This window comes from Pseudomonas sp. ok266 (assembly GCF_900110195.1).
GTDB lineage: Bacteria > Pseudomonadota > Gammaproteobacteria > Pseudomonadales > Pseudomonadaceae > Aquipseudomonas > Aquipseudomonas neuropathica.
Map to the genome: position 1 here is coordinate 114263 of NZ_FOCU01000006.1, position 57671 is coordinate 171933.

At 60.1% G+C, this 57671-nt stretch carries 43 protein-coding genes and 2 pseudogenes (1 of these 45 cut by a window edge); 34 read left to right on the top strand and 11 right to left on the bottom strand.

The genetic code is table 11. The features are described from left to right. On the bottom strand, nucleotides 1-275 hold the 5' end (the start) of the coding sequence (gene speB, locus BMY54_RS12580) for an agmatinase (protein ID WP_093432849.1). It extends 685 nt beyond the left edge of the window; 275 of the gene's 960 nt are visible here — the first part of the coding sequence; the start codon lies at nucleotides 273-275; its stop codon lies off the left edge, out of view. Between the two features lie 16 nt (nucleotides 276-291). After that, nucleotides 292-1383: a polyamine ABC transporter substrate-binding protein gene (locus tag BMY54_RS12585; protein WP_093432851.1), complete on the bottom strand. Its 1092-nt coding sequence runs from the start codon at nucleotides 1381-1383 to the stop codon at nucleotides 292-294. Between the two features lie 99 nt (nucleotides 1384-1482). On the opposite strand from BMY54_RS12585, the gene BMY54_RS12590 reads away from it, so the two are divergent. The 4 genes from BMY54_RS12590 (at nucleotide 1483) to BMY54_RS12605 (ending at nucleotide 5204) form a co-directional block, all read left to right on the top strand. Beyond that, nucleotides 1483-2382 carry a LysR family transcriptional regulator gene (locus BMY54_RS12590; RefSeq protein ID WP_093432854.1) on the top strand — a complete coding sequence of 300 codons (900 nt, stop codon included), beginning with the start codon at nucleotides 1483-1485 and terminating at the stop codon, nucleotides 2380-2382. A 215-nt stretch (nucleotides 2383-2597) separates the two neighbouring features. Continuing rightward, the gene (locus BMY54_RS12595) at nucleotides 2598-4064 is read left to right on the top strand and encodes a nucleobase:cation symporter-2 family protein (protein ID WP_034156004.1); all 1467 of its coding nucleotides are present in this window, start codon (nucleotides 2598-2600) and stop codon (nucleotides 4062-4064) included. 67 nt (nucleotides 4065-4131) lie between these two features. Then, a complete protein-coding gene (locus BMY54_RS12600; RefSeq protein ID WP_093432857.1) occupies nucleotides 4132-4605 on the top strand; it encodes an LEA/WHy family protein in 474 nt (157 codons plus the stop codon). Between the two features lie 53 nt (nucleotides 4606-4658). Then, nucleotides 4659-5204 carry a GNAT family N-acetyltransferase gene (locus BMY54_RS12605; RefSeq protein WP_093432860.1) on the top strand — a complete coding sequence of 182 codons (546 nt, stop codon included), beginning with the start codon at nucleotides 4659-4661 and terminating at the stop codon, nucleotides 5202-5204. A gap of 135 nt (nucleotides 5205-5339) precedes the next feature. On the opposite strand, the gene BMY54_RS12610 is transcribed toward BMY54_RS12605, so the two are convergent. Then, on the bottom strand, nucleotides 5340-6263 hold the full coding sequence (locus tag BMY54_RS12610) for a carbon-nitrogen hydrolase family protein (protein ID WP_093432863.1): 924 nt from the start codon (nucleotides 6261-6263) through the stop codon (nucleotides 5340-5342). 84 nt (nucleotides 6264-6347) lie between these two features. Between BMY54_RS12610 and BMY54_RS12615 the strand changes: the two genes are divergently transcribed. Further along, complete coding sequence (locus tag BMY54_RS12615; RefSeq protein WP_093432866.1) at nucleotides 6348-7256, top strand: LysR family transcriptional regulator; 909 nt, start codon at nucleotides 6348-6350, stop codon at nucleotides 7254-7256. Between the two features lie 4 nt (nucleotides 7257-7260). Here BMY54_RS12615 and BMY54_RS12620 read toward each other — a convergent pair whose 3' ends face one another. Further along, nucleotides 7261-7515: a hypothetical protein gene (locus BMY54_RS12620; RefSeq protein WP_093432869.1), complete on the bottom strand. Its 255-nt coding sequence runs from the start codon at nucleotides 7513-7515 to the stop codon at nucleotides 7261-7263. Between the two features lie 154 nt (nucleotides 7516-7669). Here BMY54_RS12620 and BMY54_RS12625 point away from each other — a divergent pair, with 154 nt between their 5' ends. Continuing rightward, entirely contained in the window at nucleotides 7670-7987 is a 318-nt protein-coding gene (locus BMY54_RS12625) for an ElaB/YgaM/YqjD family protein (protein WP_007917413.1), read from the top strand. Nucleotides 7988-8186: 199 nt separating this feature from the next. On the opposite strand, the gene BMY54_RS12630 is transcribed toward BMY54_RS12625, so the two are convergent. Beyond that, the gene (locus tag BMY54_RS12630) at nucleotides 8187-9227 is read right to left on the bottom strand and encodes an Ldh family oxidoreductase (RefSeq protein ID WP_093432872.1); all 1041 of its coding nucleotides are present in this window, start codon (nucleotides 9225-9227) and stop codon (nucleotides 8187-8189) included. Nucleotides 9228-9455: 228 nt separating this feature from the next. Here BMY54_RS12630 and BMY54_RS12635 point away from each other — a divergent pair, with 228 nt between their 5' ends. Next, complete coding sequence (locus BMY54_RS12635; RefSeq protein ID WP_256573888.1) at nucleotides 9456-14321, top strand: dermonecrotic toxin domain-containing protein; 4866 nt, start codon at nucleotides 9456-9458, stop codon at nucleotides 14319-14321. A gap of 73 nt (nucleotides 14322-14394) precedes the next feature. Here BMY54_RS12635 and BMY54_RS12640 read toward each other — a convergent pair whose 3' ends face one another. Beyond that, on the bottom strand, nucleotides 14395-14664 hold the full coding sequence (locus tag BMY54_RS12640) for a PepSY domain-containing protein (RefSeq protein WP_093432877.1): 270 nt from the start codon (nucleotides 14662-14664) through the stop codon (nucleotides 14395-14397). A 152-nt stretch (nucleotides 14665-14816) separates the two neighbouring features. On the opposite strand from BMY54_RS12640, the gene BMY54_RS12645 reads away from it, so the two are divergent. Then, complete coding sequence (locus BMY54_RS12645; protein ID WP_093432879.1) at nucleotides 14817-15818, top strand: FecR family protein; 1002 nt, start codon at nucleotides 14817-14819, stop codon at nucleotides 15816-15818. A 56-nt stretch (nucleotides 15819-15874) separates the two neighbouring features. Here the strand turns inward: BMY54_RS12645 and BMY54_RS12650 are convergent, their stop codons facing one another. Beyond that, nucleotides 15875-18220 (bottom strand): bifunctional acylase PvdQ, encoded by a 2346-nt coding sequence (locus BMY54_RS12650; RefSeq protein ID WP_093432881.1) that lies wholly within the window; start codon nucleotides 18218-18220, stop codon nucleotides 15875-15877. 1287 nt (nucleotides 18221-19507) lie between these two features. Between BMY54_RS12650 and BMY54_RS12655 the strand changes: the two genes are divergently transcribed. Continuing rightward, a complete protein-coding gene (locus BMY54_RS12655) occupies nucleotides 19508-19885 on the top strand; it encodes a fe2+ zn2+ uptake regulation protein (RefSeq protein WP_093432884.1) in 378 nt (125 codons plus the stop codon). An 18-nt stretch (nucleotides 19886-19903) separates the two neighbouring features. On the opposite strand, the gene BMY54_RS12660 is transcribed toward BMY54_RS12655, so the two are convergent. Further along, complete coding sequence (locus BMY54_RS12660; RefSeq protein WP_038363103.1) at nucleotides 19904-20092, bottom strand: hypothetical protein; 189 nt, start codon at nucleotides 20090-20092, stop codon at nucleotides 19904-19906. 158 nt (nucleotides 20093-20250) lie between these two features. Between BMY54_RS12660 and BMY54_RS30590 the strand changes: the two genes are divergently transcribed. The 6 genes from BMY54_RS30590 (at nucleotide 20251) to BMY54_RS12685 (ending at nucleotide 27699) form a co-directional block, all read left to right on the top strand. Continuing rightward, the gene (locus BMY54_RS30590) at nucleotides 20251-20391 is read left to right on the top strand and encodes a hypothetical protein (protein ID WP_007918111.1); all 141 of its coding nucleotides are present in this window, start codon (nucleotides 20251-20253) and stop codon (nucleotides 20389-20391) included. Nucleotides 20392-20665: 274 nt separating this feature from the next. Continuing rightward, a complete protein-coding gene (locus BMY54_RS12665) occupies nucleotides 20666-21913 on the top strand; it encodes an MdfA family multidrug efflux MFS transporter (protein WP_093432887.1) in 1248 nt (415 codons plus the stop codon). A gap of 11 nt (nucleotides 21914-21924) precedes the next feature. After that, nucleotides 21925-23055: a LuxE/PaaK family acyltransferase gene (locus BMY54_RS12670; protein ID WP_093432889.1), complete on the top strand. Its 1131-nt coding sequence runs from the start codon at nucleotides 21925-21927 to the stop codon at nucleotides 23053-23055. Nucleotide 23056: 1 nt separating this feature from the next. Next, nucleotides 23057-25453 (top strand): acyl-CoA reductase, encoded by a 2397-nt coding sequence (locus tag BMY54_RS12675; protein WP_093432892.1) that lies wholly within the window; start codon nucleotides 23057-23059, stop codon nucleotides 25451-25453. A gap of 42 nt (nucleotides 25454-25495) precedes the next feature. Beyond that, a complete protein-coding gene (locus BMY54_RS12680) occupies nucleotides 25496-26797 on the top strand; it encodes a phenylacetate--CoA ligase family protein (RefSeq protein WP_093432895.1) in 1302 nt (433 codons plus the stop codon). Further along, entirely contained in the window at nucleotides 26785-27699 is a 915-nt protein-coding gene (locus BMY54_RS12685) for a GNAT family N-acetyltransferase (RefSeq protein WP_093432898.1), read from the top strand. The genes BMY54_RS12680 and BMY54_RS12685 overlap by 13 nt, the downstream gene beginning before the upstream one ends. A gap of 70 nt (nucleotides 27700-27769) precedes the next feature. Here BMY54_RS12685 and BMY54_RS12690 read toward each other — a convergent pair whose 3' ends face one another. Next, nucleotides 27770-28297, bottom strand: a complete 528-nt coding sequence (locus tag BMY54_RS12690; protein ID WP_093432901.1) for a hypothetical protein — start codon at nucleotides 28295-28297, stop codon at nucleotides 27770-27772. Between the two features lie 381 nt (nucleotides 28298-28678). On the opposite strand from BMY54_RS12690, the pseudogene BMY54_RS31295 reads away from it, so the two are divergent. The 19 genes and pseudogenes from BMY54_RS31295 to BMY54_RS12780 all read left to right on the top strand — a co-directional run. Beyond that, a pseudogene (locus BMY54_RS31295) lies at nucleotides 28679-29809 on the top strand (cache domain-containing protein); the annotation flags it as partial. A 333-nt stretch (nucleotides 29810-30142) separates the two neighbouring features. Continuing rightward, nucleotides 30143-30670, top strand: a pseudogene (locus tag BMY54_RS31300) (methyl-accepting chemotaxis protein); the annotation flags it as partial. Nucleotides 30671-30907: 237 nt separating this feature from the next. After that, nucleotides 30908-31354, top strand: coding sequence for a DUF411 domain-containing protein (locus tag BMY54_RS12700; RefSeq protein ID WP_093432907.1), 447 nt, complete (start codon nucleotides 30908-30910; stop codon nucleotides 31352-31354). Then, entirely contained in the window at nucleotides 31354-31788 is a 435-nt protein-coding gene (locus BMY54_RS12705) for a YqaA family protein (RefSeq protein ID WP_175559603.1), read from the top strand. Before BMY54_RS12700 ends, BMY54_RS12705 begins: the two co-directional genes overlap by 1 nt. Nucleotides 31789-31875: 87 nt before the next feature. Then, on the top strand, nucleotides 31876-32925 hold the full coding sequence (locus tag BMY54_RS12710; RefSeq protein WP_093432913.1) for an alpha/beta fold hydrolase: 1050 nt from the start codon (nucleotides 31876-31878) through the stop codon (nucleotides 32923-32925). Nucleotides 32926-32938: 13 nt separating this feature from the next. Then, nucleotides 32939-33892, top strand: a complete 954-nt coding sequence (locus tag BMY54_RS12715; RefSeq protein ID WP_093432916.1) for a D-2-hydroxyacid dehydrogenase family protein — start codon at nucleotides 32939-32941, stop codon at nucleotides 33890-33892. 620 nt (nucleotides 33893-34512) lie between these two features. Then, nucleotides 34513-36099, top strand: a complete 1587-nt coding sequence (glgA, locus tag BMY54_RS12720) for a glycogen synthase GlgA (RefSeq protein ID WP_093432919.1) — start codon at nucleotides 34513-34515, stop codon at nucleotides 36097-36099. An 18-nt stretch (nucleotides 36100-36117) separates the two neighbouring features. Continuing rightward, nucleotides 36118-37920, top strand: a complete 1803-nt coding sequence (treZ, locus tag BMY54_RS12725; protein ID WP_093432922.1) for a malto-oligosyltrehalose trehalohydrolase — start codon at nucleotides 36118-36120, stop codon at nucleotides 37918-37920. Continuing rightward, nucleotides 37917-39995, top strand: coding sequence for a 4-alpha-glucanotransferase (gene malQ, locus BMY54_RS12730; protein WP_093432925.1), 2079 nt, complete (start codon nucleotides 37917-37919; stop codon nucleotides 39993-39995). Before treZ ends, malQ begins: the two co-directional genes overlap by 4 nt. Next, nucleotides 39992-42760, top strand: a complete 2769-nt coding sequence (locus BMY54_RS12735; protein ID WP_093432928.1) for a malto-oligosyltrehalose synthase — start codon at nucleotides 39992-39994, stop codon at nucleotides 42758-42760. The genes malQ and BMY54_RS12735 overlap by 4 nt, the downstream gene beginning before the upstream one ends. Nucleotides 42761-42787: 27 nt before the next feature. Further along, nucleotides 42788-43102, top strand: a complete 315-nt coding sequence (locus BMY54_RS12740; RefSeq protein WP_093432930.1) for a DUF2934 domain-containing protein — start codon at nucleotides 42788-42790, stop codon at nucleotides 43100-43102. 227 nt (nucleotides 43103-43329) lie between these two features. Beyond that, complete coding sequence (gene glgX / locus BMY54_RS12745; RefSeq protein WP_093432933.1) at nucleotides 43330-45489, top strand: glycogen debranching protein GlgX; 2160 nt, start codon at nucleotides 43330-43332, stop codon at nucleotides 45487-45489. A gap of 1 nt (nucleotide 45490) precedes the next feature. Next, complete coding sequence (locus tag BMY54_RS12750) at nucleotides 45491-46489, top strand: acyl-CoA dehydrogenase family protein (RefSeq protein WP_093432936.1); 999 nt, start codon at nucleotides 45491-45493, stop codon at nucleotides 46487-46489. Further along, on the top strand, nucleotides 46486-47244 hold the full coding sequence (locus BMY54_RS12755; protein WP_093432939.1) for a PIG-L deacetylase family protein: 759 nt from the start codon (nucleotides 46486-46488) through the stop codon (nucleotides 47242-47244). Before BMY54_RS12750 ends, BMY54_RS12755 begins: the two co-directional genes overlap by 4 nt. Continuing rightward, nucleotides 47241-47840, top strand: a complete 600-nt coding sequence (locus BMY54_RS12760) for an SAM-dependent methyltransferase (RefSeq protein ID WP_093432942.1) — start codon at nucleotides 47241-47243, stop codon at nucleotides 47838-47840. The genes BMY54_RS12755 and BMY54_RS12760 overlap by 4 nt, the downstream gene beginning before the upstream one ends. Continuing rightward, on the top strand, nucleotides 47837-48523 hold the full coding sequence (locus BMY54_RS12765; protein WP_093432945.1) for a glycosyltransferase family 2 protein: 687 nt from the start codon (nucleotides 47837-47839) through the stop codon (nucleotides 48521-48523). The genes BMY54_RS12760 and BMY54_RS12765 overlap by 4 nt, the downstream gene beginning before the upstream one ends. A gap of 156 nt (nucleotides 48524-48679) precedes the next feature. Next, nucleotides 48680-49438, top strand: coding sequence for a PIG-L deacetylase family protein (locus BMY54_RS12770; RefSeq protein WP_093433571.1), 759 nt, complete (start codon nucleotides 48680-48682; stop codon nucleotides 49436-49438). A gap of 195 nt (nucleotides 49439-49633) precedes the next feature. After that, entirely contained in the window at nucleotides 49634-50416 is a 783-nt protein-coding gene (locus tag BMY54_RS12775; protein WP_093432948.1) for an endonuclease/exonuclease/phosphatase family protein, read from the top strand. A gap of 388 nt (nucleotides 50417-50804) precedes the next feature. Then, nucleotides 50805-51872, top strand: a complete 1068-nt coding sequence (locus BMY54_RS12780) for an autotransporter domain-containing protein (RefSeq protein ID WP_093432951.1) — start codon at nucleotides 50805-50807, stop codon at nucleotides 51870-51872. Between the two features lie 129 nt (nucleotides 51873-52001). On the opposite strand, the gene glgB is transcribed toward BMY54_RS12780, so the two are convergent. Both glgB and treS read right to left on the bottom strand, forming a co-directional pair. Then, complete coding sequence (glgB, locus tag BMY54_RS12785) at nucleotides 52002-54233, bottom strand: 1,4-alpha-glucan branching protein GlgB (RefSeq protein ID WP_093432954.1); 2232 nt, start codon at nucleotides 54231-54233, stop codon at nucleotides 52002-52004. Between the two features lie 2 nt (nucleotides 54234-54235). Continuing rightward, nucleotides 54236-57577 carry a maltose alpha-D-glucosyltransferase gene (treS, locus tag BMY54_RS12790; protein WP_093432957.1) on the bottom strand — a complete coding sequence of 1114 codons (3342 nt, stop codon included), beginning with the start codon at nucleotides 57575-57577 and terminating at the stop codon, nucleotides 54236-54238. Between the last annotated feature and the right edge of the window lie 94 nt (nucleotides 57578-57671).

The following is a 57671-nucleotide window of genomic DNA, read 5'->3' on the forward strand; positions in this document are numbered from 1 at the left end:
AGATGATCGAACGGGTCAAACGTCCACGGCCAGTGGCGTTCCCAGGCAATTCCGGTGGAGGCAGCGCGGATCCCGCGTGGTCCGAAGCGGGCGCCGGGACGGTTACTGGTGGCGGTGTCGAACGGCACGCCGCTGACCGCGACATCGACGCCGCGCAAGTCACGGCTGTAGCGCCGACGCATGAAACTGGTAATGCCGGCGTAAGTACTTTCGGCGGCGGTGCCATAGAGGCTGTCGCGGGTCATGGCCTGATCGTTTTGCATGGGCACATCCATCGTGGGGCTCCTGTTGTTATTGATGACTACGGAAAGTGGTCCACAGACGCGTGCGCTGACGCATGTCTTTGAGGCTCATGCTGCGATCGGCATACAGCCGCGCGCGAACTTCGCTCGGCGGATAGATGTCGGGATTGTTACGCACGGCCTCATCCACCAACGGCGTGGCGGCCTGGTTGGCGGTGGCAAAAAACAGTGTGTTGGTCAGTTCGGCCACGGAATCGGGGCGCAGCATGAACTCGATGAACGCCCGCGCGGCTTCGGGGTGCGGCGCGTCTTTGGGAATGGCCAGATTGTCCTGCCACACCAGCGTGCCTTCCTTGGGAATGCGGTAGGCCACTTCGTACGGTTTATTGGCCTTGTGCGCCTGATCAGCGGCCATGCTCGCGTCGCCGTTGTAGGTCAGCGCGAGACACACGTTACCGCTGGCCAGGTCATTGATCTGCCGGCCGCTGGCGACATAGAGCACCGACGGCTGGAGTTTCTGCAACAACGCCTCGGCGGCGGCCAGGTCGTTTTTGTCGGTGCTGTAGGGATCCTTGCCCAAGTAATGCAGGGCCAGACCGATGACCTCCTGCGGCGAATCGAGGATCGCGATACCGCAGTCCTTGAGCTTGCTGGCGTTCTCCGGTTTGAACAGCAGATCGAGGCTGTTCAGCGGCACATCAGGCAGCCGCTGCTTCACGGCCTCGACGTTCATGCCCAGACCCAGCGTGCCCCAGGTGTACGGCACGCCATAGCGATTGCCGGGGTCGACAGCGGCCATTTTCTCCAGCAAATCCGGATCAAGATTGGCGTAGCCCTTGAGGCCCTCATGAGGGATTTCCTTCAACGCGCCGGCCGCGAGTCCCCGCGCCAGAACGCTGGACGACGGCACCACCACGTCGTAACCACTGCCGCCGGTGAGCAACTTGGTTTCCAGCACCTCGGAAGTATCGAAGGTGTCGTAACGCACATGAATGCCAGTCTCCTGCTCAAACCGTTGCAGGGTTTGCGGTGGCACGTAATCGGCCCAGCTGTAGAGATTGAGTGTCTTGTCCTCGGCCTGAGCCTGAACAGCCACCGACAACAAAAGCGCGGGGAAACACAGCTTGAACACGGGAGCCATGACGAACACCTGACCAGAGGAAGTGGTTGCAGGATGCGCCGTCGGATACATTAGAAAAATTGTCTAATAATTATCCTGACTTTATCCAGGAGTAATGTGATGTTGGGTCAACTCCACGACGTGGACTTGCAACTGTTGCGCCTGTTTGTGCGGGTGGTCGAGTGCGGTGGCTTCAGCGCAGCCCAGGGTGATCTGGGCCTGAGCCAGTCGAGCATCAGCCAGCAAATGGCTAAACTCGAAACTCGCCTCGGCTATCGTCTGTGCAGCCGTGGCAAGGGCGGTTTCAGTGTCACGCCCAAGGGCGAGCAGTTGCTGATCGCGGTGCGCACGCTGTTTGAATCGATTGAAACGTTCCGCCATCAATCCAACGGCGTCGCCGGGCGCTTGATCGGTGAAGTGCGCCTGGGGATTTCCGAGTCGGTGGATCAATCGGTGCTGCAACGGGTGGCGGCGGCGATCCGGCGTTTTCGCGAGCGTGATGAGTCGGTGCGCATCGAACTGATCAGCGCCATGCCTGGCGAGATGGAGCGGCTGCTGTTGCAACAGCGGTTGGACTTGGCGATCGGCTATTTTTCGCAGGTGCAAAGTGCCTTCGACTATCGCCAGTTGTTCAGCGAAACCCAGCATTTGTACTGCGCTGCCGGCCATCCATTGTTCACTGATGACGCACCCAGCGATGCCGCGTTGCAGGCCTGCGACCGGGTCGATCACCCCTATCGGTTTTTTCGCAGTGACGAGCCGTTTCAGGGCAAGGTCTGCTCGGCGCGCTCGGAGCAGGTTGAAGGCACGCTGACCTTCATTTTGTCGGGTAAACACGTGGGGTATCTGCCGGATCACTATGCGCGGAGCTGGCAAGCGAAGGGCCTACTGAAGCCGATCCGTGAGGGCGAGTTGAGTTTCGAAGTCGCCTTTCATCTGGCCCGGCATCGGGCGCAGGTGCCGGGGGATGCGCAAAAAGCTTTTGAAGAGGATTTACTGGGCGCATTCAATCTCGTGTAGGAGCTGCCGCAGGCTCGGGCCGCGATCGGACGATCCTTTGATCTTAAAAGATCGCAGCCTCGTTTCACTCGACAGCTCCTACACGGGCGTTTGCCGTAGCGACCCATAAAACCTGACCTTTCAGGCAGTTATTGCTCGTTGCCCTTACCGCCCTCTTCCGGCATTCTGCGCCTCCATTTTCTGACCCGGCCCCGCCTCGCGGCGCGCAAAACACCATGACCGCCTCTGAAAAAGCCCCGCGCAACAACGACCTGATTTACGGCCTCAACGATCGTCCGCACCTGACCGCCACAGTGTTTGCCGCGCTGCAACACGTGCTGGCCAGCTTCGTCGGCATCATCACCCCGACCCTGATCATGGGCGGCGCCCTCGGTCTGCAAAGTGAAATTCCCTACCTGATCAGCATGGCGCTGTTCGTTTCCGGGCTTGGCACCTTTGTGCAAGCCAAGCGTTTCGGCCCGGTCGGTTCGGGGTTGTTGTGTCTGCAAGGCACCAGTTTTTCCTTTATCAGCGTGATTCTCAGCGCCGGGTTCATGGTCAAGGCGCGCGGTGGCGGCACCGATGAAATCCTCTCGACGATCTTCGGCGTGTGCTTTTTTGCCGCGTTCATTGAGGTAGTGCTGAGCCAGTTCATCGGCAAACTGCGCATGTTGATCACCCCGGTGGTCACCGGCACCATCATCACGCTGATGGGGCTGTCGTTGATCAAAGTGGCGATGACCGACATCGCCGGCGGTTTCGGCGCGCCGGATCTGGGCGCAGCCAGCCATGTGTTTCTGGCGGCGCTGGTGATCGGCACCATCGTTGTGTTGAACCGCGTTGATGTGCCGTTTCTGCGCCTGGGCGCGATTGTCATCGGCCTGACCCTCGGCTACGTAGTCGCATGGCTGATGGGCACCGTGGATTTCGCCTCGATGCCAGAGGTGCCGCTGGTCAGCGTGCCAGTGCCGTTCAAGTACGGTTTCAACTTCGACTGGGTGGCGTTCGTGCCAGTGGCGGTGATTTTCCTTGTGTCGCCGCTGGAGGCTGCGGGTGACCTGACCGCCAACTCGATGATTTCCCGGCAACCGGTCAAAGGCCCGCTGTACATCCGGCGGATCAAGTCCGGACTGCTCGCCGACGGCCTCAACTCGGCCATGGCCGCCGTGTTCAACAGCATGCCAATGGTGACCTTCGCGCAGAACAACGGCGTGATTCAGCTCACCGGCGTGGCCAGCCGTTACGTGGCCTTCTTCATTGCCGGTTTGCTGGTGCTGCTGGGACTGTTCCCGATGATCGGCGCGGTGTTGCAACTGATGCCGAAACCGGTACTCGGCGGCGCCGAACTGGTGATGTTTGGCACTGTGGCGGTGGCCGGGATCAAGATCCTCGCCGAAGCCGGTCTGCATCGACGCAACATGCTGATCGTGGCGATTTCGCTGGGCATGGGCCTGGGTATCGCGGCGGTGCCGGAAGTGTTGCGCGAACTGCCGCAAGCGCTGCGCAACATCTTCGAATCACCGATCACTGTCGGCGCGTTGTGCGCTATCGTGCTGAACATCTTCCTGCCGGAAGAATTCATTGAGCTGGAAGAAGACGATTTCGACCCGGAAGCTTCTATTCTTCAGGTCATGGAAAATCCGGATATGCCGGCCAAAGGTGAACCTGCCCCAGCGGCGGCTGTCGCACAGTTGAACCGCTAACGTCTGGCCTTCAATAGAAAGGGCTGAGCCGGCGACGGTTCAGCCCTTTTTTGTTGAGAGACCGTTTATGCGCCGTTTTCAAGCCGTCATTCTGTCACTGCTTCTGCTGTCCCTCAGCGCCTGTGCGCTATTCCCCAACCGTGATCCGGTGAACATCAACGTAGTCGGCCTCGAACCGTTGCCGAGCCAGGATCTGGAAGTGCGCTTCGCCATCAAGATTCGCGTACAGAACCCCAATGAGACGGCCATCGACTACAACGGCATCGCGCTGGATCTGGAGGTCAACGGTCATTCACTGGCCTCGGGTGTCAGCGATCAGAGCGGTTCGATCCCACGCTTCTCCGAAACCATTGTCAGCGTGCCGGTCAGCATCTCGGCGTTCTCGGTACTGCGCCAGACCTTGGGCCTGAGCCAGACGCAAACCCTCGACAATCTGCCCTATGTGCTGCGCGGCAAGCTTGCCGGCGGCCTGTTTGGCACCATGCGTTTTGTCGACAGCGGCAAGCTCAGCCTGCCCAAGGCCACTGCCGCGACCTGGTAAAAATGCGTTAGCCTGCTTCTTTCCCCAAAGACATTCAGGGAGGCTGCAGGTTTATGGAAGACACACCGACGCTGTACACCGAACGACTGATCCTGCACCCGTTGCAACTGGCCGATGCCGACGCCGTGCAGCAACTGTTTCCCCACTGGGATGTGGTGCGTTATCTGAACGCGGCGGTGCCATGGCCGTATCCCGAAGACGGCGCCCTCACCTATTTGCGCGATGTTGCCTTGCCGGCCGTGGCGGCGGGCAACGAATGGCACTGGTCGATTCGCCGCAAGTCCGCGCCCGAACAGTTGATCGGCAACATCAGCCTGATGGATCAAACTGACAACCACCGTGGATTCTGGCTGACACCGGCGTGGCAAGGTCAGGGCTTTATGACCGAAGCGAGCGCAGCGGTGACCGATTACTGGTTCAACGTACTTCAACGCCCGCTGATGCGCGTGCCGAAAGCGGCGCCGAATACCGGCTCGCGCAAACTCTCGGAGCGCGCCGGGATGCGCTTGATCCGGACCGATGAAGATGATTTCGTCGGTGGGCGTTTTCCACGAGAAATCTGGGAAATTTCCCGGGAAGAATGGCTGCAACGCCACTGATTTCCAGACACACCACCGATCCATTGTAGGAGTGAGCCTGCTCGCGATAGCGGCGGATCAGCCGGCATCTCTGTTAATGACACACCGCTATCGCGAGCAGGCTCACTCCTACAGGGTTCGGTGTCAGGCAGTACCCTAAGTGTTGAAACGCACGCCCGGTTTGGCGCGCTCATCCACACTCAACTCAAACACATCCGGCCGCGCGTAGTGCCCGACCACATCGTAGTCATACCGCGCCCGCACCAGTTCATCGGTGTCAATTTGCGCCGTGAGCAACCCCGCCTCGCCCCGCAACGGCCCGGCCAGCACGTCGCCCATCGGCCCGACAATCACGCTCCCCCCGGCAATCAACGGGCGATCTGCCGGCCAGTTGGCAATCTCCACGCCCAGTTCATTCGGTGACGCCTGCACCTGACAGGCGCTGACCACAAAGCAACGGCCTTCATGAGCGATGTGGCGCATGCTGACCTGCCACATCTCGCGTTCGTCGACGGTCGGCGCGCACCAGACTTCGATGCCTTTGGCGTACATCGCCGTGCGCAGCAGAGGCATCATGTTTTCCCAGCACACCACCGCGCCGAGCTTGCCAACCTGACTGTCGAACACGGGCAAGGTCGAGCCGTCGCCCTTGCCCCAGATCAGCCGTTCGGTGCCGGTGGGCATCAGTTTGCGGTGTTTGCCGACAAGCCCGGCCTGCGGATCGAAATACAGCGCCGTGCAATACAACGTGCTGCCAGCCCGTTCAATCACGCCGATCACCAGGTTGGCCCCGGTGCGCGCCGACAGACCGGCGAGCGCTTGCGTTTCGGCACCCGGCACATCGATCGCATTGGCAAAATATCGGGCATAGGCTTCGCGCCCCTCGGGCAGGCGATAACCCAATTGCGTGCCGAAGCCCTCGCCTTTCGGATAACCACCCAACAGCGCTTCCGGCATCACCACCAGTGCCGCGCCCGCCTCAATGATCGCGCCCTCCCAACTCAGAATCTGCTCCAGGGTCGCGCTTTTGCCTTCGGGCAAAGCGCCGATTTGCAGCGCAGCAACAATTGATTTGGCCATCGCGATAACTCCATGAGGTTCAGTGGTTGCCGATTCTGCGGCGCCACGCGATCATGAATAAAGCCCCATTCACTGCTGAATGATATGAGCCAAATGAATATCGCCACGGTCGACCTCAACCTGCTGAAAGTCTTGGAAGCCCTGCATGAAGAGTCCAGCGCCAGCCGCGCAGCATTGCGACTGGGGGTGACACAATCGGCGGTCAGTGCGGCGCTGCGCCGCTTGCGCGAGGTCTACGGCGATCAATTGTTCGTGCGTACCGGGCGCGGCCTGGCGCCAACGCTCAAGGCCAATCAATTGAAACCGGTGGTCAGCGAAGCGCTGAACAAGTGCCGGCAAAGCCTGGCGATGGTCGACCCGGCGGCTAACCAGTACGACGGCCGCTCGGTCACCGTAGGACTGTCGGATGATTTCGAAATTGCCTACGGTCGCCGCCTGATCGAGGAAATTGCCCGCAGCGCTCCGAAGTTGCGCCTGATCTTTCGTCAGACCCATAGCCAGATCGTCGCCCGCGCGCTGATGGAGCGCAGCATCGATCTGGCGATTACCGCCGGAGGCTTTGCCGAGCGCTTGCTCAGCCGTCAGGTGTTGGGCGAAGGCGGTTATGCATGTCTGGTCGATCCGGCGAGCCTTGCGCCCGGTCAGCAGCAGATCGATCTTGAGGAGTTTGTCGAACGCGAGCACATCCTGGTGTCGTCCGGCGGCTTTATCGGGATCACCGATGAGGGCTTGGCGACGCTGGGCCTGACTCGACGGGTGTGCGCGTCGACCACGCATTTCGCCGCGCTGCCGTATTTGCTCAAGGGCAGTCGGGCGGTGGCGACAATTCCGACGCATGCCGCCGAAAGTATTGCTGAGCTTAGCGGCCTGGCGCTGCTGCCCTGCCCGCTGAAACTGCCGCGTTATCCGATCGAACTGGGCTGGCGTACCACCACGCAGATCGATCCGGTGGTAGTCAAAGTCCGCGAAGCGATTGCCGCGACGTTCACCTGAAGCGTTACTTGTTCGCGGCCATCAAGCGATTGACTTCACTGCGCACCATGTTGGCGAACTCCGGCGGCGACATGCCGTCCAGTTCTGCGCGGACCCACTCGGCCCATTTGCCTTTGCGCTTGCCGCGCTCGCCGAACAAACGCGCGGCTTCGCCTTTGGATTTGCCCAGATTGTTTTGCCAGAGTTCGAACAGACGGGATTTCTCGTCTTCCAGCGCAGCGCGCTCTGCGAGTGATTTGTCGGCCAGATTGAAACTCATGGGGAATTATCCTGCTGCGTAAAATGGCGACATCTTACACGCTCGACGGAAATCTCCCGCGCAGGTTTTTATTTCTGACCTAAATTCAGTGCAACTTTTCAGCAAGCACCACACTCCATTGATCACTGTCCATTCAACTGCAAGGAGTCACCCAATGGCCCGCAAATCCGCCGTGCAAGCCGCCGAAGATCAAATCAAGGATCAGGCCTTCAGCGAACTTCAGGCTCTGATCCAAGAGTCTGACAAACTGCTCAAGAGCAGCGCCTCACTGGTCGGCGAGGAAGCGGAAACGCTGCGCGGACAAATCGCCCTGAAACTGCAACAGGCGCTGGATTCGGTGTCGAGCGTACGTGATCGCACCAAACCGGCGGTTGATGCCACCGAAAGCTACATCGGCGGTCATCCGTGGCAGACCGTGGCGATCTCCGCCGGTTTCGGTCTGGTGGTTGGCTTGCTGCTCGGCCGTCGCTGAGTCAAGGCACATAAAAAAGGCGAACCCACTGGGTTCGCCTTTTTTATGCCTGCGTGTTTTTACCGGCTTTGAACCAGTTTCGGGCTTTCAGAACCTGAGCTCAACTCGATCTTTCACGTCGGCGCACATCCCCCATTCACCGCGGTCAGTCCCCTCTCCCTCGGGGAGAGGGCTAGGGTGAGGGGCTTTTGATCTTTGATCACGCCCCCGCCAGCTCACGCAACTGCGCCAGCGTCTGTGCATCCATCACGATGCCCTCAGCCAGCGACTTGCTGCGCTGCCAATGCCTGCGATCGCCCGGCAACCGCTTGAGGCCGACACTGTGCATCTGCCGCACCAGCTCACCACTACGCTCGGCAAAACTCTGCCCGGCGGCTTTGCTCGGGTCGATGACGATCAACAATTGCCCGGTCCACGGCGTTTTCGCCCCGGGATGATTAGCCCAATCGAACTCGAAAGAAAAATTCCCTCCCGTTAATGCGGCCGCCAGCAGCTCAACCATCATCGACAGCGCCGAACCTTTATGTCCACCGAACGGCAGCAACGCCCCGCCCTCGAGAATCGCCTTGGGATCCTGAGTCGGCTGACCAAGGCTGTCCACGCCCATTCCGGCGGGCAACCGCTCGCCTTTGCGCGCAGCGATCTGCACGTCGCCATGGGCGATTGCGCTGGTGGCCAGGTCGAAGACAATTGGCGCGGCGCCGGCCCGTGGCGCGGCGAACGCAATCGGATTGGTGCCGAACAGCGGCCGGTCGGCGCCGTGCGGCACCACGCAGGTCATGCTGTTGACCACGCTCAGCGCCACCAGCCCCTCGTCGGCAAATGGCTCGACGTCCGGCCACAGCGCGGCGAAGTGATGCGAGTTGCGAATCGCCAACACGGCAATCCCGGCGCTACGCGCCTTCTCCACCAGCAACGACCGGGCGGCGGCCAGTGCCGGTTGGGCGAAACCGTTGCCGGCATCGACACGCACAAAACCGGAAGCGACATCTTCGACTTGCGGCACCGCGTGGCCGTTGACCCAGCCGCTGTTCAGGGTCGAGACATACCCGGGTATGCGGAACACGCCATGGCTGTGGGCACCATCGCGCTCGGCGCCGGCGCAGTTGGCGGCCAGCACTCGGGCGACTTCGGCGGAAGTGCCGTGGCGCAGAAAAATCGTTTCAAGCAGTTGCGTCAGCGCTTCAAGAGACAACGAGGACGAGGCAGCAGAGGACACATGATCGTGTGGCGCAGACATCTGAAGCTCCAGAATGATTATTGGAGGGAACAACAGCGTAAGGACGACTTGCCCGCCGATTAACCATGCCACAGCTGTCGGCTGTCAACCCTTGTATTGGCGATGACGGGCATTGGCTCATGGCACATTTCAACTCGACGTGTGCGGTAACTATGTACCGCCTGCACAGCGACCTGCGTACCTACTCTTGAACTCCCCGCCCAAGGCGCCCCGTTCAGAGTTTCAATGATGTCCAGCCTCCTGCTATTCCCCGAGATACTCAAATCCCCGGGCCGGCATGCCAGCCTGGGTCGGACCCACGGCCTCAACAGCAAAGATTTCAGCTGGCTCGCGCATGTGCAACTGGCGACCCACGCCCTGCGCAGCGAACAAACCCCACCCATGCTGGCCGAACGCATTCTGCTAAACGCCGACAAGCAACTCGCCATCCCCCTGCCCGGCAGTTTTATTCTCGGCACCGGGCCGGATGACCATGGCGTGTTTTTGTACACACCTTACGACGGTCTGAAAAAATACAGCGATTACCAGACGCTGATGGACGCGCTGCAAACACGCCTCGATAACGCTGAAGAAACCGATGATCTGTTGGCCTTTCTCAGTGTCTTGCTGCGCAAGGAACTGGTAGAGAAACGCGGCATCACCCTCACCCGCGAAACCATCGAAGGTGATGTGTTTGACGATCAAAAAGCGGCGATCAGCCAGTCTCAGGACACCTGCGCCCGCGATGTGCTGGATGAGCTGAAACGTCTGCCGTCGCTCGCCACCTTGCTGGAGAACATTCTCGACGAACTGCTCGAGCCGCATTTTGCCGATTTGCCGCAGTCGCGCACCCGCGTCGGTTTTTACCTCGACAGCGCCCCGTTGCACGCGGAAATGAGGCAATGGGTCAGTTCGCTGTCATTGAGTGAAGCGCTGCTGCTGCACTTTCGCCGTCAGGGCTGGCCGCGCGGCCACACCGTGGAATTCTCCCACCCGGCCCGCGCAAGCCAGGCGGCTGACCAGACCGCCTGGGCCGATGCGATCAAGTCCGCATCGGGACGACTGACCATGCTGCTGTTTCGACAGCTGGAGGCCTACTGGAATGCCGCTGCATTCGAGGGCTCGCCCAGGCGCACGTACTTCAGCCAGGCGTTAAAGGATCAAATGCGTGCAGATCTGATGCTCAAGCGCGAAGCGGAAATCCTGTCTGCCACTGAATTCGACGCCTTGCACAGCGTGATCCGCGAACCGAATGTAGCGTCCCGGCGGCCCAACTTCGAAACCGTCTGTTTGCGCGAGGACACCGCCTACATCGAACTGGCCGGGTCGCTGATGATCAACCATGACAAGGCTTATCTCTACACCCCTACCCAAGGCTTGCAAGTCCTCACCAACTACGCCGATCTCAAACAGACGCTGACCGCCAAACTCAATGCCGCCGGCCATGAAGACGAGCTGTACGGACTGATGAACCTGGAAGAGCGCAATCGCTATCTGGGATTTGTCCACGCGCAAGTGTCCGGGGAAAACATCGGCGGCGACATCATCAGCACGCTGTTTGAAGCGATCCTCACCAAACAACGGCAAAACATTGAATTCGTCTTGCAGCTCTTCCGCCAGAGTGAACGCACAACCGACATCCATGCGCTTTTCGACAAAGCGCTGGATATCCGTTCGATGATTCATGAGCGTCTGCTCAAGCTCGACGTCAACGAGCGCTGGAGTACCCGACCGTTGTTTTCCAGTGCACCGCTGTCGTCACGGGTGCAGACCGACAAGGCCAGGCAACTGGCGATACAGCTTGAACGCGCCGAGGAGAATCTTGGCAGTCACTTCAAGGATCAGCCGACCACCAGCAACGCCGAACAACGCGTGTTTCTCGAAGGTATTCGATGGAAACTGGCACAGGCCTTTGAGGATGGCGTGCGCGCTGAGGCACACATAAGGAATCTCAGCGGTTCCTGGCTGACGGCCGAACGAAAGATTGTCGACGCCGTGTTCGATGCAAAACACGCCAAACGCAGGGATCGTCAGTCGCTCAATGGCTTCCGGCCGGATGCCTGGTCGCTCAGCGTTACCTGCGCAGGCAAAGCCGATGCACTGTCGCTTGCGCATTGCGTACTGTTGACCGAGCGCGGAGGCATGGACGTCGAGCATTCCGGGCGTGCGATCCTGTGGACGCCGGCCATGGGTCTGGAATCGTTCGACGACATCGCCATCGCGCAGAAGCAACTGCAGCAGCGCCTGGACGACAATAACCAGTCTCAGACACTGCTGGAAAATCTGTCAACGGCGCACTATCAGCTGGATCAACAATACACACTGGGCCCGTTCCAGTTGATCGAAGGCAACGTGTTGAACGATCGCGTGCAATCGGCCATTGAACACTTCCTGGCCCATTGTGGGGCGTTACGCGTTTGCATCACGGACAAGGATGTACTCGCCAGTTTCCTTACTCGAATAACAAACACCGCCATCGATACCAACTTGCGCCGGGCCATCGACCTGGCCCGGGCTTTCGTCCGCCAGCAGGATTTCCCTGACTGGTTACGCATAGCGCCGGTCACAGAACAACGCACACAACTGGCACTGCTGGATGAAGTGCGGCGCAGCGTTATCGATGGCAAGGATTTTCTCCACGACGTCCCCGCGTTAGCCAGCCATGTGGAGCAGACGCTGAAAACACTGCTCGACGCCCGATTCCCTGGCACCGATCTCAAACCAAAGCAGATCCAGATCACCCCGAATCTCACGCTGGCAGGCCCGCCCTGCAACCTGCTCGATTTTGCCTTGCATCACTACAACATCGTGCAAGACACCGGGTTCAAGGTCGCCTCGACCATCGCCAGCGCTTTGCCAGCAACGCTCAATCAGTCTGCGGTTCAGCAACTGCTGCAATCCCTCGACATCACCACCGCCTACACCCGGAAAGTCACCGCGGCGCTCTCATCCGACACTGAGCCGGCACGCACCAGCAAAGCACGGTTCCTTCGTCAGTTGCCCTGGCAGTTGATGCAGCACGCGCACGCCTTGAAGTTGCAACAACAGTTGTCGCAAAGCGGTTTCGACTACGTTTGCCAGGTTCTGGACATGCCCGACGGGGTAGCGCGCGCCACAGTAGAGGGCGCTCACGCCAGTGCTTGCCCGCTGTCATTGATCAAGACCCCCGGTAGCGATTTCGTCGACGCCCTCGGACTTTATGTCATTGGCCCCGGGGCGGGACATACAGGGCCACGCGTGCTCTACGCACCCTACTCGCGGTTCGTATTTCGTGAATTCGAGGACGAAGCGCAATTGATCGAGGCCTTGAATACACCGGGGCATTTTCAGGATCTGATCATCCGGCGCCTGCCTTCCGGGCAACAAGCCGTCTTCAAGAATCTGCTGAACACGACGATTGGCAAGACCAGTGAAATCAAACTTCACCGCACGCCCATCACCGGCAATCTGCTGGAGCATTTGCACAAGGACACGCTCAGCCTTCTACCGCAACTGCTCGCGTGCCAGCCGCAGATCAACGCACAAGCCGATTGGGAAACCGCGAAGTCTCTGTTCAGTCACGGTGTGCGCCTGGTTCCCCATCTCTTGTCGGGGAAAATCGCCTCGTTGTTTTTTCTCTGGAAAAGCTACAACGAGTTCAAGGAGTCCGCCGAAGACCTTCAGGATCATCATTGGGCCAACGCTCTGAAAGGCTTTATCGCCGGGGCGTTATCCCTGTTTAGTCTGGGTCGGCTGTCCTGGGAAACAGAGGCAGAGGCGCAAACAGCTGAATTTGCCTCCGAGGCGCAGGCCACTGGAGCAAAGGTTGCCGAAACCGGCGCGAACACTACGGAAAAAACCGCCGCTCGCTGGTCAAAAGTCCCACCGGTTAGCACCTCGCGCGCGAACTTGCAGTCTTATGAAACGACCACCGCACTCGACAGCCTCACACTTGATAGCAATAAGCTGGTGTACGGGGATTCATCCAGCACGCACAAATATGCAGCAATTGCCGGCAAGGTATATCCGGTGGTCCAGGCCGAAAAAGCCTGGTACTTGCGCAAAAAAGACGGGAGCCGTGGGCCGGCGCTTGAACAGAAAAACTCACGACTGGTGCTTGCCCGCGCCAGTCAGGCCGTGCATCGCTGTCGATCGAGGAGGCCCCTGGCTCTGCAAACCAAAGTGGAGCAGCACTGTTCAATTCTGATGCTGATCCAGGCGCGTGGGATGGCAGAGATCAACCGCCGATACCCCGCCAGAGCCTTCGTGATTCAGCAAGCGGTTACCCGGGCAAGAAACTACGCGTTGTATTGCCTGTATAACTTCGTCGAACATCGCGACAACCTCGGGGGCACTCGTGTGGAAACGGTCCTCAGGGATTTTTTCGACGTGCGACAGATCACACCGATGCTGCTGAAGAAAATCGAGAAGGTGATCCTGCCGATTTGCCGCGAACTGACGGACCCAAAGGATGACTTGCTCTACACAGAGCGCTTTTTCGCTGGCCTCAATGCGCGCTACGACGATGACACGGTTGCCTTTGTCTTCAAGGAAGACCGGCGAAAAGTCGTGCACTTCACCGAGCATTTTTTCAATCCGAAACTGGATGTCTACACCGCTTTTTTGCCGCCCAGGTTCAATGTTGATTCCCATGCTCGCGCGATCACGCTGCTGCACGAACTGTCGCACCTGATCACCGATAGCGAAGATTTCGTCTCCGTAGAGGCGATGAGTCCATACCCCGACCTTATCGATACCACCACCGCGGACGGGCAACAGCTCAAAACGGGTCTGGAACGTTATCGTAAATCCTTGTCACGCTCCGCTGCGCCCGAACACTTATTCGCGACCAGGAATGAGCAAGGGCTGTGGGTAGATCTGGATAAGTTGCCGGAGCAGGCCGATGTCTACAAAAAAGTCCTCAGTCTGACCAAAACCAGAAACCTTGCAGAGGCACGTAAAGCCTTTCGCAATCCGCTCGCTGATGAAGCACGCATCGAAGTGCTGATGGCCAACGCCGACTCGATCGCCTTACTCATCAGCGAAATGGGCAGACAACTGGATCCGCCAACGGCGCCGATACCGTTGCCGGCGCCAACTTCAAGCCAGGCGGATTCCGTGCAAGCGTCACCGTGACCACGGGACAAAAAAATGCGCCGGTCTGAGGCCGGCGCATTTTTCAGGAACACACTGAGTATTTACCGCGTGATCAATCCTTCTGGTCGCGCAAAATATTGCCCGATGCGCCGTCGATGCGGAACTCGTAAACCACGCCGTCAGCCTTGCGTCCTTCACCTTTCCAGTAGCCGTCGTTGTCGGCTTCGATCTCATAGACTTCGACGTAACCGGCCTTGGTCTTGACGATCTCGATGGCTTTTTCGATGGTGACCCAGCCAGCGCCGGGGCGATCGGCCAACGCTGCGCCAGCACTGAGCAAACCGGCCGTGGCGATCAACGCTGCGAATGTCTTCTTGATCATTTGTTTTCTCCATTTGTGGATAGTGGTCTTGGTCGTCCTGCTTTTTGGGTGTCTGAGGGAAAAATAAGTTCCACTTTGATGGGTAAATGCCATGACGGTTGTTCTCGGTCACTTCCCGACAAGGTTAGAATGGGCGAAATCAGGACGAGTCAATGACCCAAGACACTCTCTCGGAAGCCGAATACGATGCGATCACCGATGCCGCCGCGCATTGGTGCATGCGGGTGCACGCCGATGACTGCACGGACGAAGAACGTCGCGCATTCAAGCAATGGCACGACGCTCATCCCCTGCATGCATTCGAGTACGAGGCCATGCTGGAAGTCTGGGAGGTGGCCGAACATTTGCCACGCCCACAATCCGTTCCGGTCATGCCGGCCCGTCAGGCACCGCGCTCGTGGCGTCAACTCGTCGTAGCGGCCGGCGTCTGTGCGCTCGCCCTGCCGCTGGCGGCGTACACCGGCTGGAATCTGGGCTGGCTGCCCAACAGCTATCAGCATTTCGCCGCTACCGATACTGTCCGCCAGGTCACGCTGAGTGACGGCAGCCAACTCGAACTGAACCTGAACACTGATCTGACCTTCAGCAATTACAAGGACGAACGCCGCGTCACCCTGAAAAAAGGTGAAGCGTTCTTTACGGTCAGCCACGACATGGCCCACCCGTTTGTCGTCCGCGCAGGCGAAGGCAAGATTCGCGTCACCGGGACGCGTTTCAATGTCTGGATGTATCAGGACCAAGTGCGTGTGAACCTGATCGAAGGTTCGGTGCTGGTCACCAGCAATCGCTCGTTGCCGGGCGATGGTTTGCGCCTCGGCCCGTCGATGCAGGCGCGCTACAAACAGGGCGATTACATGCCCCAGATCAGCCAGACTTACCCTGGTGACACCTCGCTGGCCTGGCGCAATGGCAAACTGGTGCTGGATAACCTCGCGTTGAGCGAAGCGCTGCCACTGATCAACCGCTATCTGAGCAATCCATTGGAGCTGGCGGACAACAGCACCGGTACGATTCGCGTGGGTGGCATCTACAACATCAAAGAGCTGAACAATCTCGCGAACAGCCTGCCCAAGGCGCTGCCGGTCTACCTCACCCGTAACAAGGAAGGTAACCCGGTGATCAACTCGATACCGCAACAACCGCCGAAAAGCTGAAGGCCGCACCCCTTGCAGGATGCGGCCCTCTGGCTCAACGCAATTGACGCTCGGGATTACTGAGCGGCGACCTTCCCCGCTTTGTCCAGAGTCTGGCGCACAGTCTGCACCTGATACTGCGGGTCAGCCTGAATCTGCTGTTCGGTAAACGGCAGGACACTCCACTGTTTCTTCGAGAACGCCTCGGTCTGATCCCGCGAATACTTCGACGCCGGATCGCTCGACAGCGAGAACGCCAGCAGCCCTTGGGCGTGCGGGCCCTTTTCGTCGAAGGTCACGACTTGCAGGTAGCTGGTGCCGCTGACCACTTCGAGTTTGCCGTCTTCACGCGGCACGCTCTGGATAGCGTTGTAGATGCCCAGCGTGCCCGGCCCACCGTGAATTGGCGTCTGTTGCCCGCCGCTGCTGACGACCTGGATATCCCCCCAGCGGGTCTGCGGCTTGAGGCCCATTTTTGTGCTCGACTCGACCGATGCCAACATGGCCTCACGCAGTGCCTTGGCCACGGTTGACTGCTCGATCGCCAGACCGCGCGGCGTGTGTTGCGCATCTTTGGGATCGAACGCGACACGCCAGACATCCGGCGAAGCCTGCAAGGCCTGCATGATGTTGTGGAAATGCATCAGGCCCATACCCGAATCAAGATTGGCGCGGCCATCCCATGCCTTGAGGCTGGTGCAAACCGGCTTCAGCGCTGGCGCATCGACACCGAGGTCAGAAGCACAGAACTTCAACAGATCCGGCACCACCTGAGTCGCCAGGTACACTTGATCGTCCATCACCATTTGCTGCAGATCCTTCACTGCCAACGGGCCTTTTTTACTCAGCGTGCTTAAGCGATCCAGAGCAAACCGGGAGCGCAAGCCCAGTGGTTGGCCGTCCTGACTGATCAGCGGCGAGAAACCGGTCAGCGGTTGCGCCGGGTTGACCAGCCACGCCGAGTCGTTGGAGTGCTGAACGAAGTCCTTGCGCAGCAGTTGCGGCAATTGGCTGGAAGCATAAATACCCTGCTGCGCCGCTTGCGGATCAATGTCCCATGTGCACGCGCTGTTGGAGCCATCCAGCACGATCATCTGCGTGCCGATACGCGGATCACTGCACTTGGCCAGTTTCTCGGCATTGACGTTCGGCACCACCGACAGGTTCATGTACAGCGTCTGGCCTTTGTCATCCACGGCCAGGGTGTTGACCCACGGAATGCCCTGAATCTTGTGCACCGAATTCTGCAGTTCCTGAAGCGTGGACGCCTGATTCATCGCGTACCACTGGTTCAGCACGCGATCATTGTCGATATTGGCATCGCGCAGGCTGTAGGCGAACTGATTGTCCCAGTCGAGCTTGCCCGGCCACTGCACGATTGGGCCAAACTGCGAACTGTAGACATCACGCGAAACCGGCACCACCTGGCCGTCGGCCTGTTTGACCTGCACGGTCACGGTCTGCTTGTTCAGCGGCAAGGATTGGCCATCGAGCATATAGCGTGTGGAATCCTTTGGATCGAGTTGCAGACGATACAAAGTGAAGTGTTTCGACGAATCGACCGTGTGCGTCCACGCCAGATGCTGATTGAAGCCGATATTGATCATCGGCAAGCCTGGCAAGGCAGCGCCCATGACGTCGAGCTTGCCGGGGATGGTCAGATGCATTTGATAGAAGCGCATGCCACCGACCCACGGGAAATGCGGGTTGGCGAGCAGCATCCCACGCCCGTTGAACGAGCGCTCGCTACCCACCGCGACAGCGTTACTGCCACGGTCCAGAGCGAAGCGTTGCTGACGCGCATCGGCCAACTGATAGGCCTGCACATCGTGTTCGATCACCGCGCTCGCCTGCGGCGGCGTAGCCCCGGCCAGCGCCTCGGCGAACTGCCCGACGCCACCCTCGACCAGCAGACGGCGGGTCAGCTTCACCAGATCTTGCGGTGCAATTTCACGCACCCACTCGCCCTGACACTGTGGCGACAAGCCTTGCTGACGGCGCTCGCCCAGATAGCGGTTATAGCCCGCGGCATAGCCTTCGACCAGATCACGCACCTGCGCAGGTTGCGCCTGCCAGAACGCCTTGACCGCTTCCGGCGTGTTGAGCCAGGTAAAGAACACATCGCTGACACGGTTTTCACGCTGCTCGACGGTGAACTGGTCCGGGCCGAAGTAGCGTGAACGTTGACCATTGACCGTCACGATCTCATTGGCCAGCAGACAGAGGTTGTCCTGCGCATAGGCATACCCGATGCCGAAACCAAGCCCGCGCTCGTCCTGCGCACGAATATGCGGCACACCAAAAGCGGTACGGCGAATATCGGCGCTGACATCCGTGGTCGGACTGAACGCATAGGCCGAACAACTCAGCCCGAAAGCCACGCCGGCCAAGGTCAGTCCCGTTAACTGTCTGGAAATTATCACGCTCGCTCCTGATCGACATGCCAAAGAGCGAACCCGGCGCTGGCACGGATCCGCTCTGGAAACACCCACGCGTCCACGCGCAATGAGCCTGTCCAAGAAACGAAGTCAGAGGAAAAAATTTAGGCTCTCCACGCAATCCCCGAAGCAGAATCAAAAGCCCCTCACCCTAGCCCTCTCCCGGAGGGAGAGGGAACTGACCGAGGTGACTGCCAGAGCTACGCCGACGTGAAATACCGAGCTGAACTCAAATCCAAAAGCAGATCAAAAGCCCCTCAACCTGGCCCTCTCCCGGAGGGAGAAGGAACTGACCGAGGTGACTGCCAGAGCTACGCCGACGTGAAATACCGAGCTGAACTGAAATTCAGACGCAGATCAAAAGCCCCTCACCCTAGCCCTCTCCCGGAGGGAGAAGGAACTGACCGAGGTGATTGCCAGAGTTACGCCGACGTGAAATACCGAGCCGAACGCAAATCCAGAAGCAGATCAAAAGCCCCTCACCCTAGCCCTCTCCCGGTGGGAGAAGGAACTGACCGAGGTGACTGCCAGAGCTACGCCGACGTGTAATGCGGAGCCGAACGCAAATTCAGAAGCAGATCAAAAGCCCCTCACCCTGGCCCTCTCCCGGAGGGAGAGGGAACTGACCGAGGTGATTGCCAGAGCTACGCCGACGTGTAATACCAAGCCGAACGCAAATCCAGAAGCAGATCAAAAACCCCTCACTGGCCCTCTCCCGGAAGGAGAGGGAACTGATCGAGGTGACCAAACCCACCCCCCCCCGCCCCTCACCACTCCACAGGATGAGCGTTAGCTCGGCTGCAGCTCTTGATCTTGCCGTGCTGGCCCCTTCGGCAGGCTGAGTGGAGGGATTGATCCGGGGGTGGGAGCGCAGCGACCGTTTGGCGAAGCCAAACACAGCGAGAGGAGGTGCAGCGAAGCAAACCGTAGGCGCTGCGCCCGGATCGATCCCGGAGCGAAGGAACCCCGAGCCCCAGCGAGCGGGCCGAACGCCGGGGCCCAGCCTTTTGCTTACTTTTCGGCGTCTGGAAAAGTGAGTCGCTGTAAGAGCGAAACCGCCAGCCGCAACCCCCAAAAAAACGGATATACACCCAAAACCCAAAGAACCTGGTCGGCCCAAAGGCCGCCAAGGCCACCCCCCAATCACAAGGAAAAGACAAATCCCCGACAAAATTTCTACATTTTTTCTTTCATGATTTGTCGTGCTGATACGTCTTGTTCTAGAGAGCGCAAAAAAACCACCCCGATCAGACTCTGAAAAGGAGTAATCGCATGTACAACTCGCAACTACCAACGGACGGTAGCCAGGCACCCAAAGGAGTTTCCATGAGCCCTCACGCGAGCGATTTCGGGCAACGCGTCGAGCGTCACGGTAACGAACGCATCCGCTTGCTGCTGAAAAGTTTCGGGCTGCGCACCAGCCTGATTCGTCTGAAAGTCATCGACGCCTTACTGGTCGCCGCACAAAGCGAACGGCGCCTGGGCGTTCGCGGTGTCCACAGCCAATTGCTCGACCTCGATATTCCGCTGTCCTTCCTCAGTGTGCGTGAGGTGCTCAAGCGCCTGTGCGCCGAAGGTGTGATCACCTTCAATGACGACAAGAGCTACAGCCTGCATCCACAGGCTGCAGCTGTCCTCAACCACGATTGAAGCGTGCAGCCATCGCCGTCAAGGCTTGACCTTGCGGCGCATCACGCCGTTGATCACCACCACGATCACCGCCACACCGATGGCGACGAACTGAAACGTCTTCTCCGAAATCATGCCGGCATTTTGCAGCCAGGACAGGCCGAGCATGATGGCCAGGACCGACACGGCGATCAGAATCGAATAAATCAAGCGTTGCTTGTGGGTCATTGCGGCTTCCTGAAACTTTGAAATGTATCCGGTTTGTATCCGTTTGCATGCCATGCACTTACCGTTCTACGGGGATGCGCCGCTGCAATCGGGGTCTCATGTTACAGCCGATGAAGAGTTTTGGCTTCATGACGGCGTAACCATGAGGAATTTTCAAAATGCTGCGTCGAATCACCTGGCTGATTCCCGTTCTTGCCCTGCTGACCCTGAGTGGCTGCATCATCTTCCCCCACGGCGGCTGGCATGACGATCACCACCGTTACTACCAGGGTGGGCCTGGTTATTACCAACATCGCTAGAACAGGATTGTTCGCCCTGCCCGCTTGCCAATGAACAGACCGTGGCAGGAAATCAACAAGTCCGATCAACTTCAAACAAAGCCCGCCCCGTTGCGGGCTTTTCTGTTTTTGCCAAATGCTTCTATAAATCGCTCTAACTCGTGCGCTGCGCAAAACCCGATCACTAAATAAGTTGCAAGCATTTGAAATCTAATGTCGCAGCAAAACAATAGGCCGGGCGCACCTCTGCAACTAGTCTCTGGCAACTTCCTTTCACTCACTAACAGGAACGTTTATGCAGAGAACTCTTATACAGATCCCGCCGCGAAAAGCGCTCGGATTTTGTTTGGTGATCAGCGCGTTTGAACTTCTGACGTATATGGCCAGCGACTTGATCATGCCTGCGATGTTAAGCGTTACCACCGAACTTGATGCCGATGTGCGGCATGTACCGAACGCTTTCAATCTCTATCTGCTTGGCGGTGTCTGCCTGCAATGGCTGATTGGCCCGCTGTCCGATCAATGGGGTCGAAGGCGGGTATTGTTGATCGGCTGCGCGTTATTTGCGGCCGCCTGCGCGGGGGCCTACAGCACCGAAAGCATTGAAGCCTTCAATCTACTGCGACTGCTGCAGGGCATGGGCCTGGGTTTTGTTGTGGCGGTCAGTTATCCGGCCCTCCAGGAAGTGTTCTGTGAAGCGGATGCGGTGCGTTTGATGGCGCTGCTCGGCAATATCGCCCTGCTTTCCCCCTTGATGGGGCCGCTGCTGGGCATTCTGCTGTTGCAATGGCTGTCGTGGCGCGAAGTGTTTCTGGGCCTGGGCCTTGCCGCGTCTATGGTCTGGCTGGGGCTATTCGCATGGATGCCGGAAACGGTTGGCGTCGCCCGTCGAGACGGACAGATGCAACCTGCCGTGCGCTTTTCCTGGGAGCAAACCTGCCGACGTTACCGCGCCCTGTTGGGTAATTGCCGATTCCTCGCCGCCAGCCTGGCGCTGGGGCTGATGAGCCTGCCGCTGATCGCCTGGATCGGCCTGGCGCCGTTGCTGCTGATCGAGTTGCTCGGGCTGACGCCGCTTGAATATGGCGTCTGGCAAATCCCGATTTTCTCTGCGGTGATTGTCGGCAATCTGATCCTTGACCGGTTGCTGATCACGCACGCCTTGCCGCAACTGATCCGCTTGGCGCTCTGGCCGTTTTGCCTGGGGCTTCTGGCCCTGATCGTCTGCGCACTGGCTGGCGCCGGACTCGGGCCGGTGGTCGCCAGTCTGGCGTTGTACGCAGTCGGATTGGGCATGAGCAATGCCGCGCTGTATCGATTGGCGCTGTTTGCCAGTGATGACAGTAAAGGTCTGGTATCGGCATTGGTCGGGATGATTTCGATTGCCGTGATGGGCCTCGGCGGCTTGCTGATTGCTGCAATCGGCGGTGGCGCAAGGCTCGAGCTTTTCGCGCTTTGCGCCGCTTTCAGCGGTTTGATGTGTCTCCCTCTGTTGCAGGGTTTGTTGCAACGCACCCCTCCCGACTCCGCCTCTGCTCAGTAAAGGAATATTGAATGCATCACTTCCCCGCCAGCGATGCGCTTTGCGCGTTGCCACACCCCTATTGCCCGGATTCCGTGCCGGTGGGCCTGTTCGATCAGGCCATGACCGAGATCAGTCGGTTTCATTGCCGGCACACCCCCGGCTACGCCCATTGGCTGAACGCCAACGGCCTCGACGAACAGGACCTGGACAGTCTTGATGACTGGGCCCGTCTGCCGCCGATTCTGGCGAACTTCTTCAAACAGCAATTGCTGCTCAGTCCGACCGGAGCGCGCGCCCTGGAACTGACATCGTCCGGCACCAGCGGCCAGAAAAGCCGTATGCGCTATGACCCGCGCAGCCTCGCGAGCGCTCAGTTCATGGTCGAGCGGATCTTCAGCCATTACGGCTGGCACTCACCAGATACGCCTTGCAATTACCTGCTGCTGAGTTACGAACCGCAAGGTGCGATCACCTTGGGAACGTCGTATACCGATCAGTTCCTGTGCCGCTTTGCTCCCGTCAACCGCGTCGCCTACGCGTTACGCAGTAACGGCGACGGCCATCAATTCGATGTGTTCGGCGTCATCACGGCCCTGCAATCGTTCGCCGAAGAAGGCCTGCCCGTGCGCATTTTCGGTTTCCCGGCGTTCCTTTGGCAGACCCTGCAACACATGCAGGCCACATGCGTGCCCGAGCTGAAACTGCCGGCAGGTTCGCTGGCATTTTTTGGCGGTGGCTGGAAAACCCGGGCCAGCGAGGAAATCCCCAAACAGCAATTGTATGGATGCATCGCGCGGCAACTGGGCATCGAAACCGCACGTTGCCGCGACGGTTACGGTGCAGTCGAGCACGCGGTGCCGTACATCGAATGTGCCCGGCATCATTTTCATGTGCCGGTTTACGCCAAGGCGTACGTGCGCAATCCGCAGGATTTTTCCATCCAGCCCTACGGCCAGCAAGGCTTGCTGGGATTCGTCTCGCCCTACATTTCGTCCAGCCCGGCGCATGCGGTGGTGATGAGCGATCTGGCGACGCTGCACCCGGGCTCAAGTTGCGGCTGCGGCCTCGCCAGCGACTGGTTCGAACTGCATGGCCGTGCGGGCACCACCGCCGGCAGGAGCTGCGCGATGGCCGCCTCCGAATTATTGGGGAGGCACTGACATGTACCTGCTCAACGGAGAGCTTTGCGCCGAAATCGACCTCGACAACGCACTGGCGCAACTGCATCAGACCTTGCCGCACCACCTCAGCACACCGCTGGATAGCGCCGTCGTTCTGACCGCCGCGGGCAACTTTGCGCAGCATCTGCACAGCGCCGAACTGCCGCTGGATGACGAACAACGCCAGGCGCTGATTGACTTCTGTCAGCCTCACGCCCTGCAAACCAAACTTGAACGCGAACTGGGTGATCAGGCCGATTCACTGCGGCGCGTTGATTATCAGCAATCGCGCTTTGAACGCTGGAGTCCCTTGGGCCTGGTGGTTCACGTCACCCCGGCCAACGCGCCGCTGCTGGCCTGCTGCGCCATGCTCGAAAGCCTGTTGGCCGGCAACCTCAACTGGCTACGCCCCAGCCGCAGCGACCAAGGCCTGACCGCACGCCTGCTGCACGCATTGGTGCAATGCGACCCCAGCGGTCAACTCCGCTATTACGTCGCGGTGTTACCCGTAGCGACGGAGCAGATCGGCCGCTTGTGCAAAATGGCCAATGGCGTATCGGCGTGGGGAGGCGAAACCGCGCTGCAAGCCATCCGCCAACAGTTGCCACCCGGATGCCGCTGGATCGACTGGGGGCACCGCATCAGTTTCGCCTACCTGACGCCAGACGCGGCCTCGCCGCCAGCGCTGGACGCGATTGTCGATGAAGTCTGCCGACTGGACCAACAAGCTTGCTCCAGCCCGCAATGGTTGCTGGTCGACAGCGACGATCCCGCCGTTGTGCAAGGCATCGGCAGCGCACTGGCCGAGGCATTCGAGCGTCGCGTCGGGCAATGGCCGGCGCTGACTCCGACGGTTCAGGAAGCCAGCGAGATCACCAGCCACACCCTGATGGCGCGTCTGGGCCAGAGCTTTTCCGGTAACACCGGGCAGGTCTGGCGCGCGCCGGGCTGGCGGGTGATCTGGAGCCATGATCAGTCGCTGGCGCCTTCGCCGCTGTTTCGCACGTTGCTGCTCAAACCACTGCCACGGGCGCGACTGACGCAAACACTGCTGCCTTGGCGCAACGTGTTACAGAGTTGCGCGCTGGTCTGCGGTGAAGCGCAGATCAATGAGCTCGCACGCACATTGATTGCAGCGGGCGTCAGCCGAATTACGCCGATCAACGCGATCCACGACGGCTACGACGGCGAGCCCCACGACGGCGTTTACGCACTGCAACGCCTGAGCCGACGCGTGTCGGTCAGCCTCGCGCCAACGCAGTTGCCCACCCACATGAACCTCGACCAGCCACCTTGCGCACTGACATTGACAGGTCTGCCGATCACCGACAAAGCAGCGTTTATCGCGCGACCGACGACAGCGGCGGCGCAGCTGTTTTTCCGCTCCGGCGGCAGCAGCGGCACACCGGCGCTGTCGGGCTTCAGTTACCGCGATTTTCAACGGCAAATGCGCGCGACGGCCGATGGGTTGTTCGCGGCGGGCCTTGATCCGCGCCGCGACAAGGTGATGAACCTGTTCTTCAGTGGCGGCTTGTACGGCGGCTTCTTCAGTTTTGCCAAAGTCCTGGAATTGCTCGGTGCGACGCACCTGCCCATGGGCGCGCCGGCCGACGATGATTACCGCGATATTGCGCAAGTGATCATCGAGCAGCGCGTGACTGTGTTGATCGGCATGCCCAGCACCCTGCATCGATTGTTCCTCAACGAGGGGCCGCGTCTGAGTCGTTATGGGGTGATTGAAAAGGTTTTCCTCGGCGGAGAGCACATCAGCGATCAGTGCCGCGAATTACTGCATCGCTGCGGCGTCGCCAGTATCCGTTCGGCTGTGTACGGCAGTGTCGATGCGGGGCCATTCGGGCATGCCTGCGCCGCCACTGGCGACGGTGTGTTCCATTTGATGGACGCTATCCAGCAGCTGGAAATCGTCGCACTGGAGCAGGACAAGCCGGTCGTTGGCGATGAAGTCGGCCGTTTGCTGTTCACCTCCAAAGCACGTGAAGGCCAACAGGTGCAGCGCTATGAAGTCGGCGACACCGGCCGCTGGCTGGCCGGCGACTGCCCGTGCGGGCTGAGTTCGCCACGTTTCGAATTGCTGCAACGACACGGCCGACTGCTGCGCATCGGCAGCGACTTCATTTGTCTGAACGAACTCGCCCGCCACCTGCAGGCGCCGTTTCAGTTACACCTCGATCACGCACCCGATGGCCTTGAGCGCCTGCTGATTCACAGCCCTGGCGAACCCGCAGACATTCTCTGCCGACTCGAGGGCTACGCGACGCTGGCGACACTCGTGCGCACCGGGCTTCTCACCGTGCAGGCGCAAACCTGCGAGCCGCAACATTTCGACAGAAACAAACACAGCGGAAAGATTCCGCCCGTAATCGACTCGCGCCGTTAACAGCGATCGTCAGCCATGGCCAAAACAATTAACGAGAACACCATGAATACAACAACAGAACTTGGCAAGTTGTTCGCTTTTGCCCGCGAACATTCGGCGTATTACGCCAGACACTTGCAAAACGTCGCGCCGCAGACAAATACCCTGGATGAACTTCCGGTAATCGATCCACAACAATACTGGGCAAGTAGCGAGCACCTGGAACAATGGCCGGTACTGACCTCAACGGTCGAACGCGCCCTGGTATTCAAGACCGGTGGAACAACCAGCGCCGGTAAACTTTCAGTATTTACCCGCGAAGAATGGCAGACACTTGTGCGGGACTTCGGCAGCCATCTCGCCGGTCAACTCAATCCCGGCGACCGGGTGGCGAACCTGTTTTTCGTCGGCGACCTGTATGCCAGTTTCATTTTTATCCACGACGCCCTGGCGCACGAACCGGCGGGTGTTACCGAATACCCGTTTACCGGCGACGTCGACCCTGCGGTGCTGGCCGACTCGATCCGACAACACCGGATCAATGTGCTGGCCGGCGTGCCCGCGCAATTGCTGGCGTTCGCCGCCGTGCTGGAGCGCCAGGCGCGAACCCTGGCCGAAGTGGAAACAATCCTTTACGGCGGCGAAAGCCTGTTCACCGGACAATTGCAGGCGTTGCACCGGGTGTTTCCCAACGCGCGGATTGCCTCGATCGGTTACGCCAGTGTCGATGCCGGTTTCATCGGCGCCGCAAGCCGCGATTGCGCACTCGGCGAGCACCGGATGCTGGCCAGCCACAGCGTGCTGGAAATCGTCGATGAACACACCGGTGAAGTGATCGAAGAATGCGACCGAACCGGACGACTGCTGATCACCAACCTCACCCGCCGACTGATGCCGCTGATCCGCTACCCCGTGGGTGATCTCGCTTGCTGGCGAGAGCCGGCTACCGCGTCGATGCGCAAGTTCGCCTTGATGGGCCGCAGCACCAGCAGTCAGCGGGTGCGCGTGAGCAGCCTGACTCTGTTGATCGAAGACATTGCCGCAATCGTCGCACGCATCACCGCCAGCGACGACTGGCAACTGGTCATCAGCCAATCGGCCAACGTCGATATCGTGTGCCTGAAATGGCTACCCAACGCGCTGACGGCCGAGACCGCTGACGCCAACACGACCTTGCAGCGTGCACTGATCAAGCACTACCCGCTGATCAAGCAACTCTGCGCTGAGCGCTTGATCGAGTTGCAGATTACCCATTGCATACCCGATGAACTCGCGCGCCATCCGCGTTCCGGCAAGCGCCAACGCGTCGTCGATCTGCGTGTCTACGCCACGCCCGGACCGGAGCAACGTCCATGGACAACTTGACGCTGCGCAGTTATCGCCGATCCGACGCCAGGGCCATCAGCCATCTGTTTCGGGAAATCTATGGTGACCACTACGTGCAGCCGCACGTGTATTTGCCGTTGATGATCAATCAGAACCATGGCGAGGGTCGCTGGCATTCACTGGTGGCGGAATTCGGGAAAAAAATCCTCGGCCACGCCACGTTGTGCAGAAACGCGGGATCGTCTACGGCGGAACTGGCGTTGAGCGTGGTCCATCCGTCAACACGCGGGCAGAACATCGCGACGCAGTTGGGCATGCGGCTGTTGATCCATGCCCAGGCACTCGGTTGCCACGGCGTGACCATCAAACAGGTGACGCAGCATCTCTACACCCAACGCATGGCTGACCGACTCGGTTTTTGCAGCACCGGGTTGTTGCTCGACTACGTCCCCTCACCGTTTGGCGAGCCACTGCCGGAGTCCATCGTCATCGGCTACACCCCCGTCGAAGGCTATCGCCGCCCGCTCCCGGCATTGTCCTGGCCGCAAAGCTGTCACGATTTCATGGCGCATTTGTGCGGCGTATACGGAACACAAGACAAAGAAGCGCGTTGGGTGGGAGAGCCGATGCAGGTTGAACAATACTCAGGGCGTTATGACGTGGTGCTGAAAAAACTCGACGCCGGCTTGCTTCAACAGCTACGACGACTGCCCGAACACTGGTTGATCTCGATCAGGCTAAGACTGGCAACAGGCTTCGCCAATGCCGTGGATAGCCTGTCGGCAATGGGCTTCGTCTTCACCGGGATTGCCCCGAATGAACGGGGCGCTGGATGGTTGGCGTTGTTTCATCGGGGCTATCGCGCGCGATCGCTGGAGCTGCGCTGCCCACACCTGCAACGACTGCATGATCAGGCTCAACAACGCGTCGCGGCACGCTGAAGCGAGGCGTTGCCGGGTTCTTGCACATCAACCAGCCCGTTCAAGCGTTGAGCGGGCTAAACGGTCAGCCTCAAGCTTTGGCTTTGACACCTTCATCGACCGGTTTCGCGGCGTTGCCTTCACCGTAGGTCTTGAGGTTCTGCAGGACATAGATCGCTTTCTTGAACTCTGGAATCAGACTCTGGCCGTAAGCGTTGCCATTGAGGCCATTGTTCTGAATGGCGTCGAGCTGGGTCGCGAAATACTCCAGGGCGTTGAATTTGGCATCGATATCTTTGGTCACGCCAAAACGGTCGAACTTGTCACCGGCGTTCTTCAAGGTAAACGACGTGATCTCGGAGATCAGGCCGCGGCTGCGCAGCATCTCGCTCAGATTTCCCAATTGTTTTACTGAAACATTCGCAGGATCAAAGCCCTTGATGGCCTTGCGCAGGCCCTGCTTGTCCATTTCAGCGGTATTCAGCGCGGTGGGATTGGTACCGACCTTGGTCAGCATCTGCTGCACTTTGATGCTCTGGGCCACTTGTTTTTTCGCGCCGGTGTTACGAACCATAACGCCTGCTTTGCTCTCCCAGCCGCCGACAATACCGATCGTCATGAGAAGACTCCCTGTGAAATGAACAAAAAAATATCCGTGTTGAACGGCAATAATGGCCGCGAGTATCGGCGGGCGAATTGATGGCACCAACCTATTTCTGCACTTTTTTACAATTCTTGTACATTCTCGATACAAAAGCCCAATGGCCCGCGTTCACTGATCCAAAGTTGTCATGACAAGGTAACGAAAATCACTTTTTTGCTTATCGACGCGCGCTGATCAACACCTGTGTATCGATCTCGATACCGGCCGGTCATCGGTATTGCTGCTTTTTAGGACGCGAGTACCTAAAGCTTCCGGGCACCACGACGATACGCTGGAGATACCCGCACTGTTTTATCCCTGCCCCTAATAAGAAACGCTGCTCAAGGACCGGACTCCATGCCCGCATTCCGCACTATTCAGGCTCGCTACACGCTGTTTCTGGTTCTGTTCATCCTGCTGTTGTCGGTGTTGACCGTGGTTGGCATCAGCCAACTGGTCGCCCCGAAACTGCGCCATACCGAAGAACAGGTGGTACTCAACCGCATCGCCGAAGTCGCCGAGCAGATTCAGGGCGAGTTGAACAAAGTGCAGGCGCAACAGCGCAGCATCACCCAGACCATCCCGCTGCTCGACAGCGCCGCCATCGACGCGGTGCTGCCAGGTCTGGTCGATCAATACGGCGAGCTGAAAGTATTCGGCGGCGGGATCTGGCCTCTGCCGGGGCAACGTGAAGCCGGGCGCAACAAATTCAGTACGTTCTGGCACCGCGACGCCTCGGGCAAACTCGCCGTCAACACCTTCTGGAACAGCGACGCGGCGCCCAACTACTACGACCAGAGCTGGTACAAGGGCGGCATGGCCACTCCGCGCGGTCAATGCGCCTGGGCGGCGGCCTATAAAGATGACGCCAGCGCCGAGCCGCGCACCAACTGCGCCATGGCCATCCAGAAAAATGGCAATGCGTGGGGCGTGTCGACCATTGACGTCACCCTTGGCTTCTTTAACGACCTGGTGGCGCGCAAGGAAAAAGACCTTAACGCTGAGATGCTGATTGTTGAAGCCGACGGCAAGGTCATCAGTAACAGCTCGCGCATCAGTGGCCCGATCGTGCTGAAGAACATCAGCGAACTGGCCGGCACGTCGACCTTCGCCAGCCAGGTCAAAGCCGGGTTGCAGAACCGCGATCAGGCGCAGCGCATCGAATTCGATAACAACGGTGAAGCCAGCACTTTCTTCATGCGTCCTATCGAAGGCACGCCGTGGTTCCTCGCCACGGCGCTGCCGACGAAAATGCTCACCGCCCAGCGTGATGACGTCCTCAGCACCTTGAGCCTGTTGCAGATTCCGCTGGTGATCCTGCTGGTGCTGTTGCAGGTCTACGCGATTCGTCAGTTGGTGCAACGCATGAAAGCCTTGAAAGCCAACATCGATTTGCTGTCCAGCGGCGATGCCGACCTGACCCGGCGCATCACCATTCGCGCCGAAGATGAACTCGGCGCCATCGGTCACTCGGTGAACACCTTTATTGCCTACTTGCAAAACATGATCGGCGAAGTCACCCAGGCCACCGGCGCCATGGCCTCCAGCCTGGATAACCTGCAACGCACCTCGGCGCAGACCAGCCAGATTCTGTTGCGTCATGCTTCGGAAACCGATCAGACCGTTACCGCCATCACCGAAATGAGTTCGACGGCAGAAAGCGTTGCGCAGAACGCCGCCGAAACCGCCGCGTTTACCCAGCGCGCCAATGAAAATGCCGACCGTTCGCGGGTGGTGGTGGGCGAAGCGACCAACAGCGTGGTCGCGTTGATCGATGAAGTGGCCAGCGCTACACACAAAGTTGAAAACATGCAGCAGGACGCCCAGCGCATCACCGAAATTCTCGGGGTGATCGGCGCGATTGCCGGGCAGACCAACCTGTTGGCGCTCAACGCGGCCATCGAAGCAGCACGCGCCGGTGAACAGGGCCGTGGTTTTGCCGTGGTTGCCGATGAAGTGCGTGCCCTCGCCGCGCGCACCCAGGCCAGCACCTCGGAAATCAACGAGATGTTGACGCGTCTGACTCAGGGCGTGAGCTCGTCGGTCAGCGCCATGGAAAACACCCAGGCCAGTTGCCAGTCCGCCGCCGACGCGACCGCACGGGTCAACTCCGGTCTGGACGAAATGGCCGGCTCGGTCAGCCACATCAACAGCCTCAGCACCCAGATCGCCACCGCCGCCGAGCAGCAAAGCGCCGTGACCGAAGAGATCAACCGCAGCATGGTGCAGATCCGCCACATGGTCGATGAGCTGGTGCAGAGTGGCAAAGCCAGCGAACTCAACACTCACCAGTTGCTCGAAGCCAACAGCCGGGTGAGCGCGATCATGGGCCGTTTCAAAGTGCGCTGATCCCTCGTACCACAAGGGTTTTCTGCCCAACAGATAACCCTTGTGGGAGCGAGCCTGCTCGCGAAAGCGATCTTTCAGTCCCCGCTTCAGTGTTTGAACTACCGCATTCGCGAGCAGGCTCGCTCCCACAGGTTGGTGCTGCGTTTTGCAACAACTGGAAACATTGCGTTGATGCCCAGCGGCAAAAACCGGTCAAAATGCGTGCTTTCCGATTGTCACCCGAGCCGAGAATCCGTTATGCGAACCCACCTGCGTCTGCTCGCCCTGAGCGCCCTGTTCATCTCCGCAATGGCCCAGGCTGCCGACCTGATTCCGATCGAAGTCCATCGCGATGCCAATTGCGGCTGCTGCAAGAAATGGATCAGCCACCTTGAAGCCAATGGCTTCAAAGTCGAAGATCACGTCGAAAGCGACATGAGCAGCTTCAAGCAGCAACATGGCGTACCGCCGCGTCTGGCCTCGTGCCACACCGCGATCATCAACGGCAAATTCGTCGAAGGCCATGTGCCCGCGGAACAGGTTCTGGCCCTGAGCAAGCGTGACGATCTGCTCGGCGTCGCCGCACCGGGCATGCCAATGGGCTCGCCGGGCATGGAAATGGACGGCATGAGTGATGCTTATCAGGTTATCGGCCTGAAGAAAGACGGGGCTGACGTGGTCGTGGCGGATTACCCGGCCCATTGATCATCACGGCGTACGGCGGCCTGTTTCTCGCCGCTTTCGGCGCGGCGACCTTGTTGCCGCTGCAATCCGAGGCGTTGCTGGTCGGCCTGATCGTCAGCGAGCGTTATTGGCTGTGGGGGCTGCTGGCGGTGGCGACGCTGGGCAACGTACTCGGCTCGCTGGTCAACTGGTGGCTGGGGCGCGGGATCGAGCGCTTTCAGGATCGGCGCTGGTTTCCGGTCAGCGCCGCGCACATGTCGAGGGCGCGCAAACACTATGAGCGCTACGGTCACTGGTCGTTGCTGCTGAGCTGGTTGCCGATCATTGGCGACCCCCTGACGCTGATTGCCGGCGTGATGCGCGAACCGCTAGGGCGCTTTCTGTTGATCGTCACCCTGGCCAAAGGTGCACGTTACGGCGTGCTGGCCCTGCTGACGCTGGGGTGGCTGGGTTGAACGTTCAGGCGCGGGCATTGCCTGTGTTTAACGTCGGCGTAATCCGCTCGTTCCAGCATCGGCCGATTTCAAACGGAGTTTGACCTTATGTCTGTCATGTTTTCCCGTTGGCTGCCTGGCCTGTTTCTTTGCGCCGCCCTGCCCCTGTCGGCGCAGGCTGCGACGTCAAGCGAAGCGACGCCGGAAGGCCCGGCCTATGGCCCGGAACTGCAAGGCTTCGATTATCCCTACACCCTTAAACACTTTGCCTTTCAGTCCCAGGGCAAATCCCTGCAGATGGGTTACATGGACGTCGCCGCTCACGGCAAGGCCAACGGCCGCACTGTGGTGCTGATGCACGGCAAGAATTTTTGCGCAGCCACCTGGGACAGTTCGATCAAGGCCTTGAGCGAATCCGGTTACCGGGTGATCGCACCGGACCAGATCGGCTTCTGCACCTCCAGTAAACCCGACAACTATCAATACAGCTTTCAGCAACTGGCGACCAACACTCAGCAGTTGCTCAAAGCGCTGGGCATTCAAAAAGCCACGCTGCTCGGTCATTCCACCGGCGGCATGCTCGCCACGCGTTATGCCTTGCTGTTCCCCGAGCAGGTCGAGCAACTGGCGCTGGTAAACCCGATCGGCCTGGAAGACTGGAAAGCCCTCGGCGTGCCGTATCGCACCGTGGATCAGTGGTATCAGCGTGAGCTGAAAGTCAGCGCCCAAGGCATCCGTGATTATGAACGCACCACTTACTACGACGGCCGCTGGAAACCGGAATTCGACCGTTGGGTGGACATGCTCGCCGGGCTGAGCAAAGGCCCGGGCAAGACTCAGGTCGCATGGAACTCAGCGCTGATCTACGACATGATTTTCACCCAGCCGGTGTATTACGAGTTCAAAGACCTGAAGATGCCGACCCTGCTGCTGATCGGCACCTCCGACACTACGGCCATCGGCAAGGACCTCGCGCCGCCTGAGGTGAAAGCGAAAATCGGCCATTACGACGTGCTCGGCAAACAAGTGGCCAAGCTGATCCCGCAGTCGACGCTGGTGGAGTTTCCCGGCATGGGCCACGCGCCACAAATGGAAGAGCCGGCACAGTTCCACAAGGCCTTGCTCGGCTGGCTGAATACAACCAATCCCGTTCGTTGATGAGGTAAGGCTGATGGCGGTGCAGATTGCAGTAATCGATGACTGGCAGGACGTGGCCCGCGACGTGGTCGACTGGTCGGTGCTCGATGGCCTCGGTGAGGTGACGTTCGAACACGATTACCCGGCGGACAATGCCACACTGGCCGAGCGACTGGGCCGCTATCAGGTGATCTGCGTGATGCGCGAGCGCACGCGCTTCGATGAGGATTTGCTCAAGCGTTTGCCTCATCTGAAGTTGCTGGTCACCGGCGGCATGCGCAACGCAGCACTGGATATGCAAGCGGCCGCCAGGCTGGGGATCAAGGTTTGCGGCACCGACAGTTACAAGCATGCCGCGCCGGAATTGACCTGGGCGCTGATCATGGCGGCGACACGCAATCTGGTGAACGAAGCCAATGCCCTGCGCGACGGTCACTGGCAGCAAGGGCTGGGCGGTGACCTGCACGGCAAGACCCTCGGCATTCTCGGTCTGGGCAGCATCGGCCAACGCGTGGCGCAGTTTGGTCAGGTGTTCGGCATGCGGGTGATTGCCTGGAGCGAAAACCTCACCGCCGAACGCGCTGAACAGGCTGGCGTGATGTACGTGAGCAAGCAGGAACTGTTCGAACAGTCCGATGTATTGTCGGTGCATCTGGTGCTCAGCGAGCGCAGTCGCGGGCTGGTCGATGCGCAGGCACTGGGCTGGATGAAGCCAACGGCCCTGCTGGTCAACACCGCCCGCGGGCCGATTGTCGATGAGGCGGCGCTGATCAAGGCGTTGCAGAAACAGCAGATCGCCGGGGCGGCGCTGGACGTGTTCGAACAGGAACCGCTGCCCGCGATGCATCCGTTTCGAACGTTGGACAATGTCTTGGCGACGCCGCATGTCGGGTATGTCAGCCGGCAGAACTATGAGCAGTTCTTTTCGCAGATGATCGAGGATATTCAGGCTTGGGCGGCTGGGGAGCCGGTTCGCCTGTTGAACTGAGAATTCCCATCATTACGCTGGTGTAGCGACCACCGCCTTCGCGAGCAAGCTCGCTCCCACATTGGATCTGTGCCAGGAACACATTTTCTGTCCACTGAAGATCTCCTGTGGGAGCGAGCCTGCTCGCGAAGGGGCACTCACTGTCACCCCATCAACAAACTGCCCGCACCACAACAGTGCAACCGCACTTCCCGCTAGCACAGAATCGTGACCGATCAGTCACCGTTTTCGCCCTCCCTCGCAGAAAAACCTGCACTTCGTCGGTGCGTTTCCCCCTCAAAAGCACGGTCGGCGTGGCTTGCCAACCGATTGTCGAACAATTTACCCATTTGCTCCGCCCCGCTCTAGGATCTGGCCTAGACTGACTTTCGCGGGGTAAAACCGACCGGTCACATCGCGGAAAAAAAGTCGAAACTTTTGCGCGCGGCGGCTGGTCATCTGAAAGACAGGGCCATAGCGACTGGTGCAATCCTTGCAACGGCCCGTTCACCCATTCTGCTTGCGCGTGTTGGGTAGCGTTTGCTCACCGATGCGTGGCGCGTTTGCGCCCGGCCACAGGACTTGGCCATGGACATCGCTTGTTCAAGACAAGAATCAGATCAACGAGACGGGAGATTCATATGATCAGTGCGGCATTGGAAATTCAGGGAGAGCGTGCTCAGCAGGCGGTTGGTGAATCGAGCACCATCAGTGTTCCTGGCAGCCGACAGATCAACATTCCCGGCACCAAAACGCTGACTCCGGTAGCGAGCCAGAACCCCAACAAGAAAAAAGTCTTGTTCGTCACCTCGGAAATCGCCGATCTGGTCAAGACCGGCGGTCTGGGTGACGTCTCCGCTGCCCTGCCCCGGGCCATGGCCCATCTGCACGACGTGCGCGTGTTGATCCCCGGTTACCCGCAGGTGATGCACAGCGAAAACCCGATCCACATCATCGGCGAACTGGGCGGCCACGCAGCGCTGCCGCCGTGCAAGATCGGGCGCATGGACATGCCGGACGGTCTGGTCATCTACGTGCTGATCTGCCCCGAACTCTATGAGCGCGAAGGTTCGCCCTACGGCGCCAACAACGGCCGCGACTGGCCGGATAACCACATTCGCTTCGCCCGCCTCGGTCTGGCCGCCGCCGACATCGCCGCCAACCTCGCGCAAATTCACTGGTGCCCGGATCTGGTGCACGCCCATGACTGGCCGGCCGGTCTCGCGCCTGCCTATATGCACTGGCGCGGGCAGCGTACGCCCACCCTGTTCACCATTCACAACCTCGCCTATCAAGGCGTGACCAGCCTCGGCTCCTGCCCGGAGCTGGGGATTCCAGCCCATGCCCTGCAACAGGAAGGCATGGAGTTCTACGGCAAGATGTCATTCCTCAAGGCCGGCATGGCGTATTCGAGCCATATCACCACGGTCAGCGCCACTTACGCGCAGGAAATCACCACCCCGGATTTCGGCTGTGGCCTCGACGGTTTCCTCGCCGCCAAGACTCAGCAAGGCTTGCTCAGCGGCATCCCCAACGGAATTGATGAAAGCTGGGACGCTGCGACCGATCCGCACCTGTTTGCACCGTTTGCCATTGGTGACTGGGAAGGCAAGGCGATCAACGCCGCGCACGTGCGTGAGCTGTTCGACCTCAACGATTCCACCGGACCGCTGTTCGCTGTGGTGTCGCGACTGGTCTACCAGAAAGGTCTGGACCTGACGATAGCGGTATCCGAATACATCGTGCAGAACGGTGGCCAGATCGCAATCATCGGTCGCGGCGAACCGGAAGAAGAACAAGCCATGCGCGAACTGGCGCTGCGCTTTCCTGGGCAGATCGGTGTGCGCATCGGCTTCAATGAAACCGACGCCCGACGCATGTTCGCCGGCAGCGATTTCCTGCTGATGCCTTCGCGTTACGAGCCTTGCGGTTTGAGTCAGATGTACGCCCAGCGTTTCGGCTCGCTGCCGGTGGCGCGCAATACCGGCGGTCTGGCCGACACCATTGAAAACGGCGTCACCGGTTTCCTCTTCGATGAGTCCACCGCTGAAAGCTATCAAGAGGCCCTGAGCCGCGCGTTCAAGGTATTCGCCTTCCCCGAACTGCTCAACGCCATGCGTTGCCGCGCAATGGCTGCGCCGTTCAACTGGTGCAAAGCGGTTGAACCGTACGCCGAACTCTACGAACAACTGGTCGCCAAGGCGCTGGGTAAAGCTCACCACAAATAACCAGGGAGGTTCACCACGATGCCGTTACGGTCTACTGAAACCTGGCCCCACGGCGCGATCATGCTGGACGCCGAACACACGCAATTTGCGCTATGGGCGCCGGATGCGTTTTACGTGAGTGTCGAACTTGAAAACGGTCAGTCGCTGCCGATGCTGCCTCAGGCAGACGGCTGGTTTGTGATCAAGGCCCGCTGTCCGGCGGGCACCCGCTACCGCTACAACATCGACGGCGAACTGGAGGTGCCCGATCCGGCCTCCCGAGCCCAGGATGGCGACCTCGACCGCCACAGCGTGGTGGTCGATCCTCTGGCTTATCAATGGCGACACACGGCCTGGCGCGGTCGGCCATGGAGCGAAGCGGTGATCTACGAGTTGCACGTCGGTGCGCTCGGTGGTTTCGCGGAAGTCGAACAACATCTGGCGCGCCTTGCAGGCCTGGGCATCACCGCCATCGAACTGATGCCGCTGGCGCAGTTCCCTGGCGAACGCAATTGGGGCTACGACGGTGTTTTGCCCTATGCTCCGCAAGCCTCCTACGGCACGCCGGAACAACTCAAACACCTGATCGACAGCGCCCACAGCCACGGTCTGGCGGTAATTCTCGACGTGGTCTACAACCACTTCGGCCCGGACGGCAATTACCTGCACCGTTACGCCAAAGGCTTCTTTCGCGAAGACAAGCACACGCCGTGGGGCGCGGCGATCGATTTTCGTCGCAGCGAAGTGCGCGAGTTCTTCATCGAAAACGCGCTGATGTGGCTGCTCGAATACCGTTTCGACGGCCTGCGCCTCGACGCTGTGCATGCCATTGAGGATCCGGATTTTCTCAGCGAAATGGCCCGACGCATCCGCGCGCAGATCGACCCCAGTCGGCATGTCTGGCTGACCGTGGAAAACGAACTCAACCAGTCGAGCCTGCTCGAATACGACTACGACGCGCAGTGGAACGATGACGGCCATAACGCCCTGCACGTCCTGCTCACTGGCGAAACCGATGCGTATTACGCCGACTACGCCGCACAACCCACCGAACAATTGGTGCGCTGCCTCAGTCAGGGCTTTGTTTTCCAGGGCCACATCACCCGCCATGGCGAACCACGCGGCGAACCCAGCGAACACCTGCCCTCCACGGCGTTCGTGCTGTTCCTGCAAAACCACGATCAGATCGGCAACCGCGCGTTCGGCGAGCGCCTGCATCACCTGGCCGATCCGCGTGCCGTGCAGGCAGCGACCGTGTTGTTACTGCTGTCGCCGATGATTCCGCTGATGTTCATGGGCGATGAGTTCGCCGCTGAGCAACCGTTCCTGTTTTTCACCAGTCACCACGGTGAACTGGCCAAGTTGGTGCGTGAGGGCCGCCGCAATGAATTCGCCGCGTTCAGCGCTTTCACCGATCCGCACAAACGCGAACAAATTCCCGACCCGAATGCCGAAAAAACCTTCCACGCCTCACAGCCCAGGCTGATCGGCAATGGCAGCGTGAAACAGCAGGAAACCCTCGCGCTGTACCAGAAGCTGCTGCAATTTCGCCATCAATACATCATTCCTCATCTGTCCGGCACGCAAGCGCTCGGCGCGCATATGCTCGGTTATGGCGCGGTCAGTGCGCGCTGGCGTCTGGGCAATGGCAGCGAGCTGCGAATTGACCTGAACCTCAGCGACACGCCAGTGGTCAACCCTCCACAGACCGAGGCCCTGTGGTTGTTTCAACAGCCATCCAGCGTCGATCTATCGGAATCGGGCGAACTGCCCGCGTATTGCGCGCTTGTCAGCCTCACGGCCGCAACCCCTTTGCAACCTCTGGATGGAGAGCGCCTATGAGCGATGCGCAACTGGAAATACTTGCAAGCCGCGCCGGCCTTGCCGTCGACTGGATCGACGCCAACGGCCGCCCGCAAAAAGTCGCCCCGGCGGTGCTGCGCAATGTTCTGATCGGACTCGGCCACCCCGCCAGCACCGCGCAGGAAATCGACGCCAGCCTGCTGGAACTGCAAGCTGCCCAACAAGACCGCCACTTGCCGCCGCTACTCACTAGCGATGTCGGCGTCGGCCTCGATCTGGGTCGGTATTTCGCCCCGCAAACCCCGTGCGAAATCCACCTTGAAGACGGCTCACGGCTGAACCTGAAACTCGATTCTGAAGCAGTACTGCCGGGACTGATTCCGGTCGGCTATCAACAGGTGCACATCGGCGATCAATATTTCACCTTGGCCGTGGCCCCGGAGCGCTGCTTCAGTGTCGGCGATGCGGTGGATAATCCGATTCCTCGCGTTTGGGGTCTGAGTGCGCAACTGTATTCGCTGCGCCGCCCCGGCGATGGCGGTTTCGGTGACACCCAAGCGTTGGAAGATCTGGTGCGCGTGGCGGGTGAACGCGGCGCCGATGCGCTGGCGATCAGCCCATTGCACGCTATGTTCAGCGCCGATACCGGGCGCTACAGCCCTTATTCGCCGTCCAGTCGTCTGTTCCTCAATCCCCTGTACGCCGCGCCCGGCGCGATTCTTGGTGAGCGCGCTTTGCGCGATGCGATCGACGCGACCGGCCTCGCCGAGCAGTTTGCGCAACTGGAAGACCTGACCCTGATCGACTGGCCAAGCGCCGCCGACGCCAAGCAAAAACTCCTGCAAGCCTTGTATGAAGGTTTCGTCGCCGGTGACCACCCGCTGCACCCGGACTTCGCCAGTTTCCGCCATGCCGGTGGTGAAGCACTGGAAAACCATTGCCGCTTCGAAGCCATTCAGGAAATGCGCGCCGCCCGTGGTGAAAACCTCGACTGGCGGCAATGGCCGGAACACTGGCACGACCCACGCGGCGCGGCGCTCGAAGCGTTTGCCGAGGAATATGCCGAACGCATCGGCTACTTCGCTTTTTGCCAATGGCTGATCCACCGTTGCCTGGAACGCGCGCAAAGCGCTGCACGCAGCGCCGGCATGGGCATTGGCCTGATCGCCGATCTGGCGGTGGGTGCCGATGGCGCCGGTAGCCAGGCCTGGAGTTTCCAGGATGAATTGCTCGCCTCGCTGACCGTGGGTGCGCCGCCGGATATTCTCAATCGCTCGGGCCAGGGCTGGGGCATTTCCGCATTCTCGCCGGAAGGCCTGATTCGCAATGGTTTCCGTGCCTTCATCGACATGCTGCGTGCTAACTTCGCCCACGCCGGTGGTTTGCGCATCGACCATGTCATGGGCCTGCAACGCTTGTGGGTGATCCCCAACGGCGCGGCGCCGGCCGATGGCGCGTACCTGTATTACCCGGTCGATGACTTGCTGCGATTGCTGACCCTCGAATCCCATCGTCACCAGGCCATCGTCCTCGGTGAAGACCTCGGCACGGTGCCCGATGGCCTGCGTGAAAAGCTCATCGCCCGCTCCATGCTCGGCATGCGCGTGCTGCTGTTCGAGCAGGACAACACCTTTTTCAAACCGATTCTCGACTGGCCGGACAACGCCTTGGCGACCACCAGCACCCACGACCTGCCAACGCTCAACGGCTGGTGGCATGGTCGTGATATCGACTGGAACGCGCGCTTGGGCTTTGTCGATGCCAACGGTGAAATCGAATGGCGGCATCACCGCCAGCGTGAGCGCGAAGGCCTGCGCAACGCGTTGAGCCAGGACCCGCAAAACTTTCGCGAGGAATCCCACGAGGCCGATCAAGTGGTCGATGCCGCCGTACGCTTCCTTGGCCACACCCGCGCGCCGTTGGTGCTGTTGCCGCTGGAAGATGCGCTGGGCATCAATGAACAGGCGAATCTGCCCGGCACCATCGACACCCATCCGAACTGGTCACGGCGCTTGCCCGGCACCAGTGAGGCGCTGCTCGATGGCGCGGATGCGGCGCGACGTCTGGAATTACTCGCCTGCGCAAGGCTTCAGGCTGGCGAGCGTGACCAATGAACCAAACGCTCATCCAGCCCCTGCGCGCGACCTTGCGTCTGCAATTTCATAAAGGTTTCACCCTCGAACACGCGGTGCCATTGGTGCCGTACTTCGCCCGGCTCGGCATCAGCCATATTTATGCCTCGCCGCTGCTCGCAGCGCGGGCTGGTTCGATGCACGGCTACGACGTGGTCGACCCGACCCAGGTCAACCCGGAACTTGGCGGCGAGCCGGCGTTACGGCGCTTGGTCAGCACATTGCGCGAACACAACATGGGCCTGATCCTCGACATCGTTTCCAACCACATGGCAGTCGGTGGCAGCGACAACCCGTGGTGGCTTGATCTGCTGGAATGGGGACGGCTGAGTCCTTATGGCGAGTTCTTCGACATTCAATGGCATTCGCCGGATCCACTGATGGAAGGCCAGTTGCTGCTGCCGTTCCTCGGCAGCGATTACGGCGTGGCCCTGCAGGAAGGCACGCTGAAACTGCACTTCAATGCGCAGACCGGCAGTTTCCATGTCGAGCACTATGACCATCACTTCCCGGTGTGCCCGAATGATTACCCTGAGCTGCTGAAATCCTCGGATGCGCTGAAGCCGTTGGCCGATCGCTTCGGCGCCCTCAGCTATCAGACCGATGCTCATTCACTGGCGATTCCGCTCAAAGAAGAATTGCGCCAACTGGCGAGTGATCCGTCAATCGCCGAGGCCATCGAAAACAACCTGAAGCATTACGATTCGACCAGCGAAGAAGGCTTCCACAAACTGCATGAGTTGCTCGAACGTCAAAGCTATCGCCTGGCGAGTTGGCGCACGGCGGCTGACGACATCAACTGGCGGCGCTTTTTCGACATCAACGAACTCGGCGGGCTGCGCGTTGAGCGCCCGGCAGTGTTCGAAGCCACCCACGGCAAGATCTTCCAGTTGATTGCCGAAGGGCTGGTCGATGGTTTGCGCATCGACCACATCGACGGTCTCGCCGACCCGCGCGGTTACTGCCGCAAACTGCGCCGCCGGGTTGATCTGCTGGCACCGGGCAGACATTTGCCGATCTACGTCGAGAAGATCCTCGGCGCCGGCGAAACCCTGCACCGCGACTGGGCGGTGGACGGCACCACCGGTTATGAATTCATGAATCAGCTGTCGCTGCTGCAACACGACCCGGATGGCGAACACATACTCGGCGACCTCTGGCAACGGCGTAGCGAACGCCCGGCCGCGTTCATCGAGGAAGCGCAACTGGCGCGTCAGCAGATCCTCAACGGCTCGCTCGCCAGCGATTGCGAAAGCGTCGCCCAGGCCCTGCTGCAAGTCGCCCGCGATGACCTGATGACCCGCGACCTGACCCTCGGGGCGATCCGCCGAGTGCTGCAAGCGTTGATCGTGCACTTCCCGGTGTATCGCACGTACATCAGCGCCATGGGCCGCTCCGCGCAGGATGAAAAGTTCTTCCAGCAGGCCATGGACGGTGCGCGACAGAGCCTCGGCGAAGGCGACTGGCCGGTGCTCGACTGCGTTGCCGCCTGGCTTGGCGGTACGCCATGGCGGCGTAAACCGCGCGGGCGTTCGCGCAAGATTCTCAAGCATGCCTGCGTACGCTTTCAGCAACTGACCTCACCGGCAGCGGCCAAAGCCGTGGAAGACACCGCGCTGTATCGTTCCGCCGTGCTGCTGTCGCGCAATGACGTCGGCTACAACACCGAACAGTTCAGCGCTCCGCTCAGCGACTTTCATGCGGTCAATCAACAACGGCTGAGTGAATTCCCCGACAACTTGCTGGCCACCGCGACCCACGATCACAAACGTGGTGAAGACACCCGCGCACGTCTGGCCGTACTCAGTGAACGCAGCCATTGGTACGCCGAGCAGATCGAGCTGTGGCGCGCCCTCGCCCGCCCGGTGCGGGTGGATGATCAGATGCCATCGAGCGGCGATGAGCTGATTCTCTATCAAGCGTTGCTGGGCAGTTGGCCGCTGCAACTGCGTGACGACGACCAGGCGGGTTTCGCCGACTACGCCAAGCGCATCTGGCAATGGCAGCAGAAAGCCCTGCGTGAAGCCAAGCTGCAAAGCAGTTGGAGCGCGCCCAGCGAAAGCTATGAAAACGCCGCGCAAGCGTTCACCGAAAAACTCCTCACCGGTGAGGAAGGTGAGTTGCTGCGCGCCGCGCTGAGCAAGACCGTCAACAGCATCGCCGCCGCCGGCGCGCTTAATGGCTTGGCGCAAACCTTGCTGCGCATGACTGCGCCGGGGGTGCCGGATCTGTATCAGGGCAATGAGTTCTGGGACTTCAGCCTGGTCGATCCGGACAACCGCCGGCCGGTGGATTACGCCGCTCGCGAACACGCTTTGCACGAGCCATTGCCAGCTGTGGAGTTGCTGGCGAATTGGCGTGACGGGCGCATCAAGCAAGCCTTGATCGCCCAAGTGCTAAAGCTGCGCGTCGAACATGCCGAGCTGTTCCGCCGGGGCAGCTACCAGGCTCTGGAAGTGCTCGGCAGTCAGGCGCACAACGTGCTCGCGTTTGCCCGTGAGCACGCGGGCAAGCAGGCCATCGTGATCGTGCCGGTCCGTTGCGCGACCCTGCTGGAAAACGGTGCTGTACCTCAGGTCGATGCGCTGCGCTGGGGCGATACGCGAGTGGTTTTACCGTTCGCCGCCTCTGCGACAAACCTGAAGGGACTTTTTTCAAGCAGCGCAGTCACAAAAAACAGGGAGCTGAATATCAGCGACGCGCTGGGGGATGTCCCGGTCAATCTCTTTATCCAACACTTAACGTAAGCATGAGTTCAGTTCAGGAGCATTGCGATGAGTACCGACGATAAACGCATCCGCGAATTCGCCTATCAAATCTGGGAATCGGAAGGTAAGCCCGAGGGGCATGAAGAACGCCACTGGGAAATGGCGCGCAAGCTCGCCGAAGCGGAAGCGCTGGCACCGAAGAAACCGCCGAAAGCCGCCGGCAGCAAACCGGCTGGCAAGACAGCCGAGGCCAAGGCCCCGGCCGCCAAGCCGAAACCACCGGCCAAAGCCAAGCCGGCCAGCGCCGCCAAAGTGGTTCCCCCAGGCGAAAAGCCTGCCGAGAAAAAGCCTCGGGCGCCGAAGAAGCCTTCGGCGATCTGACGCTCTAACCGGATTATTGAACTGAATGAACGTGTGGCGGGTTCGCTCGCCACCGAGGGCTTACTCGCCCTGAAGAAATACACAAATCCCTTGTGGGAGCGAGCTTGCTCGCGAATGCGACCTGCCATTCAACATTGAAGTCGACTGACATTGCGCTTTCGCGAGCAAGCTCGCTCCCACAGGGGATTGGTGTTAACCGAACCATCCCGATTTTTGCAGGAGCAATCATGACCCGTCCAAAGAATGCCGAGCCCACCGCGCAAGCCGAGCCGTCGAGAATCCGTGAAGGCCTGCCCTTCCCGCTCGGTGCGACCTGGGATGGTCTGGGGGTGAACTTTGCTCTGTTTTCCGCCAACGCCACCAAGGTCGAACTGTGCATCTTCGACGATGCCGGCGAAGTCGAACTCGAACGCATCGAACTGCCGGAATACACCGATGAGATCTACCACGGCTACCTGCCCGATGCGCACCCGGGGCTGATCTACGGCTACCGCGTCTACGGCCCGTATGACCCGGCCAACGGCCACCGCTTCAACCACAACAAATTGCTCATCGACCCGTACGCCAAGCAGTTGGTCGGCCAACTCAAATGGTCGGAAGCGCTGTTCGGCTACACCATCGGCCACCCCGACGCCGACCTCAGTTTCGATGAACGCGACAGCGCGCCATTTGTACCCAAGTGCAAAGTCATCGACCCGGCGCACACCTGGGGCAATGATCATCGCGTCAGCGTGCCGTGGGACAAGACCATCATTTATGAAACCCACGTGCGCGGCATCAGCATGCGTCACCCGTCGGTACCGGAGAACGTACGCGGCACCTTTGCCGGGCTGATGGTCGACGACGTGCTCGAACACATTCGCAAGCTCGGCGTGTCCACCGTCGAATTGCTGCCGATTCATGCCTTCGTCAATGACCAGCATCTGCTGCACAAAGGCATGACCAATTACTGGGGTTACAACAGCATCGCGTTCTTCGCCCCGGACCCGCGCTACCTGGCCAGCGGCAAGATCGCCGAATTCAAGGAGATGGTCGCGCACCTGCATGAAGCCAACCTCGAAGTGATCCTCGACGTGGTCTACAACCACACAGCAGAAGGCAACGAGCAAGGCCCGACCCTGTCGATGCGCGGCATCGACAACGCCTCGTATTACCGCTTGATGCCCGACGACAAGCGCTACTACATCAACGATTCCGGCACCGGCAACACCCTCGACCTGAGCCACCCGTGCGTGCTGCAAATGGTCACCGACTCGCTGCGTTACTGGGCCAGCGAGATGCACGTCGACGGTTTCCGCTTCGACCTGGCGACGATTCTCGGCCGCTACCACGATGGTTTCGACGAGCGTCACAGCTTCCTTGTCGCCTGTCGCCAGGACCCGGTGCTGCGTCAGGTGAAGATGATCGCAGAACCGTGGGACTGCGGCCCCGGCGGCTATCAAGTGGGCAACTTCCCGCCGGGTTGGGTCGAGTGGAATGACAAATTCCGCGACACCGTGCGCGCGTTCTGGAAAGGCGACGACGGCCAGGTTGCCGACTTTGCCAGCCGCATGACCGCTTCCGGCGAGATGTTCAACCAGCGCGGGCGGCGTCCGTACTCCTCGGTGAACTTTATCACCGCCCACGACGGTTTCACCCTCAACGATCTGGTCTCGTACAACGACAAGCACAACGAAGCCAACGACGAAAACAACCAGGACGGCAGCAACAACAACCTGTCGTGGAACCATGGCGTCGAAGGCCCGACCGACGATCCTGAAATCAATGCCCTGCGCCATCGGCAGATGCGCAATTTCTTCGCCACCCTGCTGCTCGCCCAAGGCACGCCGATGATCGTCGCCGGTGATGAGTTCGCCCGCACTCAGGACGGCAACAACAACGCCTATTGCCAGGACAGCGAGATCGGTTGGGTCAACTGGGACCTGAGCGAGGACGGCAAGGCATTGCTGAAATTCGTCAAGCGCCTGATCAAGCTGCGCCTGGCCTATCCGATCCTGCGTCGCGGCCGCTTCCTGGTTGGCGAATACAACGAGGACATCGGCGTCAAGGACATCACCTGGCTGGCGCCGGATGCCACCGAGATGACCACCGAACATTGGCACGATGCGCACAACCGCTGCCTGGGCATGTTGCTCGACGGGCGCGCGCAGGAAACCGGGATTCGCCGCAAAGGTGCGGATGCGACCTTGCTGCTGGTGGTCAACGCCCATCATGACATCGTCAATTTCACCTTGCCGGAGGTACCGGAAGGCAGTTTCTGGACCTGCATGATCGACACCAATCAGCCGTCGATCCGTGGTCAGGAACGCTTCGATTTCGGTCACGAATACTCGGTCACCGGGCGCTCGCTGCTGCTGTTTGAACTGCAACGTGACGAAGAAGACTGATATGGATCTGCACCGTTATCTGAGCCGACGACCAACGGATTATCCGCACACCGCAGCCCTCGGCGGGTGCCTGCGGGCGCTGGTCGAGGCCGGGCTGGATCGTCTGCCGTTACCGGGCAGCGGCCGCACGCTGGAGCGCTTTCAGCAGTTGGCGGAAGTCGGCGGGCATGACCTGGGTCTGTGCAAACTGTTCGAAGGTCACACCGACGCGCTGGCGATCATTGAACAACTCGGCGGCTCACCTACGCCGGGCAGCACTTGGGGCATGTGGGCAGCGGAGCCACCGCAAGCACGAGTCAAAGCCAGCCCGGCCGGGCACATGGTCGCGCTGCATGGACGCAAGGCATGGTGCTCCGGCGCCGCGGTGCTCAGCCACGCCTTGCTCACCGCCTGGGATGGCGACGATCAGCAGCAACTGGTCGCCGTCGCCCTCGACCAACCGGGCGTCACCGTCACCGAGCAAGGCTGGCAAGCGGTGGGCATGGCGGCTACTGGCAGCGTCGAGGTGCTGTTCGACGGTGCCGAAGCGCAGGCCATTGGCAATCCGGGCGACTATCTGCAACGCCCCGGTTTCTGGCAGGGCGGGATCGGTATTGCTGCATGCTGGTACGGCGCCGCACGGCAAATTGCCGAAGTATTGCGCACGCAGTGTGGGCAACGTCCGGAACCGCACGCGTTGGCGCATCTCGGCGCGGTCGATAGCGCCTTGCAGGCAGCGGCGGATGTGTTGCGTTTCAGCGCCTTGCACATCGATGCGCATCCCGAGGACAACGCCGAATTGCTCGCCCGGCGTGCCCGCGCGGTGGTCGAGCAGTCGGCTGAACAGGTCATGCGTGAAGTCGGCCGCGCCCTCGGTGCCGGGCCGTTTTGCAAAGATCGCCACTTTGCCCGGCTCAGCGCTGATCTGCCGGTGTTTCTGCGCCAGAGCCATGCCGAACGGGATCTGGCCGCGCTCGGGCAATTGGTGGCCGGGCAATCCGTGGAGGCATGGGCCTTATGAAAACCAATCCGATTGTCGGCCAGGGCACGAGCCTGCACCAATGGCAGGCTTCGCGGCATCTGGCGGAACTGGATAGCATCGACATCCTCAGTCTCGTGCCACCGGGCGCGCGGGCGGTGATTGTCGCGCCGCACCCGGACGACGAAGTGCTCGGTTGCGGCGGTTTGCTGCAATTGCTTGCCGAGGCCGGTCGGCCTTTGCAACTGATGTCGGTCACCGACGGCAGCGCCAGTCATCCCGGCTCCAGTCGCTGGCCGGTGGAACGTCTGAGCGTGGTGCGCCCACAGGAATCCGCCGAAGCGCTGCGTCGTCTCGGTCTGCCGATGCACCGCGTGAAGTGGCTGCGCGGTGGCTTCACTGACACTCAGGTCGCGGCGCAGGAAGCGCAGTTGGTCGAGTTCATCGAGCGTCATCTGCGCCCCGACGACGTGCTCTTTACCACGTGGAGCGAGGACGGACATTGCGACCACGAGGCCGTCGGCCGCGCCAGTGCCGAGGCTGCCCGTCGCGTCGGTGCGACTTGCCATGAACTGCCGGTGTGGACCTGGCACTGGGCAACTCCGGAAGACGCCTTCGTACCGTGGCAACGCGCACGCAAGATTCTTCTGACGCCGGCGCAAGTCGCGCGCAAACGCCACGCGGTGCACGCTTTCGCCAGTCAACTGGAAGGCGATCCTGACGCCGGACTCGGTCCGGTACTGGCGCCCTATGTGCTCGATCGCCTGCTGCAACCTTTCGAAGTGGTGTTTCTATGAGTGTCGAAGATCGCTATTTCGACGGATTGTTTGCCGGCAACGATGACCCATGGGCGTTCCGTGAGCGCTGGTATGAGCAGCGCAAACGCGCGATCACCCTCGCCGCCCTGCCGCGTCCGCACTACCGGGCAATCTTCGAACCGGGTTGCGCCAACGGCGAGTTGAGCGCCGAACTGGCCGCGCGTTGCGATCGGTTGTTGTGCTGTGACACGGCCAGTGCGGCAGTGACTCTGGCGCGCACGCGGTTGAGCCTGTTCGACCACGCCGAAGTGCAGCAAAAGCGTCTTCCCGGCGACTGGCCGGAGGAAAAATTCGACCTGATCGTATTTAGCGAGATCGGCTACTACCTGGATAGTCAGGATCTGACAGAAGTGATCCGTCGGGCCAGTGATTGCCTGACTGCCGACGGCCAGTTCCTCGCCTGTCACTGGCGTCCGCCCATTGAAGGCTGCCCGCTGAATGCGCGGCAGGTTCACGACCTGATTCACGAAAAACTGCATCTGCCCCGTCTGGTCTTGCATCAGGAAGCGGACTTCATCCTTGAGGTGTGGAGCCGCGAACCGCGCTCGGTGGCGGCACTGGAGGGCTTGCGATGATCGGCATTCTGATCCCGGCGCACAATGAGGAAGACCTGCTCGACGACTGCCTGAGCGCCGCAGTGCGCGCCAGCCGCCACGGTTTGCTGGCCGGTGAAAAGGTTGAGGTGTTGGTGGTGCTCGACAGTTGCACCGACCGCTCGGCGCAGATCGTCAGTCGCTATCCGGTGCTGAGCCTGCACATCGATGCGCGCAACGTCGGTCAGGCCCGGGCGGCCGGCGCGCAGCTATTGCTGGAGCGCGGCGCGCGCTGGATCTCTTGCTCGGATGCCGACAGCCGCGTGGCCGACGACTGGCTGGTGGCGCAACTGGGGTTGGGCGCGGACGCGGTATGCGGTACCGTCACGGTCGAACGCTGGCACGAGTCGTTCGATGAAGCGGCGCAAATCCGCTATCACCGGGATTACCGGGCCTGCGATGGTCACCGGCACATTCACGGTGCCAATCTGGGCATCAGCGCCGACGCCTATCGTTGGGCCGGAGGCTTTAAACCGTTGGCCTGCGACGAAGATGTGCAGTTGGTGCGGGAGCTGGAACGGGACGGCGCGAACATCGCCTGGAGCCATCGCCCGCAAGTGCTGACCAGCGCGCGCTTCGACAGCCGTGCGCGCGGTGGCTTTGGTGACTATCTGCGACACCTGGCACAGATGGAGCAAAAAAAAGCGGATCAGATTGATCTGTGACGCGACGAACTTCGCTTCATGAGCAATACTCTGCTGCGCGGCAATCCAGGGTTCGGAGCGTCGCTGGGCAATCAACCAGCCTTCACGGGTCGGCGGCGTCTGGCAATCACCGCCAAACGCACGACTGAGGGCGAAACAACACAAGGACGTCACACCATGAAACCGTTAACCCTCAGCGACAGCAGTTCGTCGGCGCAAATCTGGAACAGCGCCCCGCAACTGGACAACATCCCGGTCATCAATACTTTAAGTCTGGTACCCGCCGGCGCCCGCGCCGTGGTCATCGCGCCGCATCCGGGCGATGAAGTGGTCACCTGTGGCGGTCTGCTGCAATTACTCTCCAGCCTCGGTCATCCGTTGCAATTGCTCTCGATCACCGATGGCAGCGCCAGCCACCCGGGTTCGCGGCAATGGTCGGAAAAACGCCTGAGCGTGTTCCGCCCGCAGGAAAGCGTCGAGGCCCTGCGCCGTCTCGGCTTGCCAATGCACAGTCTGAAATGGGTGCGCGGCGGGTTCACCGACAACGCTCTGTGCGAACAGCAAGCGCAAGTGACCGAATTCATCAGCCGCTACCTGCGCCCAGGCGATGTGGTGTTCAGCACCTGGCGCGGCGATGGCAACGACGACCATGAAGCGGTGGGTCGGGCCAGCGCACAGGCAGCGGAACAAGCCGGGGCGACCTTCCACGACGTACCGGTCTGGGCCTGGCACTGGCCCGAGCGCGACCAGCAACTGATCCCTTGGGAACGCGCGCGCAAACTGCGCCTCGACACCTGGACGGTGGCGCGCAAGAGCCACGCCACCCATGCTTACGCCAGTCAGCTCAAGGGTGAGCCGGCGATTGGTATTGCGCCGATGCTGCCGCCGGTGATTCTCGAAAGAATGCGCCTGCCCTACGAAATCGTCTTCGTCTGATATCTGATTCCCTGTGGGAGCGAGCTTGCTCGCGAAGAGGCCGTCACATTCAATACTCGTATCGACTGGACCGACGCCTTCGCGAGCAAGCTCGCTCCCACAGGGTTTGATGTGCAATCGAAATTATCCAGAAGGAACTGCCGCCCCTCGCCATCAGTCGCATGAATAAGCGGCCCGCAATCCAGAGGAGTGAACGTGTCCAGCGATCCCAAGCGTCATGTTATCGACGCGCCCGTCATTCATCGCCTCAGGGTGCTGACGGTCAACACCCACAAGGGTTTTACCGCGCTCAATCGGCGATTCATCCTGCCGGAACTGCGCGAAGCGGTGCGCAGCACCTCGGCCGATCTGGTGTTTCTGCAAGAAGTGGTGGGTGAACACGAACGGCATTCGAACCGTTACAACGAATGGCCGCAAACCTCGCAGTACGAATTTCTCGCCGACAGCATGTGGAGCGATTTCGCCTACGGGCGCAACGCCGTTTACCCTGACGGCCATCACGGTAATGCGCTGCTGTCGAAATACCCGATCCGTGAATACCGCAATCTCGATGTGTCGATCACCGGCCCCGAACGCCGAGGCCTTTTGCACTGTGTGCTCGATGTGCCGGGTCACACCGAAGTCCACGCGATTTGCGTACACCTCAGTCTGCTCGAAAGCCATCGGCAATTGCAGCTGCAACTGCTCTGTCAGTTGCTTGAATCGCTGCCCGAGGATGCCCCGGTGATCATCGCCGGCGACTTCAACGACTGGCAGTTGCAGGGCAACGCCGCCCTCGCCCGTCGCGATTACTTGCACGAAGCCTTCGAGCGCCATCACGGGCGCCCAGCCAAGACGTATCCGGCACGTTTTCCGTTGCTGCGACTGGACCGGATCTACCTGCGCAACGCCAGCAGTCATGACCCGCAGATCCTCGGCAACAAGCCGTGGACGCATCTGTCCGATCACCTGCCATTGGCGGTTGAAGTGCATCTGTAACCGCATTAATGACAGCAATACCCTATGTGGCAGATTGACAACCCTTGTGCCCTTTCAGTGCCGGCAGACCTTCTGTCGGTAACTGAAACGCTCTGAGCCGGGGCTTTGGCTGGGTTGTTCCATACAAACAATCACTTAGTTATGTGCAGAAAAACAAACGCTTGCAAAGCCTGTTTTGCCACTACCGCTCATCGTTCAATTTCTTGACGGCGGCGCGCGACTCTTCTTATCTCTACCTTACTACCCCCGGAATAACTACCGGGACGAGCCTTCGGACACTCGCGAAATCGAGCGGCCACGGTTCGCCCCGCTCCATTCGGTCGCCCCTCGTTCGGGGTAGGAGAGACGCCACATCGAGATGCCGCATGCGCCTGCAAGGTAGACCTCCATGAGAACTTCAATCACCCCACACGAGATCAAAATCACTTTCTGCACAGTGTCGAGTTCTATCTTGCTGTGCTCATCCATGGAGGCGCAGGCCGGTCCTGCGGCGGATGAAACCACCCTGTGGTACCGCGCGGATGTGCCCGTGATGACGTTGCCCACCACCGTCATCACCCCCGGCCCGCAACGCTTCAGCCCACGGCCCGATCTGCGGGGCACGCGCTTGATTACCGAAGACCTCGCACCGTCGGCCTGGGACGAGTTGTACGGTCGAAACGCCCGCCAGGCGCAAACCGATGTGCTGTCGTCAGGCTTCGCAACACCCGGCAGCGGCGACTTCAAAGGCCCGGCGGTGCTCACCGTGCAAAGCGGCAACCATACCCAGACCCTCGGCCTGATCGGCGGCTTCAACCAGATCCGGGCCAATGGCAATGGCTTGCTCACCAGCCGCGCCTTGGCCGACCCGAACAGCGACACTCTCAACCTGCAAGGCCAAAGCCTCGGCGCTTATTACAGCCTGATCGGCGCCCAGGGCTGGCACGTGGATTTATCGGCCAGCGGTGGCCGGGTCAGCGGTTTCAGTCGCAATGAACAAGGTGCACGCCAGGCTACCGAAGGCAGTGCACTGACCTTGTCGGTAGAAGGCGGTTATCCAATTGGCTTGAGCGACAACTGGGTAGTCGAACCGCAGGCGCAATTGATCAATCAACGCATCACCCTCGACACGCCCTACGCCGGCTCGGGCAATGCGTCCTCCACCGATCTGACCGCCTGGAGCGGCCGCGTCGGTGCCCGTTTGAAAGGCAGTTACGATTTGAATGGTCTGCCGGTCGAACCTTATGTGCGCACCAACCTGTGGCACACCGTTTATACCGGCAGCACGGTGACGCTGGATCAGGTCGACAAGATCAGCAGCAGCCGCAAGTCATCGACCGTTGAGTTGGGCCTGGGGCTGGTGGCGCGGGTGACGCCTGTGGTGAGTCTGTATGTCAGTGCCGATTACAGCAGTGATGTCGATGACAATGATTTGAACGGGATCATTGGCAGCCTTGGGGTGCGGATGCGCTGGTGATCTTCAGGCTACCGAAGGCCCCTGTGGGAGCGAGCTTGCTCGCGAAAGCGGTGTAACGTTCAACATCATTGTTGATTGACATATCGCCTTCGCGAGCAAGCTCGCTCCCACAGGTTTTGCGGTACCGGATCAACCCTCCGGCTTGAGGATCAACACCGCCAACGGCGGCAGATTCAACTCCAGCGACAACGACTGGCCATGACTCGGCACTTCCTCGGTAAACGCCCCGCCACCATTGCCATAGTTGGACCCAGCATAGGTGTCAGCATCGCTGTTGAGCAATTCAGTCCAGCGCCCGGCAAACGGCACACCCACGCGATAGGCCTGACGCGGCACCGGGGTGAAGTTGGCCACCACCAGCACCGGTTTACCCTCCTTGCTCCAGCGCAACCAGGCATAAACGCTGTTGATCGCATCGTCGCCGATCAACCACTGGAAACCCTGCGGCGCGTCGTCCTGATCGTGCAGCGCCGGCTCTTCGCGATACAGCCGGTTGAGATCGCCGACCAGTTTCTGCACGCCCTTGTGCTCGGAGTACTGCAGCAGATACCAATCCAGTTGCTGATCGTGATTCCACTCGCGCCACTGGCCAAACTCGCAGCCCATGAACAACAGCTTCTTGCCCGGATGGGTCCACATAAAACTCAGATACGCGCGCAGGTTGGCGAATTTTTGCCAGCGATCGCCGGGCATCTTGTCGATCAACGAATGCTTGCCATGCACCACTTCATCGTGGGAGATCGGCAGGATGAAACGCTCGGACCAAGCGTAGACCAGACCAAAACTCAACTCGTTGTGATGGTGCGCGCGGTACACCGGATCCTGCTGAATGTAATGCAGCGAATCGTGCATCCAGCCCATGTTCCATTTGTAAGCAAAACCGAGACCGCCCTGCTGCGTACTTTGGCTGACACCGGGCCACGCCGTGGATTCTTCGGCGATCACCAGCGCACCCGGTGCTTCCAGTTCGACCACATCGTTCAAATGCCGCAAGAAGTCGATGGCCTCCAGATTTTCCCGACCGCCATGACGGTTTGGCACCCATTCGCCAGCCTTGCGCGAATAGTCGCGATAGAGCATCGAGGCCACCGCATCGACGCGCAAGCCGTCGACATGGAAATGCTTCAACCAGTGCAACCCCGAAGCGAGCATGTAGCCATGTACTTCGGTGCGGCCGAGGTTGTAGATCAGCGTGTCCCAATCCTGATGAAAACCTTCCAGCGGGTTGCCGTATTCGTACAGCGCGGTGCCGTCGAACTGGGCGAGACCGTGAGTATCGGTAGGGAAATGCGCCGGCACCCAGTCGAGGATCACACCGATCTCGGCCCGGTGGCAGGCGTCGACGAACTCAGCGAACTGCGCCGGCGAGCCGTACCGCGCACTCGGGGCGAATTGCGAGAGCAATTGATAACCCCAGGACCCACCAAACGGGTGCTCCATGATCGGCATCAGTTCGATGTGGGTGAAACCCAGTTCCTTGACGTAGGGAATCAAGCGTTCGGCGAGTTCCGGCCAGGTGTACTGGCGGGCGACTTCGCCGAGATCATCCAGTTCGCACTGCCACGAACCGGCGTGCAATTCGTAGATCGACAGCGGCGCCGAATGTTTCTGCCGGTCGCGTCGGCTGCTCATCCACTCCTGATCCTGCCAGTCGATCTGCAGCGGTTCAGCGACTTTCGAAGCGGTGTCCGGCGGCAGGCTGGTGGCCAGCGCCATCGGGTCAGCCTTGAGCGGCAGAATGCCGTGGGCGCCAAGAATCTCGTATTTGTACAACTCGCCCGCTTGCAGGCGCGGGATGAACAATTCCCAGACCCCGGACGGATGCCGCAGGCGCATTGGATGGCGGCGGCCGTCCCAGACGTTGAAATCCCCCACTACGGATACGCGCCGGGCATTCGGCGCCCACACGGCAAAACGCACACCGTCGACGCCATCAACGGTTTTCAATTGCGCGCCGAGACAGGCGCTGAGGTCACGGTGATTGCCTTCGGCGAACAGATACAAATCCATTTCACCGAGTAACTGGCCAAAGCTATAAGGATCCTCGGCAACCTGTTCGCCGCCGGCCCAGCGCGTGCGCAACTGATACGGCCGCGCCTGATCGAAATGGCCGACAAACAGCCCCGGCGTTTCGGTTTGCTCCAGCGGACCGCGTTCTTCACCGCTGTCCTTGTCCAGCACCACGACACTCAGCGCTCCGGGCAGATAAGCACGAATGAACTGCCCGCCAGCGCCATCGCCGTGCGGGCCGAGAATGGAAAAAGGGTCGTGATGTTCAGCGCGGACCAAGGCATCAATATCTTTCGCCGAGGGCAGCAATGTTTCTTTAAGCGCACCCTGTTCCTTGTTCGAGAAACTCATGACTACTCTCCACCAAGATCGGAAAAGGGTTTAAGCCCCGTCAATAACCCATACAAACCGTGCAACGGCACGGGCAGCCACGTGGGGCGATTTTCGGCTTCATAGGCCACTTCATAGGCCGCCTTCTCCAGGCCGAACAACGCCAGCGCGGCGTCGGCACCTTCAGGATCTTGCCAGGCATGATCAAGACTAGCTGCCGCGCGGCGATATGCCTGAACAAATGCCTCGCGGGCCTCACGCAGATAGCGCTCGGCGACCAGGCGCCGCGCGGTTTCAGACTCGGCGCTGTGGTCAACGTTGTGCACGTTGATGGTCATTGCAGCCGCATAATCGAAGGAGCGCAGCACGCCGCTGACATCCTTGTACGGACTGTGTTTGCCACGACGCTCGCCCAATGGCCGCGCCGGTTCACCCTCGAAGTCGATCAGGTAGGCATCGCCCTTGATCACCAGCACTTGGCCCAAATGCAGATCGCCGTGGACGCGAATGCGCAAACCGCCGACGGCCTTTTTCGCCAGATCCTGCACGTGCGTGAGGATGGTTTTCTTCTCGTCGATCAGGCGTTTGACCAGTTTCTGATCCGCCGCATTGAGTTCGCCCTGATGCTGCTTGAGCAGTTTCAGCGCGTGCTCGACCTGCGCCACAACATCCTTGCCGGTGGCCTGCATGTCCTTGGCCGTCGACACCTGTGGGGCGAAGTCGGCATTGTCGGTGGGCGCGGCGAGCACCTTGTGCATCTCGCCCAGACGCTGACCGAGCATGCCAGCAAAATCCTTCAGCTCACCGAGGGCGTTGTAATGCTGTTCCTGTTCGGACATGGCATCGGCCAGCTCATCGCGCAGCGCCCGTTCAAGGTTGTTCTGCGTCCATTCCCAGGCGTCGCCCTGATTGCTCAGATAGCCTTGGGCGATCATCAGCAGATTGTCTTCGCCCTTGGCATCGCGGCGAATCACCGAGCCGAGCAGCGGAGAGATATTGGCAAATCCGGCCTCGGTCAGGTAAGCGCTCATCTCCAGTTCCGGGTGTACGCCAGAAGCGACTTTGCGTATCAGCTTAAGCACCAGACTATTGCCGATCACCACCGAACTGTTCGATTGCTCGGCAGACAGATAACGCACTTCCGACTCGGTACCGAGGCCGAGCGTTTCCAGATGCGGCGTCGGTGCGAAGCGGATTTCGCCTTCGCTCGACTCCAGCACGGTGTTGTTCTGCATGCCTTGCAGCACCGCACGAATAAACGTTTCAAGGCTGAACGCGTCAGTAATCAAGCCGACCTGTCGCACTCGGCGTACACGGGACAAGGCCAATTGCTGCGGCAACGCCGGGCCGACCTGATCTTCGGAAATAAAGCCGAACGGCAACTGATAACGACTGGTCTGCCCGCCACTGGTGACTTCTATTTCGCTGAGCAGCACCGGATGCTGCGCATCGCCGAAACGCACACCGTACGCCAGATGTACCTTGTCGATGGCCGCGTCCTTGCCGGCGAACCAGCGGCGATTCTGCAGCCAGCTCGGCAGAATGTTTTGCTCCAGCGATGTGCGCGACGGCGCTTCGAGCAATTCTTCCATGCGTTTTTTCAATACCAGCGTGGTGAAGTCCGGCAGGCTTTGCGCCGGCTCCACGTGCCAGCTCGGCATCTGGTTTTCCGCCGCCAGTGCAAACCAGTAGAAACCGTAAGGCGCCAGGGTCAGGAGGAAATTCAACTGGCCAATCGGCGGGAAGGCATTACCGCCGAGCATCTCCACCGGCACCATGCCGACGTAGGCCGACAGGTCCAGCTCCACCGCTTGCGCACTGCGCGAGACGTTGGCCACGCAGAGAATGATTTCGTGTTTGCCATCGGCATCGGTGAATTCACGGGTGTAGGCCAACACGCGACGGTTGTTCGGCGAGAGCATTTTCAACGTGCCACGGCCGAACGCCTTGGACTGTTTGCGCACAGCGAGCAAGCGTCGGGTCCAGTTGAGCAGCGAATGCGGATCGCCGGACTGGGTTTCGACGTTGACCGACAGATAGCCGTATTGCGGGTCCATGATCGGCGGTAGCACCAGGCTGGCCGGATCGGCACGGGAGAAGCCGCCGTTGCGGTCGATCGACCACTGCATCGGCGTACGCACACCATCGCGGTCGCCAAGGTAGATGTTGTCGCCCATGCCGATCTCGTCGCCGTAATACAGGGTCGGCGTGCCCGGCATCGACAGCAGCAGACTGTTGAGCAATTCGATGCGGCGGCGATCGCGTTCCATCAACGGCGCCAGACGACGGCGGATGCCGAGGTTGATCCGCGCCCGACGGTCAGCCGCGTAGTAGTTCCATAGATAGTCACGTTCTTTGTCGGTGACCATCTCCAGCGTCAGCTCATCGTGGTTGCGCAGGAAAATCGCCCATTGGCAGTTGGCGGGAATTTCCGGGGTCTGGCGCAGAATGTCGGTGATCGGGAAACGATCTTCCTGAGCCAGCGCCATGTACATGCGCGGCATCAGCGGGAAGTGAAACGCCATGTGGCATTCATCACCGTTAAGGCCTGCCGCATCGGTATCACCGAAGTACAGCTGGGTGTCTTCCGGCCATTGGTTGGCCTCCGCGAGCAGCATGCGATCGGGGTAATTGGCGTCGATCTCGGCGCGGATCTGCTTGAGGACGTCGTGGGTTTCCGGCAGGTTTTCGTTATTGGTGCCATCACGCTCGATCAGGTACGGAATCGCGTCGAGGCGCAGGCCGTCGATGCCCATGTCCAGCCAGTAGCGCATCACCGAGAGCACGGCTTTCATCACTTGCGGATTGTCGAAATTCAGATCCGGTTGGTGCGAATAGAAACGGTGCCAGAAGTACTGTCCGGCGACCGGGTCCCAGGTCCAGTTGGATTTTTCCGTGTCGAGGAAAATGATTCGCGTGCCGTCGTATTTTTGATCGTCATCCGACCACACGTAAAAGTCCCGCGCCGCCGAGCCGGGCTTGGCCTTGCGCGCACGCTGGAACCACGGGTGCTGGTCGGAAGTGTGGTTGATGACCAGTTCGGTGATCACCCGCAAGCCGCGCTTGTGCGCCTCGGCGATAAAGCGCTTGGCGTCGGCCATGGTCCCGTAATCGCTGTGCACGCCACGGTATTCGGCAATGTCATAGCCATCGTCACGACGTGGCGAGGGATAGAAAGGCAACAACCAGATGGTGTTGACGCCGAGGTCGGCGATGTAATCGAGTTTGGCGATCAAGCCGGGAAAGTCGCCGATCCCGTCGTTGTTGGAGTCGAAAAACGATTTGACGTGAACTTGGTAGATCACCGCGTCCTTGTACCAGAGCGGGTCTTTGATAAAGGTGGCTGCCTTGGGTTTCTTCGCCATGTGAAACTCCTGCTGAATGCTTTAAAAGCGCCCCACGATGATCGTTCCCCCGCTCCGCGTGGGAATGCCGCCATGGACGCTCTGCGTCAGTTTC

What these genes read in the sequence shown, in the direction of transcription:
- BMY54_RS12660 (WP_038363103.1), bottom strand. Translation starts at nt 20,092, where the DNA reads ATGACCCACAAGCAACGCTTGATTTATTCGATTCTGATCGCCGTGTCG.
- BMY54_RS12595 (WP_034156004.1), top strand. Translation starts at nt 2,598, where the DNA reads ATGACCGCCTCTGAAAAAGCCCCGCGCAACAACGACCTGATTTACGGC.
- BMY54_RS12690 (WP_093432901.1), bottom strand. Translation starts at nt 28,297, where the DNA reads ATGACGATCGGTATTGTCGGCGGCTGGGAGAGCAAAGCAGGCGTTATG.
- BMY54_RS12770 (WP_093433571.1), top strand. Translation starts at nt 48,680, where the DNA reads ATGAAACCGTTAACCCTCAGCGACAGCAGTTCGTCGGCGCAAATCTGG.
- BMY54_RS12665 (WP_093432887.1), top strand. Translation starts at nt 20,666, where the DNA reads ATGCAGAGAACTCTTATACAGATCCCGCCGCGAAAAGCGCTCGGATTT.
- BMY54_RS12620 (WP_093432869.1), bottom strand. Translation starts at nt 7,515, where the DNA reads ATGAGTTTCAATCTGGCCGACAAATCACTCGCAGAGCGCGCTGCGCTG.
- BMY54_RS12755 (WP_093432939.1), top strand. Translation starts at nt 46,486, where the DNA reads ATGAAAACCAATCCGATTGTCGGCCAGGGCACGAGCCTGCACCAATGG.
- BMY54_RS12590 (WP_093432854.1), top strand. Translation starts at nt 1,483, where the DNA reads ATGTTGGGTCAACTCCACGACGTGGACTTGCAACTGTTGCGCCTGTTT.
- BMY54_RS12765 (WP_093432945.1), top strand. Translation starts at nt 47,837, where the DNA reads ATGATCGGCATTCTGATCCCGGCGCACAATGAGGAAGACCTGCTCGAC.
- BMY54_RS12645 (WP_093432879.1), top strand. Translation starts at nt 14,817, where the DNA reads ATGACCCAAGACACTCTCTCGGAAGCCGAATACGATGCGATCACCGAT.
- treZ (WP_093432922.1), top strand. Translation starts at nt 36,118, where the DNA reads ATGCCGTTACGGTCTACTGAAACCTGGCCCCACGGCGCGATCATGCTG.
- treS (WP_093432957.1), bottom strand. Translation starts at nt 57,577, where the DNA reads ATGGCGAAGAAACCCAAGGCAGCCACCTTTATCAAAGACCCGCTCTGG.
- BMY54_RS12675 (WP_093432892.1), top strand. Translation starts at nt 23,057, where the DNA reads ATGTACCTGCTCAACGGAGAGCTTTGCGCCGAAATCGACCTCGACAAC.
- BMY54_RS12600 (WP_093432857.1), top strand. Translation starts at nt 4,132, where the DNA reads ATGCGCCGTTTTCAAGCCGTCATTCTGTCACTGCTTCTGCTGTCCCTC.
- BMY54_RS30590 (WP_007918111.1), top strand. Translation starts at nt 20,251, where the DNA reads ATGCTGCGTCGAATCACCTGGCTGATTCCCGTTCTTGCCCTGCTGACC.
- BMY54_RS12750 (WP_093432936.1), top strand. Translation starts at nt 45,491, where the DNA reads ATGGATCTGCACCGTTATCTGAGCCGACGACCAACGGATTATCCGCAC.
- BMY54_RS12715 (WP_093432916.1), top strand. Translation starts at nt 32,939, where the DNA reads ATGGCGGTGCAGATTGCAGTAATCGATGACTGGCAGGACGTGGCCCGC.
- BMY54_RS12605 (WP_093432860.1), top strand. Translation starts at nt 4,659, where the DNA reads ATGGAAGACACACCGACGCTGTACACCGAACGACTGATCCTGCACCCG.
- BMY54_RS12740 (WP_093432930.1), top strand. Translation starts at nt 42,788, where the DNA reads ATGAGTACCGACGATAAACGCATCCGCGAATTCGCCTATCAAATCTGG.
- glgA (WP_093432919.1), top strand. Translation starts at nt 34,513, where the DNA reads ATGATCAGTGCGGCATTGGAAATTCAGGGAGAGCGTGCTCAGCAGGCG.
- BMY54_RS12670 (WP_093432889.1), top strand. Translation starts at nt 21,925, where the DNA reads ATGCATCACTTCCCCGCCAGCGATGCGCTTTGCGCGTTGCCACACCCC.
- BMY54_RS12760 (WP_093432942.1), top strand. Translation starts at nt 47,241, where the DNA reads ATGAGTGTCGAAGATCGCTATTTCGACGGATTGTTTGCCGGCAACGAT.
- BMY54_RS12710 (WP_093432913.1), top strand. Translation starts at nt 31,876, where the DNA reads ATGTCTGTCATGTTTTCCCGTTGGCTGCCTGGCCTGTTTCTTTGCGCC.
- BMY54_RS12780 (WP_093432951.1), top strand. Translation starts at nt 50,805, where the DNA reads ATGAGAACTTCAATCACCCCACACGAGATCAAAATCACTTTCTGCACA.
- BMY54_RS12625 (WP_007917413.1), top strand. Translation starts at nt 7,670, where the DNA reads ATGGCCCGCAAATCCGCCGTGCAAGCCGCCGAAGATCAAATCAAGGAT.
- BMY54_RS12680 (WP_093432895.1), top strand. Translation starts at nt 25,496, where the DNA reads ATGAATACAACAACAGAACTTGGCAAGTTGTTCGCTTTTGCCCGCGAA.
- BMY54_RS12610 (WP_093432863.1), bottom strand. Translation starts at nt 6,263, where the DNA reads ATGGCCAAATCAATTGTTGCTGCGCTGCAAATCGGCGCTTTGCCCGAA.
- BMY54_RS12585 (WP_093432851.1), bottom strand. Translation starts at nt 1,383, where the DNA reads ATGGCTCCCGTGTTCAAGCTGTGTTTCCCCGCGCTTTTGTTGTCGGTG.
- BMY54_RS12635 (WP_256573888.1), top strand. Translation starts at nt 9,456, where the DNA reads ATGTCCAGCCTCCTGCTATTCCCCGAGATACTCAAATCCCCGGGCCGG.
- BMY54_RS12655 (WP_093432884.1), top strand. Translation starts at nt 19,508, where the DNA reads ATGTACAACTCGCAACTACCAACGGACGGTAGCCAGGCACCCAAAGGA.
- BMY54_RS12685 (WP_093432898.1), top strand. Translation starts at nt 26,785, where the DNA reads ATGGACAACTTGACGCTGCGCAGTTATCGCCGATCCGACGCCAGGGCC.
- BMY54_RS12640 (WP_093432877.1), bottom strand. Translation starts at nt 14,664, where the DNA reads ATGATCAAGAAGACATTCGCAGCGTTGATCGCCACGGCCGGTTTGCTC.
- glgB (WP_093432954.1), bottom strand. Translation starts at nt 54,233, where the DNA reads ATGAGTTTCTCGAACAAGGAACAGGGTGCGCTTAAAGAAACATTGCTG.
- glgX (WP_093432933.1), top strand. Translation starts at nt 43,330, where the DNA reads ATGACCCGTCCAAAGAATGCCGAGCCCACCGCGCAAGCCGAGCCGTCG.
- BMY54_RS12615 (WP_093432866.1), top strand. Translation starts at nt 6,348, where the DNA reads ATGAGCCAAATGAATATCGCCACGGTCGACCTCAACCTGCTGAAAGTC.
- BMY54_RS12700 (WP_093432907.1), top strand. Translation starts at nt 30,908, where the DNA reads ATGCGAACCCACCTGCGTCTGCTCGCCCTGAGCGCCCTGTTCATCTCC.
- BMY54_RS12735 (WP_093432928.1), top strand. Translation starts at nt 39,992, where the DNA reads ATGAACCAAACGCTCATCCAGCCCCTGCGCGCGACCTTGCGTCTGCAA.
- BMY54_RS12630 (WP_093432872.1), bottom strand. Translation starts at nt 9,227, where the DNA reads ATGTCTGCGCCACACGATCATGTGTCCTCTGCTGCCTCGTCCTCGTTG.
- malQ (WP_093432925.1), top strand. Translation starts at nt 37,917, where the DNA reads ATGAGCGATGCGCAACTGGAAATACTTGCAAGCCGCGCCGGCCTTGCC.